The sequence below is a fragment of the Brucepastera parasyntrophica genome, from assembly GCF_022376835.1.
GTDB classification, from domain to species: Bacteria; Spirochaetota; Spirochaetia; order Treponematales; family Treponemataceae; genus Brucepastera; species Brucepastera parasyntrophica.
Genome location: NZ_CP084606.1, coordinates 1,994,289 through 2,051,959, shown reverse-complemented (window position 1 = coordinate 2,051,959; position 57,671 = coordinate 1,994,289). Strand labels below are relative to the sequence as shown.

Below are 57,671 nucleotides of genomic sequence, written 5' to 3'. Positions count from 1 at the left end.
GAAGCCTCACTATTGAAAATAACACATACGGAGAACGTCTTCAAGTAAGTATGCCCTGTTACGCATCAAACAAGCAGAAAAAACCGCAAAAAAACGCTGATAACGATATATATTTCAGAAAAATGCAAATACCGCTTTTCACTCATAATATATTACCATAAAACTGCAGAAAATTATAAAATTCCCGCAAATCACCTATCTTTATTTTATAATCGGGGCGATAATAATTATAACAAATTGTATAAATTATCCATCCAAACGGAACCGGAATGGGCAAAACTGTGTATAACAAGGAGTTCTGTTATGCGGACAAACACTTTTAAAAACAAGATGATACTTTTCTCTGTCATTTTTTTTCTTTTTATCCTCATAGGATCTTCCATTGCGTATATGTTTTCCGCAAAAAAATAACGAGTGATTCTTATAAGCAGAAGCTCATCCAGATTGCGGAAATCAAGGAAATGGACCTCTCGTCTTCAGTTAATACTGAAATTGCTACTGCGCTGAAAATGGCCGACTCCCCGCTCATAAAGCGTTATTTTTTGTACCCCGGAAACCGGGAACTGGAAGAACTGGCGTTTGAGGAAATTGCCGGTTACAGGCGGGCTTTTTCAGGAGACAATATTTTCTGGATAAATGATGTCGACAGGAAATTTTACTCCGGCGATACCTATATATATACTCTCGATCCTGAAGATCCGCAGGAGTACTGGTATAACATGACCATGTATGAAACCGAAGTATATAATTTTAACATCAATTATAATCCCAATCTTGGACAGACCTTATTATGGGTTAACGCGCCCGTATTTGAAAACGAAAGGCCGATAGGGGTCGTCGGAACAGGTATTGTTCTGGACGATTTTATAGAATCGGTTTATGCCGGGATTGAAGATACTATATCAATCTACCTGTTTAACCCGATGAATGAAATCACCGGCGCCCGCGATAAAGCCCTTGTCGGTAAAAAAGCCCTTATAACGGATATTCTTCCGGCTTCTGCGGTGGAAACGCTTCTTTCCGGAACTACGGAACTCTCTTCAGAGGCATCAAAAAGTTTTTCCGTAAATAACACCGAATATGTTCTGGCATATATAGAGAGCCTTGACTGGTATCTTTTATTGTATACTCCCATTACCTTCGGCATGGTGCTGGATACCGCGACAACCGGAGTTTTTCTGACAATGCTTTTAGTTATTCTTATTATATTCATAATTTTTAATATTTTTATCAGCCGTATTCTTCAGCCGCTCTCCCGGCTTCAGAGCACCATGTCCCGGATAGCCGACGGTGATTTTTCCCTTTCTTTTGCGTATGCAAAAAATGACGAGATAGGAAGTTTAAGCAAGAGCCTGTCACAGATAACCATGACCGTGTCCGGTATAATCAAGGATATCCGCCGGCAGTTCGTTTCCGCGAAAACGATTGCGGACCAAACGGAATCCAATATTCAGATGAGCAACCTCTCCACTGAACTCATCACCGGAAAAATACAGGCCATGACAGATTCCATAGACACGCAGCAGGCTATAATACGTGAAACCGCAACGGCTATTACCGGAAATGTAAATGACATCCATAACTTTGAAAATATTGTCACCACGCAAATTCATAATATTGAAGAATCATCTGACAAGCTAAACGGCCTTCTGGAAAGTGTCAGCAATATAGAAAATGTCCGCCGGACCTCGGCTGCAAACATGACGGAACTTTCCGACAGTTCCGCTCAGGGGGAAGAACAGCTTGATCAGGTTATAATACAGATAAAGGAAATAGCGCAGAGTTCTGAACAATTGCTGGAAACGAACAGAATTATTGCCTCCATTACCGCCCAAACCAATCTCCTGGCCATGAACGCGGCAATTGAAGCGGCTCACGCGGGAGCCGCGGGCAAGGGATTCGCCGTTGTCGCGGAAGAAATCCGGGCGCTCGCGGAAAAAACCCGGATTCAATCCGAACAGGTAAACGCCGTTATCAGGCAGATTATACAATCCATGGGAACAGTGGTTGAATTTTCAAATATCACTAAAGCGGCTTTTTCCCGGATTGTTGAACATGTTTCAAGTGTAAAGTCAAATTTCATGGAAATGTCCGGCTTTATAGAATCACAGACAAATTTGAGCGGCGCGGTATCGGGAAAACTGAATGAACTTGCGGAAAGTTCGGGGGCTGTTTTTACCGGATTTCATAATATGAAAGAAGGAAATGATGCGCTTGTAACAAAAATGCAGGAAGCGGAACGCCAGACGGAAAATCTTGTAAATGCAATGGAAACCATACAGAGTATTCTCCGGGATATTGGGGACCAGTCCGCAGAAGTATCTTTGCTTGTTATCCGCAATACCGAAGAATTAAGCTCAATAGATAAAAATCTTTTATCATACACGATACTTGATAGTCCGGAATAAGATTTTATATGCGGGGACCGGAAGCTACCTTCCGGTTATCGTAAAAACGAAGACAGATTTTCCCGTTTGAGAAGACGGAGCGCTTCCGCAACCAGTTTGCGGTTTTCCTTTCTGTTGAACTGCAAAAGGGCTCTCTGAAGACTGCGCTCATGGGTTCCCCGCGGAATATATACTGACACACCTGTATACGGATCGAGGCCGGTATAATACATGCAGGTCGCCAGGGTTCCCGGCGTCGGGTAAAAATCCTGCACCTGGTCGGGTACAAAACCGCTTTTTTCAGCTCAAGCGCGGTATGCAGCGCATCCTCAATCGTCGCGCCCGGCAGACCCGCTATATAATAGGGAACAAGATACTGTTTTTTATCAAGCTGCCGGTTCATTGCGGCATAAGCTTTCTCAAATGAATGGTATACCGCATTGCTGCTTTTTCTTATGAGTTTGAGGACCCTGTCGGAAGAATGCTCAGGGGCAACTTTAAGCTGGCCTGAAATATGGAACTCGCACAACTCCCTCAAAAATGATTTTCCTTCAGGATCAAGCATAATATAATCAAATCGCAGGCCGGATCTGATAAATACTTTTTTTATACCGGGAACAGTCCGTATTTTTTTCAGGACAGAGATATACTCGCCGTGGTCAGGACTGAGGTTCGGGCATGGTTCCGCACCGAGACATTGCCTGCCGCGGCAGGACCCCTGCGCTGCCTGCTTTTTGCAGGCGGGAATCCGGAAATTCGCGGTCGGTCCGCCGACATCATGGATAAAACCCTTAAAATCAGGGCGGGTCGTCAATGTTTCCGCCTCTCGGACAAGGGATTCGGGGCTTCTTGTCTGAATAAGTTTTCCCTGATGAAAGGCTATCGCACAGAATGCGCATGCGCCGAAACAGCCTCTGCTGCTTGTAAGTGAAAACTGTACTTCCGCGAGAGCCGGGATCCCTCCGGCCTCCGTATAATCAGGGTGCCATTCCCTGGTATACGGCAATTCCATTATCCGGTCAAAAAGCTCCGTTTTTACCGGCATGGATGGAGGTTCCTGCACAACATACCGTTCCTCGCTTTTTTCCACAAGCAAAGCCGCGCTGAAGGGGTCCGCGTTTTGTTCCTGCAGAACAAAGTGGCGGCAATATGCCTGTACATCGGATTTGATTTCCTCAAAAGACGGAAGAAAAACAGCCCCGGAAGGAATGTCCGCCGGCTTCCCGGTCCGCCACATTGTTCCCCTGATCCCCCGCAAATCGGGATTTTCACAGCCCCTTTCCGCAGCTTCCCTGAGCCGGGCGGCTGCTTCGATAATTGAATGCTCTCCCATGCCATACATAAGCAGGTCGGCCTTTGTATCGAGCAGGATAGAGTGTTTAACGGTATTTGACCAGTAATCGTAATGCCCGAAACGGCGGAGCGAGGCCTCAATGCCCCGATTAATACGGGGACCTTTTTGCTTACAGCCCTGATCACTGCCGTATAGGCGAGTAATACGCGGTCCGGACGCAGGCCGGGTTTGCCGCCGGGAGAGTAGGAATCGGATGAACGGGGTTTTTTATTGGCTGTGTAATGGGATACCATTGAATCCATGGCCCCGCGCTTACCAGCCAGGCAAGACGGGGTATACCGAAACGGAGAAAATCTTTTTCCGCCCCGGGCCCCTTCCATTCCGGCTGGGCCAGTATTGCGACCCGGTATCCTTCGGACTCAAGCAGCCGCCCAAGCAGCGCGGCCGCAAATGAGGGATGGTCGACATAGGCGTCCCCTGTAACGAATACAAAATCGCATTCAGTCCAGCCCCGCGCCATCATGTCGTCCCTTGAAACAGGAAGAAATGAAGTCCTGTTCATACGGGATTAACCCTGAATAACTTCGGTTACTCCGGGGACTGTTTTTTTCAGGTGGGCTTCTACGCCCATTTTTAATGTCATGGTTGCCATCGGACAGGAACCGCAGGCCCCCGTAAGTCTGACCGCTACCTGACCGTCATCAGAGACGGAAATAAACTCTACATCGCCGCCGTCAGCCTGAAGCTGGGGCCGGATTTCATCCAGTGCTTTTTTTATTTCTTCTTCCATACGATACGTTCTCCATTTGAAGAACCTCAAAATGTATTTTTGAAAGCCCTTCTATATTATAGAAGATACCCGGGATACGGCTGCCGGGTCAAGCATATGGGGCGTTTGCATGGTAAAATAACAGCAGAGACGAATTTCCGCGGAAAGAAGGGGTTTATGGCAAGAAAGAAGTTTTCTTCCGTGGGTTTATTTGCTATACTTTTATAAGTACAGAGAAAAGATTTGGAGGACTTTCCATGGATACCCAAAAATACGATTTTTCAATTTCAACACTCGGACCCTGTAAGGTCCCTTCACCGATAAAATTGTCCAATGTTGAAGGAGATTTTATCGCAAATTATGTAACTGAAAATGAATTTATCCGTTACCGTGTTGATACCACCATGGATGAAGTGGTAGGCCCTTCAAAACGGTCGGAGCTGCTGGAAAAGGCGGGCCCCAGGGAAAAAATCTACTTTAATCCCAGTCATGTTCACGCGGCGATTGTTACCTGCGGAGGTCTGTGTCCCGGTATAAACGATGTGGTCAGGGCCGTTGTAAGATGCCTGTGGAACCGCTACGGTGTCCAGCGGATCAGCGGTATACGTTTCGGATTTAAAGGCTTTCTGCCTGATTATAATTTCAATATACAGCCGCTTGATCCTGATTTTGTCGACGACTGTCATAAAAGCGGAGGGTCCATTCTGGGGACCTCGCGGGGAGGCGGAAACCGGGTTATTGAAATCGCGGACGCCATAGAGCAGCTCAATATAAACGTCATATTCATTGTAGGCGGAGACGGAACGCAGCGCGGTTCACTTGAAATCGCCGAGGAAATCGAACGGCGCGGCCTGAAGATTTCAGTTGTCGGTATTCCGAAAACCGTTGATAATGACCTTTCTTTTATACAGAAATCCTTTGGTTTTGATACGGCCGTAGTAAAAGCGACCGAATCCGTCGGGGCCGCCCACATGGAAGCCCATTCCCAGATAAATGGCATAGGCCTGGTTAAACTCATGGGAAGGGAATCCGGATTTATAGCCACCCATACGGCAATCGCCAGCCACGAAACAAATTTTGTCCTGATTCCGGAAGTGCCTTTTGAACTGGACGGGCCGAACGGATTTCTTGAACACCTGAAAAAGCGGCTCGAACGGCGGCACCATGCGGTAATTGTTGTTGCCGAAGGGGCGGGACAGGACCTTATGCAGTCCGCAGGCGGCACCGATGATTCCGGTAACCGAAAACTGTCCGATATTGGGGTATTTCTCCGGGACCGCATGCAGGAATATTTCAAGAGCATTGATATGCATATTAATCTGAAATATATCGATCCGAGTTACCAGATCCGTTCAGCGCCCGCAGCTCCTATTGATTCAATTTACTGTGAACGGCTTGGCAACAACGCAGTCCACGCGGCAATGGCAGGGAAAACCAAACTGATCATGGGGCTGGTCCACAATAAATTTGTGCATCTCCCAATCAATGTGGTTATCAGCAAGAGAAATTACGTTGATCCCGAAGGTTCGCTGTGGAGGGACACCCTGGACGCTACAGGCCAGCCCATTCTTATGGTAAATGACCGCGAGGCTTTTATGCAGAACAGCATCAAGAAAAGCAACAGCAAAAAGTAACAGCCCGGATTCAGAACAGGCTGTCGCCGCGGAAAATGAAATAAAGAAGAATTGTGTCTTCATCACTGAGGAGTGTGAATGAATCCGTGCCGGTTTGCATGCGTACAGCGGAATTCAAGCCCCTGAGCATGTCCTGCTCGAATTTTGAGGCTGTTTCATTCAGAACGAGAGGGTCGGTTATATCTCCAACGGAAATGGACACGGGCGCAGACCCGTCGGTCCGCCGGGCTTTTACAGTCCACTGCCCTGAAAATTCATTAATTCCGGTATCGCCTTCCAGCGTACCGTCGGCATTGAACTCAATCACTGCCCTGCTTCCATGATCAGCTTCCAGGGGAATAAAAATATTCCCGTTACTGTAACCGGCCAGAAGCCATTCTTTCCCGCTTATCTGGTCCGAAATGGTCCGGTCCGGCTTTTCTGACGGGAGCAGGACACAGCCGGAAAGAACAAGAGCGGGAAAACAAACAAAACACAGAAGAAGTAATCTGGAATATTTCATATTTTCATTCTAGCAGTATAATCCCCTTGAAATCAAATTCTTTTTGATTTATTATATGACAAATCGGGGAATTAGCTCAGTTGGTAGAGCGATTGGTTCGCAATCAATAGGTCAGGGGTTCGAATCCCCTATTCTCCATAAAATCAGCAATTCTGTGCATATTCCAAGTCAATCGCCTGTTTCCGCCACTGATTGCAGCTTTATTCTTTTTCCATACTCTCAAGGTAATTACTGTTTTTTCCTTCGCAGAGTGATATAGGAAAACCCGGTGTGCCTTATCGTATTGACTTCGTCCCAGTCATCCATATTAATCACGGGAAAAAAGGTATCGCCTTCATATATACCATGTACTCTGGTTAATTCAATTTCATCAGCGATAGTTACAGCCTCTTTATAGATGGAACTGCCGCCGCAGATAAATATTTTTTCGTATGTATCAAAGGAAGAAATCGCCTCTTTTAATGAGGTAAAGATAAAAACCCCATCCGGGGCATCTTTCAGTGTTGAAGAAATAATGATATTTGGCCGGTTAGGAAGCGGTTTCCGTGGAAGAGACAGGTACGTATTTCTGCCCATAATACAGGGAAATCCGGTCGTCAGCTGTTTAAAATGCTGTAAATCTTCCCTGATATTCCAGGGGATAGCCCCGTCTTTTCCGATAACATTATTTTCCGAAACCGCAGCAATAATTATTATTTTGGGCATGGCAAACATAGTCTCCGCTTAAACCGCTACTTCAAATTTAATTGAAGGATGGCTGTTATATTCTTCCACAATAGTGTCCGGATATTTCCAGTTGAATAGTGAACCCTGCCAATCGGTTTTTATAGAAGGCAATGCATACGGGGTCCTTTCCAGCTGCGATTCCAGCCCCTTTATATGATTTTCATAGATATGCGTATCTCCAAGAAAACCTATCAATTTTCCTTCCTCAAGACCCGCTTCAATAGCCAGCAAATGAAGCAGTAATCCGTAACTGGCAATATTAAACGGCAATCCGAGGGCAACATCTACAGACCTCTGGTTCCAGAGTAAATTCAGCCGGTTACTAATTACGGTTATCTGAAACGAATAATGGCAGGGCGGGAGAGCCATTCTGTCGATATCAACCGGATTCCAGGCGGAGACAATCATCCTTCTGTCGTAATGGCGGTTTTTCAGCTTATCAACAAGGTTCTGTAATTGATCGACACCCTTCCCTGAAGGTTTTTCATTATATGCAGCATATTGCGCGCCGAAATGCCTCCATTGCCAGCCGTATATCGGGCCTAAATCCCTTTCCTCTTCCATAAGCTTTTTGGTTTCTTCGCTGGTTCCATAGGGGACAATATCCGGACTGCACCATTCATCCCAGATATGATTGTTTTTTTCCCGTAACCATTCTTTATCGGTTATTCCTTTTATGAAAAATTCCAGTTCAGAAGATATCAGCCGGAAAGGTATTTTTTTTGTAGTTAAAAGAGGAAAGCCTTCCTTCATATCATGTTCAAAAAAGGCTCCCGGAATTGTTAAAGCGTCAATACCGGTACGGTTGCTGTTTTTGAAACCAAGTTTCAGTACTTTTTCAACTATATCCAAGTATGCTTTCATGCCTTTAATCCCCTGCGTTGGTTTTTCACGACAGGATATAATACACTTTTCCTGATAAAAAAACCAGTGTAAGAGGAGGCCGGTTTTCAGGGTGCAATACAGGCCTGGCAGGAAATTTTCAATGAACCCTCCCCTGCAGCAAGCGGTGGAATATTAAACCGGTCTTTCTACCCTGACGCGTGATTGGCAAACAGCCTTTTTTAAGCCTTGACATCGAAAAATAATTCAGATATTGTTGATGACGTATTATGGAGCGGTGTCCGAGCGGTTTAAGGAGGCGGTCTTGAAAACCGTTGTGCCGAAAGGTACCGGGGGTTCGAATCCCCCCTGCTCCGATATAGCAATTTAAAATGAATTGTTATATCGGTCTGGTTTTGGCCGGGATTCGAAACGGAGTCCTCGCCGACCAACGGGAGGAAAAGGCGGCAGGGATGCCGCCGGAAGAGGACGGAGGCGGCTTGGAAGGAGCGGACACGATGTCCGCGACTGGAAAGCGAATCCCCCCTGCTCCGATATAACAATTTAAAATGGAATTGTTATATCGGTCTGGTTTTGGCCGGGATTCGAAACGGAGTCCTTTCTGTTCCTGACTTGCCGAGTAACACTATAATACAGCAATCCTTTGGAGCGGTGCGAGAGCGGCTGAATCGGGCTCCCTGCTAAGGAGTTGTACCCCGAAAGGGTACCGGGGGTTCGAATCCCCCCTGCTCCGGAAAATTAGATTTTGTCTGAAAGATGTTGTTCAGACCTTTTTTGCGCATATTACATTGTTTCGAGACTATAGCTCAGCTGGATAGAGCGTCAGATTGCGGATCTGAAGGCCGGAGGTTCGAATCCTCTTAGTCTCATACGGGCTGTCTTGAGAGACAGCTTTTTTAACACGGAAAAAAACGCAGCCCTGTATTTTTTTCTGTTCTGGAGAGATGCGAGAGCGGTTGAATCGGGCGGTCTCGAAAACCGTTGTACCGCAAGGTACCGGGGGTTCGAATCCCCCTCTCTCCGCTAACGCAAAAACTGAAAGGTTCCGGCTGGGGTTCCCGAAGTTTATTATTATCCAGTAATTTTTTGGAGAGATGTCCGAGTGGTCGAAGGTGCACGCTTGGAAGGCGTGTGTGCTTGAAAGAGTACCGGGGGTTCGAATCCCCCTCTCTCCGCTAACACAGGACTATTTTGAGATGGCTGGGGATTCGAAACGAAGCTCCCGCCGACCGAAGGGAGGAAGAGGCGGCAGGGACGCCGCCGGAAGGGAGCGAAGGTGGCTTGCAGGGAGCGGACACGATGTCCACGACCGGAAAGCGAATCCCCCTCTCTCCGCTAACGCAAAGTTTTCGGGCTGACTGGAGATCAAAAACAGGATTTCCGGACAGCAAAGAAAAACCTGTACACCGAAGACCTTTCCGGAATGTCCAGGTCCTATGCAAAAAACCTCTTCCAAACCCCGTCAGATCCGGAAGGAAGCAGCGGTAGGCAGCCGGTTTTTGTGCCGTAGTGTACCTGGACTTTTCAGAAGGGTTTTTGGTTTTAAATGATCAACTTACATACCTGACGGATATATGCTATCTTACTATCCGTGAGAATACTGCTTGCCGGCATAAATGCAAAGTATATTCAGACCAATCTTGCCATCCGCCTTCTGAAGGCCTATGCCGATACCTGGTCATCCTCTGTCCGGAAAAAAAAGACTGAAATAATCTTCAAAGAGTGGAACATTAACCAGCTCCCTGAAATAACAGTCAAGGATATTTATTCTGTCTGTCCTGATATTGTAATTTTTTCAACCTATATCTGGAACCGGCAGTTTATCCTCCGGGTGGTATCCGATATCCGCAAAATATTGCCTTCGGCTCTTATAGGCCTTGGAGGGCCTGAAGTTTCCTGGGCCGCGGAAAAAACCTTTTCGGATTCACCTGAAACGGATTTTATATTATCAGGCGAAGGCGAACAGACTTTTACGGAATTTGCGGATATGGCTGCCGACGCTATTCCACAGACTGACAAGAGAACAGTTTTGGAAAAACTGGGTAACATTCCCGGTGTATACACCCGCATATCCGGCGGAACGGAAAATTCTGCCATCTGTTTTGGGGGAACCAGGCCGCCGATTGAAAATCTCGACAGGATTCCTTTTGTATATACTTCCGAACGTATGGATTTTGATCCTGCTCACCGGATTGTCTATTATGAATCAAGCCGGGGTTGTCCGTATTCCTGCGCATACTGCCTTTCAGCGAGGGATACCGGTGTCCGCTATTATCCGTTTGAGCGGGTTTTGTCTGAAATCAGCTATTTTATGGATTCAGGATTTCCCCTTGTGAAATTCGTTGACCGCACATTCAATCTTAAACCTGACCGCTTTCTGAAAATCTGGTCATATATCGCGGAAAACCATAACGGCAAGACCGTTTTTCATTTTGAAATCGCCGCAGAATCCCTTTCAGAGGAAGCTTTCGCTGTACTGGAAAAAGTACCGCACGGTGCTATTCAGTTTGAAATCGGCATACAGAGTATAAATGAAAAAACCCTGAAAATCGTAGGCCGCCCGGCCCATCCGGCCATTCTCGCGGAAAAAATCAGACGCATACCAAAGACCATTCATACCCATATAGATCTGATCGCGGGCCTCCCCGCAGAAAATCTCGAAAGTTTTGCAGCCTCCTTTAACTATGCTTTTTCTCTCGGCGCCGACATACTCCAGCTTGGATTCCTCAAAATCCTGAGCGGATCACCGATGGAAGACATTGTCCGTTCCGATTCCGGATTTCTCTGGTCTGAAACACCCCCCTATGAAATACTGGCGACTCCCGATTTACCGTACAGCCATTTAATTCTGCTTAAGGAAACCGAATATATTCTTGAAAGCTGGTATAATTCCGGCCTGATGCGAAAAACAATTTCCTTTCTTGTTTTTGATAACATGCGGAACGATGCCTTTTCATTTTTCCGGGACATGGTATCTTTTAATGTCCGGTTTTACCCTGACGGGGATATTTTCCTGCCGAGGAAGCCGGCGGATTCTTTTGCCTGCATGGCGGCATATATCAAAGATAAGAAAGAGCATTTTCCCGATTTTCCGGCGGAATTGGCACTGGAGTATCTGAAATATGATTTCCTGCTGCAGGGAAAGCCAGGCTTCTTCCCGGAATGGTATGTCCGCAGATACTCCAAGGAAGCCCATGACAGGGCGCTCATGGAACAGGATTTATTTTCCGGAACAGGATCAGGGCGGAGAGCCTCAAGGCGGACACTGTATGCGTGTACGGAATACGAGCAGTTTCACTTCAGCGGCGGGGACGCGCCAAAGGCGATTCTGTTTGTGTATACAAAAAACGGAGGGAAAAAAGTCCGGTGCGTGGAAGCGGAGGTTTTTATTGACCGATAAACAAATGCCGGATAAAATCTATACAAGGTGGGATATGAGAAAAAATAATAATGCCCGGTTTTTGTCTTTCATTTTGTTGCTCGTGTTTTTTTATTCTTTGGCTGTAAAACCCAGGACAAATCTGAGGCCGCAGATCCGAGAACTGTCCCTTTTTCAAGGGGGGTGAATCTCTCCCTGTGGTTTGAAAAAAACAGTCCGCGGGAAGTCCAGTTTACCCAATTCACACGGAAAGATTTTGAAAATATCAAGAGTCTCGGCGCCGATGTTATCAGACTGCCGATCCGTCTGCACAAGCTGACAACGGATATCCGCAATGGGGTGACCAATACTGACCCGGATTATACAATCGATCCCCTGATTCTGGAGTTTCTTGATTCCGCTGTCGATTGGGCTGAAGAACTCGGCCTGTATATTATTCTTGACAACCACTCCTTCGATCCGGCGGTTCCCACGGAAGAAAATATAGAAGAAATTCTGCTGAAAGTCTGGGGCCAGATGGCGGAACATTTTAAAGACCGATCCCGGTTCGTTATGTATGAGATTCTGAATGAACCGCACGGTATTTCAGAACAAAAATGGGGAGAGGTCCAGGGACGGATTGTCGAAGCCATCAGGAAAATAGATCCGGTTCATACGATAATTGTAGGCGCCGCTGATTTCAATTCCCTGAAAAAAATATTCACTATTCCCCGGTACGACGATCAAAATCTTATATATACCTTTCATTTTTATGAACCCATGGTTTTTACCCATCAGGGAGCAAACTGGGGCGAGCCCCATCTTACCGCTCTTAAAGGGATTCCGTTTCCTATGGAAAGCCGGCGTATGCCCGAAACACCCGAAGAACTGAAGGGTACCTGGGTTGAGTGGGACTTGAACAAGTATGAAGAACGGTCTTCCCTTGAAACTCTTGACCGCCTGCTTGATATAGCGGCGAACTTTTCAAGGAGCAGAAACGTTCCCGTTTTTTGCGGCGAGTTCGGCGTCTTTATGATGACCAGCCGGGAGGCTGACCGTGTCAGATGGTACCGGACAGTCCGCAGGATGCTGGAACAGAAAAACATAGCATGGACAAGCTGGGATTATTTTGACGGGTTCGGATTGTTCAAAACCCGCGAAGGCGGCGATTTCCCTTCCGATCTGAACACAGGCGTTGTTAAGGCCCTCGGGTTCAAAGTCCCTCCCAAACAGAAAGAGGACACCGGCCCTGTAACTTCCGGATTTGCGATTTACGATGATTATACTGCCCCCGGAATAGATTCCGGGTTCTGGAAGGAAAACGGTTCCGTTGATTTTTACTATCCGGAAAATACCGGAGACGGCCGTTTCGCAATCCAGTGGGGGAACTGTACAAGATACGGAGCCGCGTGGTTTGAATTCCGGAAGGCGCAGGATTTGAGCCGGCTTGCGGAAGAAGGTTATGCGCTTGAATTTATGGCCCGCGCCGACGCCGACGCGGTTTTTGAAGTCCGCTTTATAAACCCCGACAGTCTGGGAACGGATATTCCCTGGAGGGTGCGGTACATAATAGACAGCAGCATACTGCCGCCTGACGGACAGTGGCATAAAATCCGCATACCTCTGAACATGATGCAGGACAGCGGAGCCTGGTCTTCGCTGCGTGAAAGCTGGTATGACCCCGCCGGATATTTTTCCTGGGAAAAGGTAAAACGGCTTGAGTTCTCTGCGGAAGAAAAAGATTTGATCGGCACATATGTGTGTATAGATGCTATACACATAACAAAATAAAATACCCCGCCGCAGAGCAGCGGAGTATTTTTCTCTCCCGAGGAATTGGCCTCGGGCTTAATACCATGGAACCTGCAAAAACTAACGTTTTTATAGGTTATTATAAAAAGCGCCGCAGCGCAGCGGGGTATTAAACCCTCGCCTCGAATAAACAAAGAGCAGAGGTGTATAAAATGATGAAAACATACACAAACAGAAAACCGCGGAGCGGAATATATAAAACGCTTATATTATTCATGTGTATACTTTCCTGTTTTTATACACACACTTCCTGCGCCAGAAGCGAAGAACTTTCCCTTGATGAACTTGAGTCCCTTTCTCCTGAAGGCATCAGCGAAATACTTGCAAAAACAGTAAGCAAACCCTGGCGGGGCGAAGAATATGTTCCCGGCGTAAGAGGCGGGACATGGAATACAAGTTTGACATCCGATCCGAAAAGTTTTAACCTTCTGATTTCCGAACGGGATTCAGAGACCTCTTTCATAGTCCGGAGGATGCATGATACTCTGGTTGATTACGATTATATAAAAAAGGAATTTGTCGGGCACTGTGCGGCTCCTGAAATTATCGTTGATGAAAAAAACGACACACTGTCGGTTATATATACACTCCGGGATGATCTGTACTGGAGTTTTTATAATTCGGATGAAAAAGTTAAAGTAACTTCCGATGATGTCATTTTCTGGTACAATGAAATTGAAGGCGATCCTGCTTTCCAGAGTTCAATGTATAATTCCCAGTTTGTAACCATGCCGGACGGAAGCGAAGCGCACATTGATATTGAAAAAATTGATGATCTCCGGTTTGCGTTTCATTTTCCCCGCATTATCGCGAATCCTCTGTTGGCGACTAACAGGGATTTCGGTCCGAGCTTTCTGTATGAAAAGGCGAAGCGTGAGGGCGGCGTGCAGGGCGTCCTTGATCTGTTCAGTGTAGCATCGGACCCGAAGCTGATTCCTTCGATGGGAATGTGGTTTCTGACGGAATACAAGCCCGGACAGCGGCTGGTTTATAAACGAAATCCTTCATACTGGAAAAAGGACAGCAACGGAATCTCAATCCCCTATCCTGAAGAAATGATTGTCCAGATTCTCCCTGACACAAATACGCAATTTCTGCTTTTCAAGCAGGGCAAGCTCGAAGCTTACGGGCTTCGCACCGAAGACATAAATGAATTGGTGAACAAAAAAAATCCGGACTATACCATTTTCAATACGGAAGGTTCCCTCGCGACAAGGTTCTGGTCTTTTAACCAGAACCCGAAACACAGCGGCACGGCCCAGTATGAATGGTTTACACAAAAGGAATTCAGGCAGGCAATGAGCTGTCTTTTAAACCGGGACAGAATTATCAATCAGGTATACCGGGGTTTGGCGGAACCAAAATCCGGGTTTTTCCCCGAAGCAAACCCCTACTACAATCCTGAAATAAAAATGGATTATCTGTATGATCCGCAGCGGGCTATGGAGCTGCTTTCCTCCATCGGCATAAAACGGGATAGTTCCGGTATCATGAAAGATGCAAAAGGCCGTGCTGTCGAATTTGATTTAACCATAACAGCAGACAGTACATCGCAAACTGACATCGCTTCAATTATCATGGATGACTGCTCGAAGGTCGGTATAACAGTGAAAATCCGGGTAGTTGATTTTCAGAAACTTGTAGAGCAGATGAGCAGTACCTTTGACTGGCATTCGCTTTTAATGGGATTCAGCGGAGGAAATCTGTTCCCGTCACAAGGTATTAATGTCTGGCCGTCAACGGGAAATCTGCATGTGTGGTATCCGCTTCAGCCCAGTCCCGCAACCGAATGGGAGGCCCGGCTGGATTATCTGTACAATGAAGGGTGCTACACAATCGATCCGGAAAAGGCCGGGAAAATCTGGGATGAATTTCAGGAAATCATTCTTGAAGAATGCCCTGTTATTTATCTTGTAAGGCCGAGGAGCTTTACCGCTCTGAGGAACAAATGGGACTTTTCAAATATTTATTATGACAGCATCGGGGGCTTTGAATACGATCATGTATTCCTGAAACAGAAATGAAAGCGTTTTTAAACCGGTGTATCAGTTTTATTCTCCGCCCTTTTTATCTGTTTCGCAGAAAACTGCCTCTCGTCTCATATATCGTCAACAGAGTGATTACAATGGCAGTCATTCTTTTTGTACTGGGGTTCGCCATTTTCGGACTTATGGAACTGGCGCCCGGAGATATTGTGGACCAGCTTATGATGCAGCAGCTCTTCTCCGGGGAAAGTTCAGGCCGTCAAAATGACACTTTTTTCAGCGCCGATCAGCTTGCGGCGCAGCGCGCGGAGCTGGGCCTTGACCAGCCGTTTTACATTCAGTATTTCGCCTGGCTGAAACGCGTTATTATTCATCAGGATCTCGGAGTCAGTCTGATTTCCCGCGCGCCTGTTTCATTTCTTATCAGTTCCCGGCTTTTCAATTCTGTTTTGCTGAATCTGATTTCGCTGGTGCTGATTACGTTTTTTTCTTTTTTGCTCGGGGTTTATTTTTCCAGCAAGGCCGGAACCGCTACGGATCTTGCCGTCAGTTTTTTCGCGCTGGTGCTTCACGCTTTTCCGGGCATACTCCTGCTTATCCTGCTTCAGCTTTTTGCGTCGGTAACCGGGCTTTTCCCGGTAACGGCCTATCCTGATTTTCCGTTTTCGGAAGCACCCCTAAAATTCACGTTCAGCTACATGCACCATATTTTTCTGCCGCTCCTTGCTTCTTTTCTGGGCGGCGTAGGCGGAACAATGAGGATGATCAGGGCAACCATGCTTGATCAGCTCGGGCAGCCCTACATAACAAGTCTGCGAGCGAGGGGAATCAAAGAGTGGCGGGTATATTTCAATCACGCTTTCAGAAACACGCTGAATCCATATATTACCGGAAGCGCGAATCTTCTGGCCAATCTTTTTCAGGTTCACTCATACTTGAAATTATTTTTGCCTATCCCGGAATAGGACGTTTAATGTATGAAGCCGTTATCCAGGAAGATGTTAATCTTGTTCTGACAAACATCATGTTTATATCCTTTCTGGTTCTGCTTGGTATGGTTCTGGCTGATATAATTCTCGCGCTTGTTGATCCGAGGATACGGTATGGCAAAGAGTAATCCCGGTGAAAAAAAAGCTAACAGTGTTAGCAAATTCTCAACATATCTGCGAACACGTCCGCTTGGAATAGTGTCTGTAACAGTTTTAGTCCTTCTGTATTTGATTATGATCTTTGCGGAGTTTATTGCGCCTTACGCGCCGACTACATCATTCGAGCAGATGACATATCATCCGCCGAACGTCAGGTTTGCCGGAGGAAAGATGCAGGCTCAGGAAGCCCGCATAATAAATACCGTTAACTGGAAATACGCGCGGATAAAAGGTATGTACAACGAAATAGGTTTTTTCATAAAAGGGGAGCCATATAAACTGTGGGGCGTCATTCCGTGCGAGCGCCACCTTTTCGCGGTAAAGGACGGCTCCTATCCTGTTTTTCTGATGGGCGCCGATAATCTGGGAAGAGATTTGTTTTCCCGGATCGTTTACGGGAGCCGCATTTCCCTGACCATAGGCTTAATCGCTACGGCCATTTCGCTTATTCTTGCGATACTCTTCGGCGGCCTTTCCGGTTATTTCGGAGGGATAACGGATTGGACTATCATGAGGTTCGCCGAATTCTTTATGCTTATTCCCGGACTCTACCTGATTCTTTTTCTGCGTTCCCTGCTTTCATCAAATATGGATTCGGGACAGGCGTATATGATGATTACAATTATTCTCGCTCTGGTCGGCTGGCCGGGAACGGCAAGGACAATACGGGGCCTCGTTCATTCGATCAAAAGGGAAGAATTCGTGCTGAACGCAAAGCTCGAGGCTATCCCCGCTCCCGTTATAATTTTCAAACATATCATTCCCCAGATATCAAGTCTGCTGATTGTAAGCGTTGCCCTCAGCATCCCGGGCTTTATTATGACGGAAACGACCCTGTCATATCTCGGACTCGGAATCGTCGATCCTGCGGTAAGCTGGGGATCATTGATAAAGCGGGACATTTCAACACTGAGCAATCTGCGTAATTATCCCTGGCTGCTTAATCCGGTGTGGTTTTTGCTTGCGGTTACGCTTGCCTTCAATTTTCTGGGAGATATTCTCCGTGATTATTTTGATCCCTACCATACAATTTTTCCGAAGTTCAGCCTGAAAAAGTTTTTCGGGAAATCCGGAAAAAACAAAACCGGGAATAAAGAAAATGAAACTGAAGCCGTGATGTCTGAAGGAGGCGGATTATGAGCAGCCTTCCCGAAAAGCCCCTGCTGGAAGTCAGGGATTTGAATGTTGGCTTTCCTGTTTACCGGGGGACCGCCAGACAATATGTGCAGGCAGTCCGCGGGGTTTCTTTTCATGTAAACGGCGGAGAAGTTCTGGGCATTGTCGGGGAAAGCGGATCGGGCAAGAGCGTTACAACATCCGCTATTCCGGGCCTGTTGCCGAAAAACGCTGTTCTGAACGGCTCGATACAATATGAAGGCAGTGAACTCATAGGACTGGATATCGAAGAGCTGCGTAAATACCGCGGAAAAAAGATCGGAATGATTTTTCAGGAGCCGGGCCGCTCATATGATCCGCTCCAGAACATAGGAAGTGTTTTCTTTGAAACTTTCAGAAATTCTGATCCGGGAATAACAAAATCCGCAGCAGAGGAACGGACTGTTTCTCTGCTGTCGGAAGCTGGCCTTGCCAGCGCGGAGGATCGTCTCGCAAATTTTCCCCACCAGTTTTCAGGCGGACAGCTCCAGCGGATAGGCATTGCTCTTGCGCTCGCGCAGGGGTGCGATCTGCTCATTGCAGATGAGCCGACAACAGCTCTGGACGTTACTATCCAGGCCCAGATTGTCGCGCTTTTGAAAAAGCTCAGGGAAACCAGGAATATTTCCATTATTTTTATCAGCCATAATATTGATCTTGTCGCGGACATATCCGACAGAATAATGGTTATGTACGGAGGACTGGTTATGGAATCGGGTATCGCAGGGAACCTGGTACATAACCCCGAACATCCCTACACCCAGGCACTTCTGGCGGCTTCTCCCCAGTTTGGCAGCCACTATACAAAAAAGCGGCTGGTTTCAATCCCCGGCAAAGTCCCCGACCCGCTGCGGCCGGAACAGGGCTGTCCTTTTGCTCCACGCTGCGCTTTTACCGCAAATGATTGTGTTACGGCTATTCCTGAGCTGTTAAGCACAGGGGAAGAATCTTCAGTGCGCTGTATTCTTGCAAAAAAAGAAACAGCCGGGACGGGAAAATAATATGGCAATAATTCAGGCAGTTAATCTGAAAAAGAAATTCAACCTGGAAGCCGGTTTTTTTGCCCGGTTCGGCAGGTTTGTATACGCGGTCAACGATGTTTCTTTTTCGATAGAAGAAAATGAAACGTACGGACTTGTCGGGGAGTCCGGCTGCGGAAAAACCACAACAGCCCGGCTGCTTGTCAGAATGTATGAACCGGATGAAGGTTCAGTTCTTTTTCATGACAGGGAAAATGTACTCACTCTGAAAAGAAAGGGCCTCAGGCAGTACCGTGAAAAGGTAAAATATATTTTTCAGGACCCGGCCCGTTCCCTGAATCCCCGCATGACGGTTTATGAGGTCCTTGTTTCCGGCTACCGCTGGTCGTCCCGCTGGCCGGGCGAACAGAAAGCCAGGGCCGAGGCCGCTTCGATAATGGAAGAGGTAGGCATGGCGCCGTCGGACCTTGAACGAAGGCCAGCTGAATTTTCCGGCGGTCAAAGGCAGCGGATTTCCATAGCCCGCGGACTTATAATGCAGCCGTCGCTTCTCATCTGTGACGAGGTGGTATCCGCGCTCGATGTTTCCATCCAGGGTCAAATTCTGAATCTGCTGCTTGATATACGCGGCCGGAGAAATCTTTCATTTCTATTCATTGCGCATGACCTAAAAGTCGCCTGCTATTTCTGTGACCGCATAGGAGTTATGTACAGGGGCGAGTTAATGGAAGAAGCTTCCGCAGCCGACCTGTATGAGAAAGCCCTGCATCCTTATACAAAACTGCTGTTTTCCAGTGTCGCGGGAAAAACGCCGGCGGTAGCTCAAAATGAAATGAATAAGGAAAAAGGGTTCTTCCAGAGCGAAGTTAAAACTCCGGTAACGGAACTTGCCGGCTGCGCCTTTGCCGAGAGATGTCCGCTTGCCGATGAGGGCTGTTTTTCCGGACATCCTGAATTGCGGATACTTCCCGGCGAAGAAAATAAAAAGCACCCTCACAAGGTCAGGTGCTTTAAAGTATAACAATATATTGAAAACTATCGCTGTAATTTCCGGTATACGCCCCGGTGAGGAGTGTCGGCGTCCTTTCCGAATTTCTGCCGCCTCCATTCCGCGTACTCGCTCCAGTTTCCGTCATACCAGATAACTTCTCCGCTGGATTCAAAGGCAAGAAGGTGTGTGCATATCCTGTCGAGAAACCAGCGGTCGTGGCTTATTACAAGAGCGCTTCCCGCAAAGGTTTCCAGAGCTTCTTCAAGTGCGCGCATGGTATTTACATCAAGATCATTTGTGGGTTCATCAAGAAGAAGTACGTTTGCTCCGGCCTTTACCATCATGGCGAGATTCAGCCGGTTCCGTTCTCCTCCCGATAGCGTGCCTACTTTCCGCGACTGGTCCGCTCCCGAAAAATTAAACCAGGAACAGTAGGCCCGCGAATTAACTTCACGCAGGGCCCCATTCAGGGGACGCCCATTCGCATCAGTTGCCCCGAGCTTAATAACATCCAGCCCGTCCGAAAGCTGTTCCCATACTGTTTTTTCAGAATCGAGTTTTCCCCGCATCTGGTCAACATAGGTCAGCCGTACCGATTCTCCAAGCTTAATGGTTCCCGAATCGGGCTCAAGAATTACGGATTCATTTCCCGAAGCCGACACCGGTGTTGCCTCTCCGGCGGCCCCTGCTATCAGTTTAAACAGCGTTGTTTTCCCGGCGCCGTTCGGCCCGACAATACCAACGATGGAGCCGGGAGGAATGAGAAATTCAATATTGTCAAAAAGCAGCCTGTCACCGTAGCTTTTTGACAGGTCCTTTGCTTCTATAACAACATTGCCGAGCCTGGGTCCTGCAGGGATAGTGATCTTCGAGTCTTTTATTTTTTCCCTGCCGTCATCAGCCAGAAGTTTTTCATATTGGTTTATTCTTGCCTTGCTTTTTGCATGACGGCCCTTTGGCGTCATACGGACCCATTCAAGTTCCCGCTGAAGCTGTTTTCTCCGTTCGGATTCACCCTTCTCTTCCCTTGCAAGCCGCTCTTCTTTCTGCTGCAGCCAGCCGGAATAGTTTCCCTTCCACGGGATTCCTTCTCCCCGGTCGAGCTCGAGAATCCAGCCCGCTACATTATCAAGAAAATATCTGTCATGGGTTACCGCGATAATAGTCCCCTCATACTGCTGCAGATGTCTTTCCAGCCAGGCAACGGTCTCCGCATCCAGATGGTTTGTCGGCTCATCGAGCAGCAAAATATCGGGCTTCTGCAAAAGCAGTCTGCACAGGGCGACCCGGCGGCGTTCTCCTCCGGAAAGAACATCCACAAGCTGGTCACCCGGCGGACACCGGAGCGCATCCATAGCGAGTTCGAGCTGGTTATCCAGTTCCCAGGCATTGCACGCGTCCAGTTTTTCCTGGACCTTTGCCTGCCGGTCCATCAATGCGTCCATATCAGCGTCCGGATCTCCAAAGGCCTCATTTATCGAATCGAATTCTTCCAGAAGAGCCAGCGTTTCACTGACGCCCTCGGAAACAATTTCCTTAACTGTTTTTCCGGCTTCGAGGGAGGGTTCCTGTTCAAGGTATCCAATTGTATATCCCGGAGCGCAGTGCGTTTCTCCGATAAATTCTGTATCAGTTCCCGCAAGGATTCTCAGCAGACTGGATTTCCCCGATCCGTTGAGACCTATAACGCCGATTTTGGCTCCATAAAAATATGAAAGGTTTATATCCTTTAATACCTGTTTTGTCCCGTGAATTTTTGAAACACGGTCCATTGTAAAAATAATTTTTTTATCGTCAATTGTCTTTGCCATAAAAAAAGTATAACAGAAGCCGTCAGCCGTGGCTATCGTTCAGGTGACTTTTATAAAAAGCCACCCCACCCGGAAGAGTTGGAATTTAAAGGTGGGATGATTTTTTATTTCAGTGATTTACCGGTAATAAGATAGATAGTGTAATCCCTGTCACTGTCCTCAGCCGATTCTATCCTGATGCCGAGCTGGGGTTCACGTATCGCTCCAGTCATTCCTGAATATGCTATCAGTTCATCAGTATTTATGACAGTTTTTCTGGAACTTTGAATTAAAGCCCGTGTAAGATTTGTATACCAGATTGTGATATCTCTGGTTTGTATACTTATAAAAACCCCATCAATATCATCATACTGTACGCTGGCTACCATCCCTTTATATAATGGATATACGGATGTATTTCTCGGCATATAGACGCTGAATTTATTTTTCTCATAACTTACAATATCTGCAACCATTTCATCGGGCAACAGAATAAACAGAGCCACTGTTGTATCATCTTTTATTGATTCTGAATTGTTTCGCAGGTATTCCAGCTCATTGCAGGCGGCAGTTTGATCTCTTACCAGATTCTACGCTTCTTCCGTGGACAGTAACGTAAACCCATTATCTTCCGCGGAAAGTCCACACAGAATACAGATGAATAAAAATATTGTCAGAATTGTTTTTTGTTTCATAGGCCGACTCCCTCGTTATAACCGGTCATGAAAATAGGGCACAGCCCTTCTATTGTACCTGCTTCTGAAACACAATCTTTCTTCTGTTTTTTTAATGCGAAACACCGGAAATAATATACTTTTCAGGAAGCACTGCTTCTGCCTTCTTGAATATAAATTTACCCTCAACAGTTCTTTTCAGTTTATTCGGATATATGATTGTCGTATATCCTGTCACACTTTCCTTATCTTGGGGGATGTCGGTAATATATGTATATGACAGATTAAGATATTGTAGTGAATCCGGCACATTGAGCAAATCGGGATATGTATCAAGCGTCCCGCTGTAAAATTCAAGGTACTCAAGAACAGTATTATACTGCAAATCAAGTATTATTGTTTTTTTAGGGTAGCCTCTTAATGAAAGTATTTCCAGTTTTTTCAAGTCTTTGAGGAAATCCCAGTTTTCCGGAATTATTGAAACTATAACCAATTTTTTTAATCCCGGCACATCAGTTAAAAAAGAAAAATCGTGCAAAAATGCGGTCATATCAAAAACAAGTGTTTCCAGCTTTTTTGACTTCCCCAGACCACGTATCTCAGTTACCTTTGAAGGTTTACGGAATACCAGTTCTTTTGTATTTGAATCCACAGTAAGATATTCTGTTCCGGTAATAGTTATTATGGTCAGTGTCTCCTTTCCGGCATTTGCATATACAAAGTTTCCTACAATTAATAACATGGCCAGAGTGAGTATTCTGCTATATTTCATTCAATCTACTCCATTATTCACTAAAGTAATATACTCCGAAAAGATTACTTCCAGAGCATAAATACATTGATTCAAGGAGAACCTTTCCCAGAAGACCATCAGGCATGCTTATTGTATAATCAGCATATGCTTCGAAAAGTTGAGATATTGATCGCATTCTATGAAGCAGGATTCTGCTCGTAATCTATTGTGACCAGTATCGCGTATTTTCATAATATATTTCAGTTATGATCCTCTCTGCAGTACAGTGTATTTGTAGGTAATAAGGGTCAGAACGAGCATACCGCTCATAATAAAATCCTAGATTATGATCCATGCTCCTCCTATTTTCAGGACCGATTTTTTCCACTGCAGGATCTATCCGTTTACCGACCCCGACAATATCAAGAAAAACAAGCTCAGGATCGTATATGTAGATGCGCGAAAGAAATTCTTCTCCTTTTCCTATTTGAGAAAATTGAATTCTCATTCCTGTATAAAACAGCCAACGGGTGGAAGTAAAATACCCTTCCTTTTCTATATAATGTTCGGTCAACGGTTTCCCATTTTTCTCAATTATTTCCTGATAATTTGAACCTATCCGTTCAAGGATCGCCTCTTTGATTTCCTGAGCGACCGCAGTACTAGCGGTACATAAGCATATTAATAATAACCATATACTCTTTTTCATAAAACCTCCAAATTGTACAAAGGATAGTCAAAAGAACGAAATTGTCAAAGATCCTTTTGTGGAAACATAATGCTTTCAAAAATCTGGGTTAACAACAGTAAGTCCATTACTGAATGTATATCCATCTGCTGTTTCTGGAAGTGTAGTATTATTGCCTGATCTTACATATCCAGTACCATTAAATAAATTTGCTAACTCATTTCCTGTGAGAGCCGTTTCTCCCGAGAATTCAGCGTAATGAAGATGGGCCCCGGACGACTGTCCCATAATACCATTATAATATCTTCCTAAGGAATCCCCGACATTGACTTCCTGACCGACACTAACACTCAAATCATTCGGATCCATATGACCATATAATCCATAATTGCCATCATTATACTGAATGATTACAAGAGTACCAGTAGCGAATTCTGTCCCATAAGGATGCTCTCCTGCATACAAAACAGTACCATCTTTTGCCGCATCGACCTGCCTTGTTTCTGAGGTTATATCAACACCAGCATGTAAATCTCCTATACCATCATTATTGATGTCATATTCTGTAGAATCAAAGGCACCGGTGATATTTGCCTCACCTAGCGGATTTACAGATACCGTAGCCGGCTCTGTACCCTCTGCTCCATTCTCCCCCTCACCCTGCGTCAGACCTCCCGCTGTCTCTTCGTTTGCGCCCTGGTCTATCCAACCGGTCTGTGGATCATAGCCCGCAGGCACGCCATAGCCGCTCTGGTTCCCGGTAGCTCCCGGATATACATAGTTTTCAAGTCCGCTCGTCAACGCGCAGTACGACGGAGATGCCTCACTTGTGGTGACCGTTCCGGTCGTGCCGCTGGTCGTTGAACCTCCGCTTGAACCGCCGTAGTTTGCAGATGATACGGTCACTGAGCCTCCGCCAGTATTCGAGCTTGACGAATATTTCCACCCACCGCCTGAGCCTGACGAGTATCCACCGTTTACCGCAAGCAGATCTTCCAGCTCAAGTTCTCCGTAGTGTTCAATAAATGACTCCATCTCTACGATTTTTTAAGCAACATTTTCATTATTAGTCTTCCTTTTTTGGGTTATCCATACCCCCGAAACATACCTTCACCCTGAAGGCTTTTTCATCATGCATACCTGTTTGTGATACCAGTATATCAATGCGATACATTACGGATGATGTTCAGGGAAGTATGAACGTATAGAACACGGCCTGCGCGATGGCTGCCGGTGTTCCTTTTGATGTAAAACATATATATTTTATTCAGCATTTTTATACTGGAGAAAGTATAAAAACTATCCTCAAAACCTGTCAAGTGCGAAAAGTCAATTTTTTGTGTTTTTAGCGACAGCTCAAGTAAATCCTGCCAATGCAAAAACAGGTCCTCTTTTTATCATACCTTAATCATATAAAAAAATCGCGGCAGGGCGCAGGCTATTAAAACAATCGAAATCAAATCCGGAATTTCATTTTTATAATTCTTATCTGTGTTGATTTTGAATGATACTATTAATCATGGTTTTAAACAGTTTTTTCCTGTCTTCTGTTTTTGCAATGTCAAGACCGGCATATTTCTTAAAGCCATCGGAACGGTAAAAAACAATTTGAGAAAATGTTGTAAGCTGGTAGGCAATTATTCTGCATTCCGTTTCTGTCCGCTTGCCGCCAAAGCATTCTTTTACAATCGGCAGGATATAATACGGTTCCTCAATTTCCTTTTCCAGAAGAACATAAGGCATTGTAGCTTTAGTATACCTGGAATATTCCACAGTGATGTCCGACATTTTCAGCAAAACCTCCAACAGCTTTTGCCTGGCGGGAATATTCCTTTTTTTTATTTCTTCCAGCTCGGCCGCGCGGCCGGCTATCAGTTTATCAACGGCCGCGCTGACAAGCGCGTCTTTCGAAGTAAAATAATAGTTTATCATTGCCTGATTCACGCCGGCTTCAGAGGCTATCCTGCGGGCGGTAATTTTATTCAGATTTCTGTTTTTAGCCAGCAGCTTCACTGTCACGTTCAGAAGCTGCCCTTTCATATTATCTGCTTGCATAAACCCTCTTTATTAAACGCGTTTAATACATGTTTAATGTATGATACGGATATATTATTTGTCAAGAGAATTGATTCGCTTTTGGCGGAGCCCCGGGGACTCCGCCGGGATACCGTTATTCCTGCGTTTCTTTTTTTGTGACCGGGATATACAGATTTATCTTTGCCTTTTTTTCGGGATCGCTGAAAGGATCATTCATTACATATTCAAGGAAATCGCGGTTGTCAAGCTCATACTCACTCTGGGGTAAATATTCGCTTACAATTTCCTTATACACCAGGCCGAGCCTGTCCGCCGTATCATAAAACCTGTACAGAAAATAATCGCCGCCGCGCAGTTTCCTGTATAATACACCGTCACCGGGTTTCCGGAAATCAGGAGGCAGGATCACACAGGCGTCATATGTTTTTTCATCATCCTCTTTTTCCGGCTCATCATAAGAAATCCCCAGGAACTGGCAGGCCGGCGGGAACAGGTTATGGGAAGAAGTCCATTCAGTCAGTTCTTTCCACAACAGGCCGGTTTCCAGATATGATCCTTTCCGGCTCACATAAGCTATTTCCGTATCCGGTAATACGGCTGTTTCAAGATTCATTTCAATAATCCTCCGTATAAAACTTGATATGGGAGAATTATGACTTTCTCTTGCATTATTTTCTTTATCTTTATTGCTCTTTTCTTCCTGTTGTTTGCTCTTTTCCCTTTTCCGGAATTCTTTTGGAGAAATACCTGTCTTTGATTTAAATATCTTGTTGAAATTCGAAATTGTCCGGTATCCGGCAGCTTCCGCTATCCGCGTAATCGTGTCGTTTGTATCCGCAAGCAGGCCCTTCGCGGCCCCGATCCTTTTTTCCTGAATATAGCAGGATATTGATTTACCGGTATTTGCCGAGAATAGTCTTGATAAATGATATCTGGATAAACATCCGATGCCGCTCAGTTCTTCCAGAGAAACCGGTTCGCTATAGGTTGAATCAATATACTGTATTACCCGGCGTATTCTTTCATCAGGAATCATCTGGAAGCGCCGGTCGGATAAAGTAAATATGTGTTCATTATTGTTCGGATTCTGCCTAACGGTGTTTTGGCTTCGGTTTTTTCATTTTCCGTATCCGGGGAATTTTTTCAATATGATCATTTATAATAAGGTTTTTCACATCAGTGTGCGCGGTTATATCAGGAGTTTCTATGGGAGTTTCCCCGTCCGGCTGGGACGCTTTTTTTGTTTCCGGCCCGACAGGAGGATCATGAATGGGCAGTTTATCAAGATATCTGCAGAGGGCTTCATAATACGGCCTCTCGAAATGGATATCTATCATTTTTTCCAGAATGGCAAGCGCGACGGAACGCGTTAACGCGGCCCGGTAGGGCCTGTCGGAAGTAAGCGCGTCATATATATCCGCGATGCTTATGATCATGGTTTCACGGGGATACTCGCCGGCTTTTTTTCCGTAATATCCCTTTCCGTCCAGACGTTCATGGTGATATTTTATAAGGTCGCGGATTTCCCCGAAAAAATTGATATTGCTGACAATTTCATATCCGATTTCAGTATGCCGCTGGATTTCCGCGTACTCTTCTTCCGTCAGCTTCATGGCCTTGTTGATAATGGCGTCGCTTATTCCTATCTTTCCTATATCATGGAGCAGCGCGGCATACTGGATCTGCCGGAGCGTTTTTGCCGGCATTTTCAGTTCTTCCGCGACTCCGAGAGCAAACTTCATTACGCGTTCCGAATGACCGCGGGTATACCTGTCCTTTGCCTCCAGAGTCCGGGTCAGTGAAGTAACCGTGGAAAAATAACTCTGTTCAAGTTCATCAAACAGATGCCTGTTGTTAATTTCGCTGGCAATAAAGGCCGTGGCTATTTCCAGGGTATAGCGGTGTTCAGCGCCGAACCCGTCCGGATTATGAGGAGTGCGGGACAGGGTAATGACCCCGAGGACCTGATTATCCGTAAAAATGGGGGCTGAAACAAAGGACCCGTTAATAAAAGGTTCTTCATCCATCAGGGCAAAAGACGCGTGTTTGCTGCGGTCCGATACATAAATAGCGCGTTTCCGTTCAAGCGTGAGTCCTGAAATTCCCTGGCCGGCCTGCAGGGCGTCAGGAATTGAGCCCGTGCCGTCCCACGCGACCGGAAGCAGGGTCCGGTCCGTTTCATCGTATTCATAATATACGCCGCAGTCAAACGAAATTTCCGTCCGGCAGTCTTCAAGAATATGCTTGGTTAAATCGGCCACGCTGGTACGCTTGTGGAGAATCGCCGGATATTCCGCAAGGCGGAGAAGTTCACGCTGTCTGCGGTCCGAAATAAGGGCCGCATACAGATTGATGCGGAGTCTGGTGGTCAGTTCACCTATAAAACGGATTTCATTTGCGTCAAGAAAGGGCGGCGACATGGAGTTGTCCGGGGTCTGGTCGCACAGCAGAATAAAGGCCAGCAGCCTGAAGCGGTGGACCACCGGGACAATGTACCGGCCGCGGTATACCCCGCTCAGCAGTTCCTGGAGCAGGGGATCGTCAATCTGATAATCGGTAAAAAGGTTTGAAAGCTCCAATCCCTCGGTAAGCATGGAAAGACAGGCTATAAACAGGGACTCTTCCGGTATTGTCGCGATTCCTTCATTATTCGGCTCGCGGTATTCGTGGGATTCCGAAATATGGATAAATATATGTGAATTGGTCCCGGGAATACGGGCGTTCATTACAGAAATGGTTGACTCAATCAGCGCGGCCGTAGTATGCCAGTCATCTATCTCATCAAGGGAAAACTGGTGTGTAAGTTCGAGAAAATCATCATTTGCCGTTGTAAGAGAAAAATCATTCTTCATTGAATTTAAATTGTAAATCAGATTGCCCAGAAGTCAACAGTCATACGCAAGATTTTACAATATTTATGTAAATTCAATCATTTTTCCTTGCTTTTCAGCTGTGAGTTCCGTATTTTCTTTTACACATTTTTTTATCCGGTCATTATAACAGAATCTGAAAAACTGTCAGTCCGGAAGCCCTTTTCAGCGCTTTCCATAACTATGAAAAAACACAAGCCTACTATAATTATAGCACAGGAGAATACAATTGACAGGGTTTTCAGATAAAAAACAAAGCTTTATCATATTGTATTTGTCGGTTACAATATATTGATTTGTGAATGTTGTTTCGGGGGTAAAAAAACATGAAAATCAGGTCAAAACTTATTGCCATTATTCTGTCCATTAATGTCGCGGTCATTGTATTGCTGGTACTCTTCCTTATGGGCACATCTAGTACGCTCCAGATAAAAGCGGCGGAGGAAAACGCGACAAACATTGCAGGCAGATATGCCAAAGATATACAGGTCCAGCTGGATGTCCTGATGGATACCGTCAGGACACTTGCCCAGATAATGGAAAATTACGAAGTTCTGGAACCGTCCGAACGGAGGGATTTCTTTAATGTGATCCTAAAGGGGATTCTGGAGGCAAACCCTTCGTTTCTCAATGTCTGGTCGGGATGGGAACCAAACGCGCTTGACGGGCTTGACTCCCGGAATATCAATACTCCCGGATCAAATAAAAACGGACGATTCGGGCCGCTCTGGAGCCGGTCCGGAAACGAAATATATCTCACAGCTCTTGACGATTATGATGATGAAGAAGAGGGCGCGTATTATTATCTCCCGCTCAGGTCAGGAGAAGAAACCCTGATGGATCCCTATTTTGAGGAAATTGATGTAATTAATAAAAGTCTTGGCACAAAAGAATATGTGCTTGTTACAAGCGCAATAGTCCCTATAAAAAAAGACGGCAGGGCCATAGGGGTTGTCGGTATCGATTTCAATATATCCATACTTCAGGAACTGGTTGAAAGTATCACACCCTATGATGACGGCGTCGCGGCCCTGTTCAGCAACAACGGGACCGTAGTGGCCCATTTTGATTCTTCACGTGTCGGTAAACAGATGCGCGACACGGAAAGAGATATGAATGGAGAATGGACGGACATTGTCGCGGAGGCGATAAGAAACGGGGAGAATATAGAATACACAGTCCATTCAAAAACCATGGAGACCGATGTTTCCATTATTGCGGTGCCGGTGACAGTCGGGAAGATCAAGGCTCCGTGGGGATTCATGATAAGCATTCCAATGAGAAAGGTCCTGGACCCTGTATATACAATGTTTTATACCGCAATTTTTCTCGAGGTAGTGGCAATTATATTGATTGCACTTGCCATAATACTGGTAGCGACAAATATCGTAAAACCCATAACCCGCACAGTGGAAATGCTCAGGGATATATCCGAAGGCGACGGCGACCTGACCAGACAGCTGGAAGTAAAAACAAAGGATGAAATCAGTGAACTCGCCCATTACTTTAATCTCACTATTGATAAGGTCAAAAAGCTGATAATTTCCATAAGAGATAAGGCTGAAACACTATCGGATATCGGGACCGAGCTTTCGGCAAACATGAATGAAACAGCCGCCGCGACCCGCCAGATTACAGCCAACATACAGAGTATTAAGGGTCAGACAATAAACCAGTCTGCAAGCGTGACTGAAACATCCGCCACAATGGACCAGATTTCCGGAAATATTGAGAAGCTTAATAAGCATATTGAAAAACAGTCATCGAGTGTTTCAGAGTCATCATCCGCCATAGAAGAAATGATCGCGAGCATACGGTCCGTTACCCAGACGCTGGTAAGGAATACGGAAAATGTCGAAGAACTTGCCGACGCTTCCGAAAACGGCCGCAGCAGTCTGCATGAAGTTTCGGGCGATATACAGGAGATCGCGAGGGAGTCGGAAGGGCTTCTCGAAATTAATGAAGTTATGCAGAGTATTGCAAGCCAGACAAATCTGCTGTCCATGAATGCGGCTATTGAGGCTGCCCACGCGGGCGACGCGGGAAAAGGTTTTGCCGTTGTCGCTGATGAAATCAGAAAACTCGCGGAGTCTTCCGCGGAACAGGCAAAGACAGTTTCAGATGTTCTGAAAAAATAAAGGAATCGGTTGATAAAATAAATGATTCAACAAATGCGGTCATTAAAAAATTTGAAGCTATAGACAGCAGAATTAAAACTGTCTCCGAGCAGGAAGAAAATATCAGGAATGCGATGGAAGAACAGAATACGGGCAGCCAGCAGATTCTTGAAGCTCTCAGCGATTTAAGTGAAATAACCCATATGGTAAAGAGAGGCTCGGAGGAAATGCTTAACGGAAGCCGGGAAGTTATCCAGGAAAGCCAGAACCTTGGACGGATAACACATGAAATAACAAACGGCATGAATGAAATGGCGGCCGGAGCCGAACAGATCGATATAGCGGTAAACCGGGTTAATGAAATCAGCGGAGATAATAAAGAAAATATCGATACCCTGGTTATGGAAATTACCCGGTTCAAGGTTGACTGACGCGGACGGATGCCTGATTCATACGGATTACTCCACGGGAAAGATTTGTATGAATCAGAAAATCCGGAGGCTGGCAGATATGATAAAACAGGGAGCAGACTAGGCCAGGCTGTATTTTTTTATCAGGACCCTGACAAGCTTTCGTGTTTTGGGACTTACGGAATCTTTTTTAGACAGAATATACGCGTCCGCTTTTTTCCGGTCGGCTAACGCCGCGTAATTATCATCAATAATATCAAGAATATCGAACTGCAGGAGGGCCTCCTGTTTCGGGGTATAGCCGGATTTGAATTCATGCTCATAGAGGCGCGCCAGTATCCGCTCCCGGAAGACAGGACTTTTCCTGATTATTTTTTTGCAGTTCCGGATACAGAAAATTGCTGTCAGAAATTTTACATCATAGAGACACGCCATGAACCCATCAAAACTTTTCTCAAAAGTTTTTCTGTTTTCTCCCCTGCGATATTTCCGATCAGTTCCATGCCGATGTCCCGGTGATAGGAATTCCTGTGGTTCAGCAAATCCGCAAACAGGTCCCAATATCCGTAAAACAGTTCCGGTTTTTGCGCTATTGCCTTATCGAGAATATAATATCCATGGTAATACACATTAATATGAGGATGGGTGACAGTAAGATGAACTATTGCATCGCGGATGCCGGCGTTCTGTAAAACCAGATCAGCAAAATATGCGATATCGGCGTCGGTCCCGGATATCTGTTCCGCCAAAAGCGCCGGCCGGCTGCTGTCATAACTGCTTTCCATAACAACCTCCTGCAAAGCGTCGGAACTATAAGATTGTTTTTATTTCGGCAAGACTGTGGATTTCATATGCGGGAACAAGTCCGGTAGTATTTTGCGTTCTTTTGGCATTAAACCAGCAGGTATCTATTCCATAATTAAATCCGCCCTGTATATCAGAAGAAAGGGAATCGCCGATAATAATCATTTCGTTTCTGTTTTTTATGCCTGTCTGTTTTTCAGCGTATAAAAAAATATCCGGGTCCGGTTTATTGGTTCCCGCTTCCTCAGAAACAATAACATGCCTGATATGGGGCATAAGACCGGACCGCTCAAGCCGGTTAAACTGTACATGCCGGATGCCATTGGTAATTATTGCCGTGATATATTTTTCATTTAAATATGCGCAGATGGAAATGGCATCCTCAAGGAGAAAAGACGCTTCGGAAAGGGAGCGCAAATAGTCCTCGCTGAACTGCTGCCCGGCACAATTAATTCCGGCTTCGGTAAAAAGAAGGCTGAACCGTTCGGAGCGGAGTTTTGTCTGGGATATTTCTCCGCGCTCAAACATGCGCCAGTACTGGTTATTAATTTCCGAATAACGCTCAAATAATTTCTGTTCGGCGGGAATTCCGTATTGCGCAAGCGTTTCAACCAGCGCGTATTTTTCCGCGCGGGTATAATCAAAAAGAGTGTCATCAGCATCGAGAAATACAAGAGAATATTTTTTCATAATACTTATACTCCATAGATTTGGGTTTGTCAGGCAAGTTTTTTATACTGCCTTGCCTGACAAACACTTACAATCGGAATTCCCGTCAGCCCTAATAAAGACGGGATTACAGCTGTAATCCGCCTATAACAGTTATTCTTCCGTCCGTTTCGGGAGAAAGAATTTTCATGTGCTTTACATATTCCGTAACGGCGTCCCTGAGCGTAGTGGACGTATTATAGGAACTTATATTATTTGCCAGAATTGTATATCCGTCTCCGCCGGACATCAGATAGTCATTGGTTATAAAAGTATATTCGGCATCGGGATCAACCGGGGCTCCGTGAATGGACAGGTCCTTCAAAACGCCCTTTTCAAACCCGGCGGAATAATCAATTGTATAACGCACTTCCTCAGAAACCTGGGCCCAGCCGCCGGCGCCCTGGGGAATGGAAGCGATAAATTCAAAAAGGGCTGTAATTTCCGATCCCTTCATTTTTGTAATATACATCCAGTTATCAAAAGGCAATACGGTCGCTATATCTTCCCTTGTAACATCGCCCTCAGGAAGAGCAGCGCGGATATTGCCGCCATTGGTAAAAGCAAAATCGGGATTCTGCCTGAGAATTTCCCTGGCATACCACATAACTCCGTCATTAACCATATCCCCAGCGCCGTTTCTTTTTTCCGGGAAAGTTTGTCTCCTGCTTCAAATTCACCGGCTGCCTGTGCAACGACCTCCTTGAGAAGCAGGTCGGCCATTATCCTGTAGGGTTCAATCATTGCGGTTACATCTGGGTCCGGCGGATATGTTAAAACATCTTTTTCATTTATTGGTTCTGCTTTCCAGGTAAAAGAGGTTATACTGCCGTCAGTAATTTCATAGGCAGCCGTACCCACATATTTTCCCCATTCATTGGCAGATACAATAGGGACTGTCCCTACAAAAACAGGTTCATACATTAAAGTATGCGAATGTCCGTCAATAATCAGATCAATATCGGGAACCCATTGCGCAAGATCAACGGACGTTATATGTCCTTTCTCTTCTCCGGTGAGGCCCATATGAGTCAGTGCAATAACTATATCGCATTTTTCTTTTTCCCTTAAATAACGGAGAGCCTCCTCCGCGGCGGTGAGTTCATTAATGAAATTGAGGCTTTTATCGGGAGAGGCTATTGTGAGGGTCCTGAGAGTAGTCAGCCCGAATATTCCTATTCGGAAACCGTCATAGTTTTTGACAATCCAGGGGCGGCCGAGATATTTTCCATCAGCGCGTTTTATATTCGCGGAAAGAAACGGAAAATCAGCAAGCTTCATCTGGTCTTCGATTTTTTTGAGCGTATAATCAAATTCGTGATTACCGAAAGTAGCGGCGTCATATTTCATCATATTGTACGCCGTAATATCTATGTCGCCGTTAAAAAAATTGGAAAACGCGGTACCCACATTAATGTCGCCGGCATCAAGAAGAAGGACATTTTCATTTTCTGCCCGTACTGTATTGATATATGTGGCCCGTTCGGCAAGCCCGCCCTGACCGTCAGCGGGAAGAATCGTTCCGTGACTGTCATTTGTATGCAAAACTACCAGCGGATATGTTTTTCCAGGCACCCGGTCAACGTCATTCGCGCTGGAACATCCGCCTGAAAAAAGCACAACGGCAAACAGAAGTGAAATCAAAACTGAAAATCGGCGTTTCATAAAAAGCTCCCCTGCCGGAAATTACGGAACGGAAAAAGACCTTGTCCGTTTTACTGCAATAGCTATTATATTCTGAAAAAACAATAAATGAAATCTGTAAACGTACTTTTTAAAAATAATCGCAATAAACAGAAGATTTGTTTTTACTGTTAGTTATTAATATATTGTAATATAGGGAATTATTTAAAAAAAATAACTGACGCCATATTTAAAAAACCAAAAATAACAGAAGAGAGGTATTTTAATATGATGGAAGTTCGGAAGGCTTCGGAAAGGGGGATCGGAAGAAGTTCGTGGCTTGATTCCAGGCACACTTTTTCTTTCTCCAATTATTATGACCCAAAACAGGTTGGATTTTCCGACCTGCTTGTCATTAATGATGACCGGGTACAGCCGGGGACGGGATTTTCCACCCATCCCCATCAAAATATGGAAATCTTTTCCTATGTACTCGAAGGAGCCCTGGCCCATAAGGATTCAATGGGAACGGGTTCTGTTATTTATGCCGGGGACATACAAATGATGAGTGCGGGAACAGGTATCCTTCACAGTGAATTCAATGATTCCGATAAGGCTATGGTCCATTTTCTCCAGATTTGGATAATTCCCGACCGTGAAAATGTTAAACCCCGCTATATCCAAAAACACTTTTCTCCTGCAGAAAAGAGGGGGAAACTCAAGCTGGTTATTTCCCCTGATGAATCGGATGGATCTCTGCCTGTATATCAGGATATACGGATATATGCCGGGTTATTTGACGGGATAGAAGCGGAAGAACTGATTCTGGATGAAAACAGATACGCCTTTGTTCACGTCGCACAGGGGACACTGACAGTAAACGACCAAACGCTTGAAGAAGGCGACGGCGTACGTATCAGGAGAGAAACCAGTCTGCGTTTCAAAAGAGGAGAAAACGCGGAAATACTGGTTTTTGATATGCGTCCGATAGAAGTACCCGACATAGAATGGTAAAGAATATTGCCCGGGTATCGCATAATAGCATCAGTCAGACTTATCGGAGATAATAATGAAGGAATTTGCAGATATAATTTTTTTGAATGGAAATTTTACCACGCTTGATCCGGCCAATCCTTCCGCAGAAGCGGTCGCGATTCATGATGGGATTTTTCTATGTGTTGGAACAGAACCGGAAGTAATGAAATACGCGGGGGAAAATACGGTAACTGTCGACCTGAATGGAGAACAGGTTCTTCCGGGTTTACATGACAGTCACACTCATTTTGTTCGCGGCGGCTTAAATTACAACCTGGAACTTCGCTGGGATGGAGTGTATTCCTTTGCCGAAGCAATGCGGATGCTGAAGGAACAGGCGGAGCGGACCCCTCAGCCACAGTGGGTCCGGGTAGTCGGAGGATTTTCCGCGCAGCAGTTCGACGAAAAACGCCTGCCGACTCTTGAAGAAATAAACAGCCTTGTGCCGGATACTCCGGTTTTTATTCTTCACCTTTACGACAGGGCCCTGTTGAATAAGGCGGCGATAGCAGCAATAGGAATCACAAAAGATACTCCAAATCCCGCAGGCGGAGAAATACTGCATGATTATTACGGAAACCCAACGGGACTGTTTTTGGCAAAGCCGAATGCGCGTATTCTGTATGAAACGCTTTCAAAGGCGCCCAGGCTTTCCCATGCGGACCAGCTTAACTCAACCCGGGTCTTCATGCAGGAATTAAACAGGCTTGGCATTACTTCCGTAATTGATGCCGGCGGGGGATTTCAAAGATATCCCGAAGATTACGCCGTTATCAGGGAGCTATGGGAAAAAGGAGAATTGACTGTTCGGACAGCCTATAACATTTTTCCGCAGCAGCCAAACAGGGAGCTTTCCGATTTCAACCGGTGGACACAGGTTATTCCGCCGCTCGAAGGGGATTCAATGCTGCGGCATAACGGGGCAGGAGAAATGCTTGTTTTTTCGGCCACTGATTTTGAAGATTTCAGGGAACCGCGGCCGGAACCCAATGAAATGATGGAAAAGGAACTGGAACAGATCGTCCGCCTGCTTGTCGAAAAGCGCTGGCCATTCAGACTGCACGCCACCTATAACGAAACCATCGAGCGCGCCCTCAATGTCTTTGAGCGGATCAATGAGGAAATTCCCTTTAACGGCCTTCACTGGTTTTTTGACCATGCGGAAACCATAACAGTAAAAAATATTAACCGCGTTAAGGCCCTCGGCGGCGGCATAGCGATCCAGCACCGCATGGCCTATCAGGGTGAATACTTCGCATCCAGATACGGCAGCGAGGCGGCGTCCCTCGCTCCGCCGGTCAGAAGTATGCTTGAGGCGGGCCTTCCTGTCGGCGCGGGAACCGACGCCACGCGTGTCGCCGGATATAATCCCTGGATATGTCTGTATTGGCTGGTTTCAGGAAAAACCCTGGCGGATACAGGCTATACCATGAGGACAATCTCCTCTCCCGAATGGAAGCCCTTCGTCTCTGGACAGAAGGAAGCGCGTGGTTTTCAAATGAATCGGGGAAAAAAGGTTTGATAAAAGAAGGCTGCTACGCCGACTTTATTGTTCCGAGCGCCGACTATTTTTCTGTTGAAGAGGAAGAAATCAAGGACATTGTATCTCTGCTTACCGTAGTCGGAGGAAAGATTGTATACGGAGACAGAATATTCAAATCACTTGCTCCGCAGGAACTGCAGGCGTCTCCGGAATGGTCACCGGTGAATTTTTTCGGCGGGTATCAGGCGGTCCATCCCGTAAAGGAACCGCTTCCGTGGGAAACAAGTGTAACATCATAGTAAAATAATTTAAATTATTTTACTATTTCCGGTTGTAAATGTTTCTAATGAAAAAAATCACCTAATCTTTACATTAGAAACTTACATTATAAGGAGTATAAATGATTCCGGAACCGCCTGGAACAAAATCAGGCGGTTTCGCGGATCACCAGCTCGGGCATAATAAAGAAATCGCTGCCGGGGCCATTCACAACGGCTTCAAGCGCGGTAACAAGGGCCGCGGCTCCCGCTATCATCAAACGCTGGCGTATTGTAGTAAGCGGAGGATCAACAAGTCCTGCAACCGTTATATCATCATATCCCATGATTGCTATATCCTCAGGAACCCTGATGCCGCTTGCCTTGGCCGCGCGCATAAAACCGATGGCGGTCATATCGCCTGACGCGCAGAAAACCGCGTCGGGGAGGTCCGGCTGCGAGGCGAAATATTCAAAACCCTTCATCCCGCCGTCCATATCAAAACTGGCGGTTTCAAAGATGAGAGATTCATCAAAAGGAATTCCCAGACGGTCCAGAGACTGGACATAGCCCATCAGTCGCTCGGCTGCAATAAAACTGATATTTTTTCCGGAACTTATGCCGTTCAGCAGCCCGATTCTTTTATATCCTTTGTTATACAGATAATTCATTCCTATTGATACTCCTTTCGGATTATCAAGGAAAATAGACTGGGCGCCTTCCGAGGCGGCCTCCATGAGCACCAGCGGCTTTCCGCCGTTCCGGTAACGTTTGACTGTTTCCGGCTTCGGTATAAAATGCATGGTTATAACAGCATGAATTAAATTGAAATAGAGCAGATTATCCAGAAGATCATTCCGGTACTGGGGCGAAGACCGGGTCGGGAATGAAAGCATGGCCGTATTCAGTCCAAGGGCCGACATGGCGCGGTCAATTCCTTTAAAAACCTCATGCCCGGACGGCGAGTCAACAAAAGAAGTTATTACACCAACCGAAGGGGTATACCGCCCGGTTTTCCAGCGCATAAAGGTTTCAAGATAGCCTGTTTCCCGGATAGTCTTCATTATAAAACGGACAACCTCGGGATCAAGGGTTGAAGGACTTATGAGTCCTTCAAGAATTGTTTCACAGGAAAGAGAAGCCTTTTCCGCAACATCCCTGATTGATACAGCCATTTTTTCTCCAGACAAAATTAAATTTGCAATGGTGATGAAAGCCCGTTAGCTTCGACCACTTTCAATCCTTTTTCCACATCTTCCACTTTAAAAATAATAACGGCAGTCTCACCGACCTTGTCAAGGGCGGTATAGAGATATTCAATATTTATGGATTCTTTTTCAAATAAGGCAAGAACATCCGCCAGGCTCCCTACCCGGTCCGGCACCGTAATCGCAAGCACATCAGTGGATTTTATTGTAAATTTGGCATCTTCCAGGATCTGAAAAGCCCGGACCGGATCATTAACAATAACCCTGAGAATTCCGAAATCGGCGGTATCGGCAATCATTATTGCCCGGAGATTTATATTTCCGTCGCTGAGAACCCGGGTTACTTCGGCCAGACGGCCGGCTTCATTTTCCAGAAAAATTGAAATTTGCTGAATTTTCATATATCCTCCCTAGATCTGCCGTTTGTCAATAACACGCTTTGCCTTGCCGATTGAACGCTCTATGCTCTTCGGTTCCACCAGTTTAACCTTAATATTAATCCCAAGTTTGCTCTTCATGACAGATTCGATACGGCTCCGCAGGGACTCCATATCCTTTGTTTCATCGGAAAAGGCCGCTATATTGACTTCAACATGAAGCTCGGCTTCATCAAGATGGGTCTGGGGGTTGCGGCTTACGATAATAAGATAGTTCGGATCAACGCCCTGAATTTCAATAAGCGCATGCTCTATCTGGCTGGGGAAGACATTGACGCCCCGGATAATGAGCAGATCGTCTGTTCTGCCGAACAGCCGGTGTATCCGCCGGGTAGTGCGCCCGCAGCCGCAGGTTTCTTTTATAATATAGGTGATATCCCTTGTCCGGTAGCGCAGCAGAGGCGTCCCTTCCTTGGTGATGGTAGTAATAACAAGTTCACCCTTTTCCCCGTCGGGCAGAACCTGTCCTGTAGACGGGTCGATTATTTCCGGATACCACAGATCTTCATTTATATGAAGGCCGTACTGCATTTCACATTCAAAAGCAACCCCCGGGCCGGTTATCTCGGTTAACCCGTAAATATCAAAAGCCTTTATATTCCAGGCCTTTTCAATTTCTTTCCGCATATTTTCCGACCAGGGTTCCGCGCCGAAACAGCCGGCCCGGATGCCCAGTTTTGTGGGATCAATGCCCATTTCCCTTGCCTGTTCCGACATATACAGGGCATAGGATGGCGTACAGGTAAATACGGTGGTTTTAAAATCACGCATCAGCATGAGCTGTTTTTCAGTGTTCCCGGAGGAAATGGGTATAATGGTCGCGCCTATTTTCTGGGCGCCGTAATGGGCGCCAAGACCGCCGGTAAAAAGACCGTATCCGTATGCGTTCTGGACAATATCATTGCGGGTCGCGCCCGAAGCGGCAAGCGTACGCGCCATTCCTTCCGACCAGTCTTCTATATCCTGTTTTGTATAGGCGCAGACTACCGGAATCCCGGTAGTTCCGCTGGACATATGAATTTCCACTATTTCGGCAGACGGAACCGCAAGCAAGCCATACGGATAGGTAGTTCTCAGGTCATCCTTGGTTGTAAAAGGAAGCTTCGCTATATCGGCGAGAGATTTTAAATCATTCGGAACAACTCCCTTTCCGGCAAGCCGTTCACGGTAAAACGGAACATTTGTATACACATGTTCCACAAGGTTTTTTAAACGTGCAAACTGAAGCGCAGACCGCGACTCAGTATTCATACATTCATGCTCAGGATTCCATATCATAACTAGGGGAAGTATACACTAAAATAGCGGATACTGCTATAGATATTGAAGGCAAATTTTCAAACATAATACCGGAATAAAATAACCGGAAAATCCATTTGAATACCTTTCACGCAGAAAAATCATAACAGCAAACGGGTTCCGGACTGCTTAACCCTAGACATTCCCCGTTTTTCTGCCGTACCATAAGGATTATGCTGCAAACCGAGCGAATCCGAGATGTAATACGGTATATCCAGAAATTTAAAGGCTCAACTATTGTTGTCAGGATTGATGACAACATGATTGATTTTCCGCTTTTTGCCGGGCATGTACACGATCTGTCTCTCCTCCATGATACCGGAATGAAAATCGTTGTTGTGCCCGGCGCGCAGACTCATATTTCCCGGGTATTGGACTCATACGGCATCAGCTGGAGCTTCTGCAATAAAACCCGTATTACCGATGAATCCGGAATGAATCTCATCAAAATGGCGGCATTCGATGTTTCAAACAGAATAATGACCCATTTTTCTTCCCGGCATTTGACAGCGGTTATCGGAAACTGGGTGCAGGCCCGAGGATACGGCGTACTTAACGGCACAGACTACGGAAGCGCCGGGTTTGTGGAAAAAATCGATCTTGACGCCCTTCGGAAGGTAATTGACGACGGGTTTATTCCCATTCTCCCCTGCGTCGGCTGGACTGCAACAGGAAAGCCCTACAATCTGTCCTCGGATGAACTTGCGGTCGCGGCGGCCATTGCGCTGAAAGCCGACAAGCTTTTTTTTATCGGGCATGGAACAACTATTTTCGAAAAGGATTATAACATGCCGGCAAATGTTTCCCTGGAGGAAGACGGCAGGATAGCGGCGATCGCGGTAGATGATATCGAGACATTTATCAGGATTAACCGTGAAAAGGAATCCGTTAACCCGGCGATGGAAAAAATTGTCGAACTTCTGAGATTCGGGAAAAAAGCCTGTCTCGGCGGCGTTACCCGAGCACATATTCTGAACGGAGATATAGACGGGGTGATTCCCGCGGAAATTTTTTCCGAACTCGGTTCCGGCACAATGATTTACCGCAGCGATTACGGAACATTCCGCGGTATGACAAGGGATGATATTCCCTCCGTTTTATCCCTGATGAATCCCTTTGTCGAAAACGGCACCCTGCTCCCTCGGTCCGCAGAAATTCTGGAACAGGATTTCCCGGATTATACCGTATATGAAATCGACGGGGGCATACGGGCCTGCGCCGCCCTCCATCTGTATGAAGAAAATACGGGAGAAATCGCCGGCATTGCCGTGGATGAAGCCTATGCCCATATGGGTATCGGTCCCAAAATGATGGAACGGCTCATTGAACAGGGGAAAAAAGCCGGGCTGACAACACTGTTTGTACTGACAACCCAGGCCTCGGACTGGTTTGAACGCTTTGGGTTCAGGCCGGCGGATATTGCCTATATGCCCGAAGAGCGCCGAAAAAATGGGATGGAAAAAGAAAATCCCGCCTGCTTGTACTCGAATTTTGAAATTTTCCTTGTAAACCCGGCAGACTCATACTATTCTAATAGTATATTCCATCTGAAAGAGAGAAGCCATTGGTCTACATTGAACCGACAGCCCGCATAATTCTGGAAGACGGGACCGAATATGAAGGAACAGCATTCGGTCATACTAATTCCGCTGCGGGCGAAATAGTTTTCTATACAGGAACGGCGGATATCCCCCGGCTGCTGAGCGATCCTGCGCTCCGGGGCATGATTCTTGTATTATCTACCCCCGGCGTTGGCGCCGCCGGAATTCCCCAAAACAATATAGACGAATCCGGACTCGAAACACTTTTTGAGTCAGCCAGGGTGCAGGCGGCGGGGCTGGTTCTCCCCTATTACAGCGCCGAAACCGAACATATAACCGCTTATAAAACGCTCGATAAATGGATGAAAAAATATCAGATCCCGGGAATTTCCGATGTTGACACAAGGGCTCTTGTGCAGCGGCTGAGGGAAAAAGGTACAATGAGGGCCAAGATTCTGGTTTCAAACACCAGAGAGGTCTCTTTCGCTTCGATACCCTTCGGGGCCGAGCTGCCTTCTCACCAGCAGATTATACATTACGGCAGCGGAGAAAAAAAACTGATTCTTGTTGACTGCGGTGTCCGCAGCAGCGCGGTCAGATCCCTGCTGTCGCCTGGCATAACAGTCCGGCGGGTTCCCTGGAATTACGATTATACAGGAGAAGAATTTGACGGGATTTTTATTTCGGGGGGAAACAGCGATCCTTCTTTTTACCGGGAAACAAGTTCCATACTGAAAAATGCCCTGACCTTTGAAAAACCGGTATTTGCAACCGGCCACGGGGCCGCCATACTGGCCGCCGCGGCAGGCGCTCTTCCCTTTCATATGGCTAGGGGACACAGAAGTTCAAGTGTTCCGTGCATAGATCTTGAAACCGGACGCTGCCATATTACAGCCCAGAACCATGGATACGGAATTTATGAAGACTCTCTGCCGCCCGGCTGGGAAACACTTTTCCTGAATAATATGGATAATTCCATAGAAGGCTTCACCGGAAAAAAAGGGCTTTTCTGCGGCGTGCTTTTTAATCCCGAAGGAAACCCGGGTCCGAGGGACACGGTATTTTTATATAACCGTTTTCTGGACCTTGTCCGCAATGGAGGACTTTCCTCATGAACACATACCGCATTGCAACTCCGAAAACAGTGCTGATTCTCGGTTCCGGCGGACAGAAAATAGGACAGTCGGGAGAATTTGATTATGCGGGCTTCCATGCTATCCGCGCGTTCAAATCGGAAAACATCAGAACAATACTGGTTAATCCGAATATGGCCGCTGTACAGGCGAGGGAGCATATCGCCGACGCGGTATACTTTCTTCCCGTCACACCGGAATTTGTGGAACAGATAATCGAAAAGGAACGGCCGGACTCACTCCTCGTCAGTTTCGGGGGAAAAGAGGCTTTTAACTGCGCCCTCCGGCTCCGCAAACAGAGTGTTCTCGAAAAATACAACATCCAGATACTGGGTACCGATATTGACGCGATTAGCAAAACAGACCAGAGAAATGAATTTATAAACCTGCTGAAGCAGGAAGGCCTCCCGGTTCCGGGTTCAGAACAGGTATCTTCATTTAAGGAAGCGGAACGAATAGCCTCAAAACACGGTTATCCGGTAATGGTAAGAACAAACTTTGACACTGAAAATTCTTCCTACTGCTGCTTAAATGAACAGGAGCTCGCTTTCCACTGCGCCCAGGCTCTTTCCGGCGCAGATTCCTTTTATGTTGAAGAATGGCTCGGCGGCTGGAAAGAAGTGGAATTTGAAATTCTCCGCGACGCAATGGATAACTGTATAGTTGCCTGCACCATGGAAAATATTGATCCGGCCGGTATTCATAACGGAGATTCGGCCATTGTAATACCCGCGCAAACCCTGACGGATTCCGAGCTGCAAAATCTGAGGACCGCCGCGTTCAGGGCCGCCAGACTTTTTAATATAATCGGCGAAGCCAATATACGGTTTGTGCTTGATCCCGCATCGGAAGATTTCAGACTGATTGAAATGGCCCCGCGGATTTCACGGAGTTCGGTCCTTGCCTCAAAGGCGTCCGGCTTTCCGATTGCCCTTATTGCGTCAAAGATAATGCTCGGGTTTTCACTGTCGGAAATTGATAATAAACTGACAGGCTCTACACGTTATTGTACTGAACCGTCTTTTGATTATTGTGCGGTAAAAATGCCGCGGTGGGATACTGAAAAATTCAGAAATGTGGACCGGCATCTCGGAGCGGAAATGAAATCGGTCGGAAGCGCGCTCGCCTTCGGAAAAACCTTTGAGGAAGCGTTACAGAAAGCCGTCCGGATGGCAAATCCGCGGAACACTGGAATTGCCTGCCACGGATATATATTCAAGGATATAAAAGCGGAGCTGAAAGATCCGACGGACCTTCATATTTTCGCAATTTACTCAGCGCTCCGGGAAGGGTGGTCAGCTGACCGCATCTATAAATATACGCATATTAACCGGTACTTTATATCCTGTCTGAAAAATATTCTTGAAGTTGAGACCGAACTGGCGGCTTCGCCTGCAGACCGCTCCTCTTTGGTGATAAACAGAGAACAGTTCGCCCGCGCAAAACGGACCGGTTTCTCGGACGACCAGATTGCGTGTATTTTAAAAACACGGGCTGAAAAGGTAAGAAGGTTCCGGCAGGAACTGAATCTGCGGCCGGTAGTAAAACAAATCGATACCTGCAGCGCGGAATATGCGTCCAAAAGCAACATGCTCTATATGACCTATTCCGGAATAACCAATGATGTAAAACCTGCCGAACGCGGAACGCTTATACCGGGATCAGGACCCTATCATATCGGTTCAAGTCTCGAATATGACTGGTGTGCTTACAGCGCGCTGCAGACATGTAAAGACCTCGGCCAATACAGCATAATGGTTAACTGCAATCCTGAAGCAGTCTCCACGGATTTTGAGGTGAGCGACAGGTTGTATTTTGAGGAGGTCTCCCTTGAACGCATACTTGACATATACGAAGCCGAACGGCCTGACGGCGTACTCCTTTCCGTAGGAGGAACGGAAGCAAACAGACTGGCGCTTCCGCTCTCCTGGCTGAACATACCGGTTTTCGGAACAGATCCCGCCGATATTGACCGGGCTGAAAACAGGAATAAATTCAGCGCGCTGCTCGACACCCTGCACATCCGTCAGCCGGAATGGACAGAGATAACCCATATTGATGAAGCTTTTACCTTTGCGCAGAAATCGGGCTTTCCGGTTCTCATCCGGCCGGCCAATGTTTCTTCCGAAGAAGCAAAGGACGTAGCCTGGAATGACAACAGCCTGAAAACCCTGCTTTCCAAAACCATAACCGTAAGCGCCGAACATCCTGTAATGCTTACACATTATGAAGAAAACTCAAAGGAAATTGAAATCGATGCGGTCGCCCGGAACGGGGAAATCCTTGTATATGCGATAAGCGAGCATATTGAAAACGCCGGCGTACATTCCGGAGACGCTACCGTTGTTCTGCCCGCCCAGCGCATTTATCTTTCAACCGCCCAGGCAATAAAAAAAGCGGCGAGAAAAATAGCGGCCGAACTCGGAATAACCGGACCCTTCAATATCCAGTTCCTGGCGAAACGGACAGACATACAGGTTATAGAATGCAGCATGAGGGCAAGCCGCTCCATTCCCTTCTGCTCAAATGTATTCCGCACCGATTTTGTCGATCTCGCGGTAAAAGCCCAGCTCGGGGCTGAAGCAGCAAAGGTTCAGGGCAACCAGTTTGATATAGACTATGTCGGTGTAAAGGCAGCCCAGTTCAGCTATTCCCGCCTCAAGGGCGCGGATCCGGTTGCCGGAGTTGAAATGACGAGTACCGGTGAAGTCGGCTGCCTCGGCAGGGGAGTACGGGACGCCTTTATGAAAGCCATGGTTTCAGCCGGATACGGAATTCCCAAAAGGAAAATTCTTCTTTCGACGGGCCCTCTTGAAGATAAGGTGGATTTTATTGACAGCGCGAGAAAGCTCAGAAACATGGGTTATGAACTTGCCGCTTCAAGCGGGACGGCCCGGTTCCTTCACGCCAACGGAATCGAAGCGGAAATTCTGGCCTGGCCCCTCGACGACAAAAAGCCGAATATTGCGGACGCGATAAAAACCCATGACATCGATCTGGTAATCAACATTCCGAAAAACAACCGGGAAATTGAACTTAAAAATGACTATATTATCCGCCGGATGTCCATCGACTACAGCATACCCCTGATTACCAATATTAAGGTCGCTAAACAGTACACTGACGCGCTGGAGTGGTATAAAACTCATGGTTTTGAAATAAAAAGCAGGGAAGAATACAGGGTATAAGGAAAGTCCTGTTCAGGTGTATCCGCAAGTCTTGCCTGCGGATACCTGTCCGGATTTCCAAATCTACTTCAGCGGGACCCAGTACTCGCACCAGTAATCTTCCGCCTCGTGATCAGGCAGCGGCGGGTAGTATTCTATTTCAGGCGCGCCCGAATGTTCCCGTCCCGAAGCCGGAAACCATTCCGAAAAAATTCTCTTTATAGTTTCCTGGAAGTTTTTGCGCATCGGGCCGCGGGAAGTAAATTTCCCCCAGGTTGACGCCGGGACCGGTATATCGGTGCAGCCCTTCGGCAAACTCTTTGTATCCCGGGGTTTTTCGATGGCTATGCTGTATACAAAGTTTCCCGTTTTCATGTCGAAGGAATGGCACACTCCGCAGACACCGAGCGCTGAATCACCCGCTTTTTCAAAAAAAGGTTTCAGTCTTCCATCCTGCATCGAGTCATCCCAAAAGCGGGGGATATTTGTAAGATTGCTTCCGTCTTTTGAATTCACCGTAATACTGATGCCGGTAAGTGTGAGCGCCGGCCCCTCTTCAATTCTGAATTCCATAGCTTTATCTCCTTTCAGGACAATCGAGAACGAAAGCGGGGGATATGCATGAAGCGAAGTCCCTTCCTGCCTGGCCTTGCTTGGCGTGCAGTTAAACTCGCGCCTGAAGGCCCTGGAAAAAGAATCCGGAGAATCGTACCCCGCGGCAAGCGCGATATCCAGAATTTTTTCCCTGCCGGAAACAAGCTTCAGCGCCGCAAGAGAGAGCCGGCGTCGCCGGATATACTCCGCAGGGCTGATGCCTGTAATCACCTCAAACATTCTCATAAAATGAAAAGCGGAACAATTCGCGATTTTCGCAATGCGTACAATATCGGCAGGTTCACCGAGATGAGTCTCCATGTACTGTATCGCATTATTAATCCTTGTCTGCCAGTCTAATGTCACTGAACGTTCCTGTCCTGTAAGAAAAACTATACCCTGCCGGAACAGGATTTTCCCGATTTTTATTGCCGAGTGCTGCAGGATTTTTCCCTGACAGCCGGCGCTGTCAGGTATGTTTTTTTATTAACCTGGCGATCACCACAACAAGATAGATAATAAAAATAAGGCTCAAAGCCAGCGCGGCGATATATTGTATGATACCACAGACAGTCAGTTTCGCGCCATTAAAAAAGAACATAACGCAGATAATCGCCGAAATAAGCAAAAACAGGAAAATCAGAAAACACAGGGAAGCAATAACATTCCTTTTATTGTTTGTTATAAGCGTCCTGGTGTTTCCAAAAGATCCGGGCCTGTCTTCCGTATATTCTTGCCGCCATATATGTACACTGCCCGTTTTCCCTGTAAGCTCCCAGCCGTCAGACTCATGGCTGCTTACATATTCCTTTGATGGCTGGGGCTGCAGGTCATAGATATAACGGAATTTTCTTGGTTCTTCTTTTTTAAAAACCATGCAAAATGAACTCCAGCCGCCTGTCTTTTCCAGATGCCAGCCTCTTGCGTCCATTTTTTCAAGCCACTGTTCAAAATCGGAAGGCACCACATATCTGAAAGCCGGAAACAGGGACCACTTTTTTTTCACCGTTCAATCCTCAGGTTATTGTATATTTCAGCGATGCGGTCCGTTTCCTCCCGGAGGAGCCGGCGGCCTGTCCTGGTTATAACATACAGTTTTTTCCGGTCTTCTTCCCGGACAGGTATAATCAGGTTTGCCGCCTCAAGTTTCCGAAGCGTCTGGTATATGGTCCCGGCTCCCAGTTTCAGCCTGTCCCTTGTAATTTTTCTGACATGAAGAATGATTCCGTAACCGTGCCTCGGTTTCCGTAATGAAAGAAGTATATAGCACATTGTCTCGGTCATGGGCAGAAACCTGCTCCCTCTTTTATCTGTTTCCATATTATTCCCTTATACCGCAGCGTGATATATTATGGTGTGATATATACCATTATATATATCACACCGCGATATATGTCAAGAAAAAACACCGCTTCGCGGGCCCTTTGCGCAACTCCGTATCTTTTCTTCAACTGTTCAGATGTCCCCGATTTTTCCCTTAGCGGATTTCGTGCTATACTTTTTATTCATGACGGGGATTTAATACTCCAGACCGAAGGTCTGCCTGCTCTGCGGTGTATTTTATTATATGAAAAAAGCAAAAAAACGGTCATTACCGCACTTTTTATTGACTTTGACGTCGCGGCGTACTTTATTGTGACTGCCATGGAGGTTACGGATGGAGCTGAAAACAGTCAGTGAGGTTTCACGGGGTTTCGGTATTTCAACAAGAACACTGCGCTATTATGAAGAGCTGGGGCTGATTGAAAGTATCCGGAGGGAAGGATATGCCTACCGCATGTATACCGAACAATCGGTAAGAAGACTGAACCAGATCATCATCCTGCGGAAGCTGCGGATACCGCTGAAACAGATACATGACATTCTGAAAAACGGCGATGCGGTAACAGCAATCGAGGCTTTCAGTGATCAGGTGGAGGAACTCAGCGATGAGATAACGGCCCTTTCGACAATACGGACCATTCTCGAACAGCTTATCGATGAACTCAGCCGGAAAGCACAAATGAATATAAGGTTCGAACTGACTACAGATGAAACACTGCTGAAAGCGATCAACGCTCTCTCCTTAACACGAATACAATTCAAGGAGGAGAAATCCATGGAAGAACTGAACAGCGCGCACAAAAGCCTGACAAAACTGAAAGATGTACGGATTGTATATCTTCCCCCCTGCACGGTTGCGGCGGCCCACTATATCGGGGAAAACCCCGAAGATACCGCGGGAAAGATGATTGACGACTTTGTGCAGGAACAGAAACTGTATGAGATTAAACCGGACGCCCGACTCTTCGGGTTTAACCACCCGAGTCCTACACAGGAAAACCAGATCTACGGATATGAATTCTGGATAACCATTCCGGATAATATGGCCGTTCCTGCCCCGCTGGAAAAAAAACGGTTTGAGGGAGGACTCTACGCGGCCCACATGATAGTGATGCCCAATTTTCATGAGTGGCAGTGGCTTGCGGACTGGGTCGTTAATGACAATCCGAAGTACGCTCCCAACGATATCTGTGACGGCGGGGAACACATGGGCGGCCTGCTTGAGGAACATCTCGGCTATCTGTATTATGCCCGGCCGGGGAACGCGGAGTATAATGGCCATCAGTTTGACCTGCTGTTTCCAATCCGGCTTAAAGAAGACAGCGGAGAGAACCATACATGAAACAGTATAACGGACTTACCTTTAATATCATGAGGAAAGAGGACATTCCCGAGCTTACCGCCGTCATGAAACGGGCCTTTGATGAGGATTCACGGCGCCACCTCGGAGAGGAAAGCGGCGGACCCGACGGTTATGACGACGGAAGCTTTTTGAGGAAATGGGGACTGCACCCCGCAAGCTCTGCCTGGAAAATCGAAAAAGACGGAAAACTGATCGGGGCGGTTATCGTATGGGTTTTCAGTTCCCGGGAAAACAAGCTCGGCTGTATGTTCATCGACCCGGAACTGCAGGACAAAGGGCTGGGACGGACGGTCTGGAAGTTCATCGAATCGGAATATCCCCAGACAGTAACCTGGAGAACGGAAACCCCGGGGTTTTCCAAACGCAATCACAATTTTTATGTGAACAAGCTGGGATTTAAAATCGTAAAGATTGAAAATCCGGGAGACCCGCGCAGCGAAATGTACATCATGGAAAAAGAAATGGGGAGGCGGTAATGGGATACAGCTTTACCCTGACGCCGGCGGAAATCCCCTCCGAAGGACCGAATCGCGCCGGAACTTCCTTTTAATGCAGGGGAGATATTCGGCAGAAAAGGAGCTTCCAAGGTGAAGGGAAAAATAAACAGGGAAGCTTATGAATGTTCTCTCATCCACCGGGGAAAAGGGATATATCTGTTCCCGTGAACAGACAGCTCCTGAGCCGGATATGTCCGCAGGGAAAAACGGAAGCGGCATTTTCGGTGACCATGCGTCCGGTTGAAGAAACAGCGGAAAAAGATTCCCCCCGACCCCGGACAGAAAATACCGGAAAATAGAATCAGGGACCTGTGTCCCACAGCCGAACAGTAAAACCTGGGGCCAGATAATTGAGGCCCTTGACCGGTACGGGATCCACCGCCCGGAACGGAACCTCCGGGTAAACGTAAAAAACCTTCCCCGGAATAAGGGGCTCCTGTGTTCCCGGATATTTGCATACTGACAGTCCGGATGCCGGAATATTCCAACCGGACCCTTTATTTCCGGGGAACATATTATGACCCGGAATTCGGAGTACTCGAATCCTGCCGCCCGGACGGACGCATTACCTCATTTCTGGAGATATCCGGAAACTGATTCTCCGCGTTTCCTGCTGGTGAAAGAAGTTTTTTACATTGCGTTATATCACGTTATGATATAACGCAATGTGATATATTATGATAAAATATATTGTTATTACCAATGCCGGACATCATCACCATTCGTATTATTTTAAAAATAATCCCATCCTGAAAAATGCAGGACTGTATTCCGGCCGCACAATGGCCTTCACGGTATCAGCCGTTTTGCTCATTCTCCGGCTTGCATTCAAAGACTTCTCCGATAGGCACCCCAAAAACATCCGCCAGCCGGAAGGCCAATTCCAGTGAAGGTGTGTATTTGCCCGCTTCCAGGGCCACAATGGTTTGCCGGGAAGTCCCCGCCTTTTCCGCCAGTTCGTGCTGCGTCATTTCGTTTGCGAAAAACCGGAGCTTCCGGATATTATTGGTAATAACCAGCTTTTTACCCATTCCGGACGCCCTTTTCGTACAGATAAATGCTCATGGCGCCTTCCATAATCGATCCGGCGGCAAAGGTCCCAAACAGGATATGCAGAGCCGCAATGGCGGGAGCTCCAAGAGCCAGCGCCGTGAGGACTCCGATAAAGCCGATACCGGCGAACATGTATCCGCTGCGGGCTGTTTTCATACTGATAAGCTTATCCATTTCATCCTCAGTCATTGTAGCTGAAATAATCTTCTCGACTTCCTTATCACATCTGTTCTGTTCCTTAACCGCTACTCCGATGGAAAAAGCTATGTTGAAAAAATCTGGATTATAATCACTGCGGCAATTCCGATTCCGATAAAAATCAGCATCAGAAGAGCCCAGGCCTTCAGATTATCCGGACCGGGAGCGGTTTTTCCCGTGGCATAGATAATATAGACGGCAGCAAGGATGATGCCTGTGACCATACTGGTAATGGTTCTTTTGCTTTGATACGACATAAGGGTATTCTCCTTTTCAATAAAGTAAAATCTGTTATTCAGAATATACACTACATTATACTTTATGTCAAGTTTATTTTACATAAAGTATAAAATATCACTCTTTTTATTATTATTTATGTCTCCGAAAGAACTTTCGCCGCTGTCAGAGATAAATTCCTGTATTGATAAAGGGAGCGGATATGATAAATACTGGAATTCTGGAGGAGAAGCCGTATGACTGAACAGAATACAGCCGTTCTTGAGTTTATAAAAAAGTATGTTACCGGCAGGGCGCTGAAGACAGATGAAGTTCTGTACAGCCTTGAAGGAGGAAATCTGGAGGGCAGCTATGCGGACGAAATGTTTTTTTCTGATCTGATATATTCGCCGACCGGATTCCGCTTTGCGATGACAACAGTCACCCGGGAAAAAATATATATTCTTGATTCCGAAAAAAAACGCATATCGGTAAAAAAGGATTTTACGGGCGCAAGTGTTTTTCAATATGATATCGCGGAGCGGAAAAGCAGCGAGGCCCTGACAGGAACCATGCGGATGGTGTCCTCAACAGTTAAGGACCATACAATGGAAGCGGTAGTCAATGGTGTGTGCGGTATAGTATTACATGACAGGGAACTGCGCTGGAAGGAACAGCAGCTTTTTTACCGGGACATGCCTGCTGACGGAAACATTTACAGGGCGGTCGCTTTTGACGCCGGCATACGTTTTTATCTTGAAGATACCAAACTGAGGTTTGAATATACCCCGTATTATTATAATGTAGACCCGGAAAACATGACCAGGGAAAAATCCCGGGATGTGTATCCTGTATTTCTGACAAAAGAAATGTAAGACACCTTCCTGAAAATCTTTTTCCGGACCTGTACGGAATAGTTGAATTACCGCATTTTTTTGCTACAGTGGAGCATGGCTGTAGTATCTATTATATTCCAGATTATCGGAAGTCTTGGGTTTCTTCTGTATGGAATGAAACTGATGAGCGACGGCATCCAGAAAACCGCAGGGGAAAGACTGCACAAGGTTCTGGGTTTTATGACAAAGAACCGCTTCCTTGCCGTGCTTACCGGTTTGTTCATCACAATGATTATCCAATCGTCAAGCGCGACAACCGTTATGGTTGTTTCCTTTGTAAACGCAGGGCTGCTGACACTGACACAGGCTATAGGCGTTATTTTCGGCGCAAATATAGGTACTACCTTTACGGCCTGGATTGTTTCTCTCATAGGCTTCAGTTTCAACTTATCGGCGTTTGCGGTACCGGCCTTCGGGATCGGGTTTCTCCTTACTTTTGTTAAAAAGTGGAAAAAACAGGGACTTGGAGAGGCCATAATGGGCTTCGGGCTCCTCTTTGTGGGACTCGATATGCTTTCAAACGCCCTTCCCCCGGTTACCGCTGAAAATGTGGCTTTTCTCCAGTTTTTCGCGGACAAGGGCTATCTCAGCGTTATTATCGGTATCCTGGCCGGTACAATTGTGACGGCTATCATTAACTCTTCAAGCGCGGTAACGGCCATCATTATTACGCTCGCTTACCGGGGGCTGTTTACCTGGGAATTTTCAGCCGCAATGGTTCTCGGAAGCAATATCGGAACAACTCTGGACGCGGTTCTTGCTTCAATCGGAACAAAGGTAAATGCCCGGAGGGCAGCCCTTGTGCATGTGCTGTTTAATACGGTAGGAACCATTATCGCCGCGATATTTTTCTATCCGTTTCTGTCATTTGTGGACTTTCTGGTCCCGGGCGCGCCTGAAGAAACCATTACTATCCATATCGCTATGCTTCATACCGTGTTTAATGTTCTTTGTACCCTGCTCTTTCTGCCCTTTACAAACCAGCTGGCAAGGCTTACCGAATTTATTATCAAGCCGAAGGCGGATGAGACACCGGAAGTATACCGTCTTGAATTCATATCTGTGAGTAACAGGGAAAACGCGGAAGGCTATATCATGCAGGCGGAAAAAGAGCTGGCGGATATGACAGATATAGCCGCAAAAATGGTCGATTATCTGGCGGACAGTCTTTCCGACAGCAAGGAACACCCTATTTCTTCATATATAACCAAACTTGCCGAACTGGAAGATTATGCCGATCAGATGAAAGAGGGCCTGTCAAATTACCTGGTGTCAACTTCAAAACTGCCGCTGTCCGACAAGTCCCAGAAAAATGTGCTGCTTATGCTCCAGATTGTAGAAGAACTTGAATCCATGACGGATGACTGTTACAGCGTTGCCCTGCTTTTGAATAAGAGTGCCGAAAAGAAAATGGACTTTCAGGAAGATGATATAGAACGCCTTATTCCGTATATTTCGCTGGTCCAGAAATTCCTTGTTTTTATCAAGGAACATATAAACAAACATTTAACCAGCGATGAACTGCTGACGGCCCAGACGCTCGAAAACGCGATTGACCGTTTCCGCAAAAATCTGAAAAAAGTTGCCCGCAAGCGTCTTGAAGACGGGGCCGATGTAAAAAGCGAGCTCCTGTACATTGATGTTGTCCGGAATATTGAGAAAATCGGCGATCACGCGTTCAGCATAGCGGAGATGCTGGCCCAGACAAAGTAAAAGCCCATCGGGAAATATCCGCATGGGTTGTATATACTCTTTTGCGGACTCAGACCTTTTATTCCGGATACAAACCGGACCGGACGGCAGTTTTCTGCCGCCGGTTTTTTATAAGACAAAACACAGTTCCGTATATTATTTTAAAAGCTTCTTTCAAAACTAACCGGGTTTTGAAAGAAGCTCATTTACATTTATTATCCGCGCAGGTTACATCAGCCCCGCAAGATTGTTTTTTGTATATGCTTTTTATATAATGAATCTCTTCGGGGAAGTTCGTTCGAGAGGAAATTTATTAAACCGGACTTTCAAATAAAATCCAGAAAATTCATTAACAGGAGAACATATGAATAATTTCAGACATTTTTTCCGGGCAGGGTTCGTGCTTTGCGTATTGCTGTGCATGTTTCTGGGCGGCTGCAGCTCGGGGCCCGCAAACAAATACGGAACTTTTAATGAAAACGTGCCGCTTGTAACAGACACTGCGGTTCTTACCGGAAAACTGGATAATGGAATGAGTTATTATGTTCTGGGAAATCCCAAAGAGGAAAACAGAATCTTTTTGCGGCTCGCTGTTAAGGCGGGTTCCATTCTTGAAGATGACGACCAGAAAGGGGTGGCCCATTTTGTAGAACACATGGCCTTTAATGGAACGGAACACTTCGCCGAAAACGAACTTATAAATTATTTTGAATCGATCGGAATGGCATTCGGTCCGGAAATCAATGCCTATACATCATTTAATGAAACCGTATATATGCTTGAAGTTCCGGCGGATGATCCCGAGATGCTGGATCAGGCCCTGCTGGTCCTGCATGACTGGGCCAGCGCCCTGACCTTTGATGAAACTGAGCTTGAAAAAGAACGCGGCGTTGTAATTGAGGAATGGCGCCTCGGGCGCGGAGCGAACGGCCGGGTTCAGGACAAACAGCTTCCATTTCTGTTCAACGGTTCAAAGTACGCGGAACGCCTGCCCATCGGCGACCCGGAAATAATACGGACCATTTCGAGGGACAGGGTTATTGATTTTTATAAGGAATGGTACCGCCCTGATCTCATGGCGGTTATTCTTGTGGGAGACGCCGATCCGCAAAAACTTGTCAGTGCCATCAAAAAAACCATGGGAACGATCCCCGCGCCGGAAGAAACCAGGGTTCTCCCGGAATACAGTGTTCCGCCCCGGACAGAGGCGGATATACTTGTAGTCCGTGATCCTGAACTGAAATACACAACCATTCAAATCCTCGAGCAAAAGGATTTCCGGGGAATAAAAACAGCAGGACAGTTCAGGGAAGAAGTTATAAAAGGAATGGCCCTTTCGATATTCAATGACCGCCTGGCGGAAAAAACCCAGGACGCTGATCCTGTAATGCTGTCGACCTATGCGGGCTTCCAGCAGCTCGCAAAAACGTCCCGGTTTTCCTATCTGGGAATGATTCCCCAGCCGGGAAGATTCGAAGAAGCGTTTGAGATGATGATTACCGAACTGCTCAGGCTCCAGCAGTTTGGTATAACGGAAACGGAATTTTCCCGCAAGAAGGAAACTTTTCTGGAATCCGTCGAGCAGGACTGGCTTAACAGCGAAACAGTCCTTTCGTCAGAACGGATAGGGGATCTGCTGCAGGTTTTCCTGTACGGGGAACCAATGCTTTCCAAACGTGACCAGTACAATCTGTATATGCAGATACTTCCGTATATTACGCTGGAAGACCTGAATGGAGCGGTAGAAAACTGGCTCACCGGGCGGGGAAATATTATGATGATAAGCGCCCCGGAGTCGGCGGCGGATATTCCGGACAGGGCAGGGCTTTTCAATCTGTGGCAAAACTGGATTCCGGAGGAGCCGCTCACTCCCTATGAGGAAGATAACAGTTCCCGTCCGCTCTTTGAGGACAGTGATCTGCCGGGTCCCTCAGGAAAAATAACGGCGGAAAAAAAATATTCAAAAACCGATATCAGGGAATGGATCCTTTCAAACGGCGCGAAGGTTTATTTTCTGAAAACCGATTTTATGTCAAATGAAAATCTCTTTTACGCGTTCAGCAAAGGCGGTGCGTCCCTTGTTCAGGACAGGGACTATCCGTCATCCATAGCATCCATAGACTATGCACTTATGTCAGGGCTGAATAATTTTTCCGCTATTGAACTCGAAAAAAAACTTGCGGCAAAAACGGTCCGGGTGACGCCCTGGCTGACGGATTCATGGGAAGGGTTCGACGGCATTTCTTCAAACAAAGATATTGAAACCCTGCTGCAATTGGTCAATCTGTATTTTTCAAAACCCTATTTTACCGATTCCGCCTGGGCATCCTATATTATCCAGCAAAAGGCTGTAGTTGAATCGCGGAAAAACGCTCCCGTGGAACAGTTTATAAATATAATCTGGAAACTTGTATATAACAATGATCCGAGACGGCAGCGTTTGAGTGAAAATCTTGTTGCGGAAATGGACCGGAAAACCGCGGAAGCCATTTTCCGGGAACGCTTTACAGATGCGGGAGATTTTACCTTTGTATTTGTCGGAAGCGCGAATGAAAAAGAATTAAAGGACCTGTGTATAAAATATATAGGCAGTCTGCCCTCTTCCGGAAAAAAAGAAGACGCGCGATACACTGGAAAGGGGTTCCCCTCCGGAGTAGTGTCCGACACTCTGAAAATGGGGATTGAGCCACAAAGCAGAGTGTACATGGGCTTCGGCGGTGACGTGGAATTCGGGCCGGAAGAATACGAGCTGTTTGACATATTTATGTCCCTGATGGATATAAGGCTCAGAGAAGTTATCAGGGAAAAAATGGGAGGGTCTTACGGAGTAAGCGTTTACGGCTCATTGACAGGTTATCCGAAACCACGCTTTTTAATAAGCATTGAATTCGGCTGTGAGCCCGGAAGGGAAGAGGCTCTTTCCGATGCGGTTATTGAACAGATACACTGGCTGCAGAATACAGCCGTGCCCCAGTCATATATTACCAAGCTCAGGGAAACATACCGGAGGTCGAGCGAGACCGGTTTCAAAAACAATAAATACTGGCAGAGCAGAATAACCCAGTCTCTGATGAGGGGAATACCCGTAGACGCAATAAAAGACACCGAAACGACCATAGAGCTGATAACCCCCGAACGAATGCGGCAAATGGCAAACACATATCTTGATACCGGAAATTATGTCAGGGCGGTGCTGCTCCCGCAGGACGCGCCGTAAAAGATTTATGCCCGGCCGGAAAAAACATTCAGGGCAATGGCCCCTGCTGTTTTTTCCCCGTCCATAGCGGAAGAAACAATTCCTCCGGCATACCCCGAACCCTCTCCGGCCGGATACAGGCCCGGGAGGGATTCAGATTCAAGGGTCTGACTGTTTCTGAGAATTCTGACAGGAGAAGAGGTTCTTGTTTCGGGAGCGACCAGCACGGCCTCCGGCGAAATAAAGCCTTTCATTTTCATATTATAATCCGTAAAAGCTTCGCGGAGCCTTGACGCAATATGTTTCGGGAGCCACAGATCCAGGCGGGAAGATATAAGTCCGGGCGTATAGGAATATTCGGGAAAATCCGCCGTAGCCCTTGCGTCCATGAAATCCACAAGCCTCTGGGCCGGGGCCTTCTGCCCTTCACCCTGCTTTTTTGCCTCATGCTCAATCCAGTGCTGGAACCTGATACCTGCGAGGGCAGGACTGCCGTGATCCGAAAACTCTCCGGGAACATCCTCAGGCCGGATTTCAACAACAATGGCTGAATTCGACCACCGGGAATTTCTCCCGGCGGAAGACATTCCGTTTACAACTATTTCATCATCATGGGTCGCGGAAGGAATAATAAAGCCTCCGGGACACATGCAGAAAGAATATACCCCGCGGCCGTCAATCTGTGCGGACAGCCGGTATTCGGCGGCCGGCAGTTCATTCGCTTCTTTCAGTCCATGATACTGAATGCGGTCAATTACAGCCCTGGGGTGCTCGACCCGGACGCCGGCGGCAAAGGCCTTTGCTTCCAGTATCCTTCCTGAAATTCCGTTTCCCTTTTCAAAATCAGCAAGCATTTCATATATATCGCGGGCGGAATGTCCGGCGGCAAGAATCACCGCGTCCCCATGCAGCTCCGCGCTTTCTTCCGGACCCCGAAGCGCTTTTATGCCGGCTATTCTTCCGTTCCGGTAAATCAATCCGGTACACCTGGCATTAAAATGTATTTCTCCGCCGTATGAACAAATCGTTTCCCTTATACGGGAAA

General features: G+C 46.6%; 48 protein-coding genes, 6 tRNA genes, 1 other RNA gene and 3 pseudogenes (1 of these 58 only partly in view). 30 read left to right on the top strand and 28 right to left on the bottom strand.

The features are described 5' to 3' along the window. Positions 1-461 precede the first annotated feature (461 nt). Complete coding sequence (locus K7I13_RS09750) at positions 462-2,408, top strand: methyl-accepting chemotaxis protein (protein WP_255945112.1); 1,947 nt, start codon at positions 462-464, stop codon at positions 2,406-2,408. A gap of 4 nt (positions 2,409-2,412) precedes the next feature. On the opposite strand, the pseudogene K7I13_RS09745 reads toward K7I13_RS09750, so the two are convergent. Then, positions 2,413-4,201, bottom strand: a pseudogene (locus K7I13_RS09745) (YgiQ family radical SAM protein). 48 nt (positions 4,202-4,249) lie between these two features. Further along, positions 4,250-4,471: a NifU family protein gene (locus K7I13_RS09740; RefSeq protein WP_255945110.1), complete on the bottom strand. Its 222-nt coding sequence runs from the start codon at positions 4,469-4,471 to the stop codon at positions 4,250-4,252. Between the two features lie 236 nt (positions 4,472-4,707). Here K7I13_RS09740 and K7I13_RS09735 point away from each other — a divergent pair, with 236 nt between their 5' ends. Further along, entirely contained in the window at positions 4,708-6,084 is a 1,377-nt protein-coding gene (locus tag K7I13_RS09735; RefSeq protein WP_255945108.1) for an ATP-dependent 6-phosphofructokinase, read from the top strand. 10 nt (positions 6,085-6,094) lie between these two features. Here K7I13_RS09735 and K7I13_RS09730 read toward each other — a convergent pair whose 3' ends face one another. Next, positions 6,095-6,586: an META domain-containing protein gene (locus K7I13_RS09730; RefSeq protein WP_255945098.1), complete on the bottom strand. Its 492-nt coding sequence runs from the start codon at positions 6,584-6,586 to the stop codon at positions 6,095-6,097. A gap of 65 nt (positions 6,587-6,651) precedes the next feature. On the opposite strand from K7I13_RS09730, the gene K7I13_RS09725 reads away from it, so the two are divergent. Then, positions 6,652-6,724, top strand: a tRNA-Ala gene (locus K7I13_RS09725). Positions 6,725-6,814: 90 nt separating this feature from the next. Here the strand turns inward: K7I13_RS09725 and K7I13_RS09720 are convergent. Beyond that, positions 6,815-7,291: a dihydrofolate reductase gene (locus K7I13_RS09720; RefSeq protein ID WP_255945096.1), complete on the bottom strand. Its 477-nt coding sequence runs from the start codon at positions 7,289-7,291 to the stop codon at positions 6,815-6,817. A gap of 18 nt (positions 7,292-7,309) precedes the next feature. Next, the gene (gene thyA, locus K7I13_RS09715) at positions 7,310-8,176 is read right to left on the bottom strand and encodes a thymidylate synthase (RefSeq protein WP_255945094.1); all 867 of its coding nucleotides are present in this window, start codon (positions 8,174-8,176) and stop codon (positions 7,310-7,312) included. A 250-nt stretch (positions 8,177-8,426) separates the two neighbouring features. On the opposite strand from thyA, the gene K7I13_RS09710 reads away from it, so the two are divergent. The 13 genes and pseudogenes from K7I13_RS09710 (at position 8,427) to K7I13_RS09655 (ending at position 19,614) form a co-directional block, all read left to right on the top strand. Continuing rightward, a tRNA-Ser gene (locus K7I13_RS09710) sits at positions 8,427-8,511 on the top strand. A gap of 289 nt (positions 8,512-8,800) precedes the next feature. Next, positions 8,801-8,888, top strand: a tRNA-Ser gene (locus K7I13_RS09705). Between the two features lie 62 nt (positions 8,889-8,950). After that, positions 8,951-9,024: transfer RNA gene (locus K7I13_RS09700), tRNA-Arg, on the top strand. A 69-nt stretch (positions 9,025-9,093) separates the two neighbouring features. Further along, positions 9,094-9,178, top strand: a tRNA-Ser gene (locus K7I13_RS09695). A 65-nt stretch (positions 9,179-9,243) separates the two neighbouring features. Then, positions 9,244-9,330: transfer RNA gene (locus tag K7I13_RS09690), tRNA-Ser, on the top strand. Positions 9,331-9,580: 250 nt separating this feature from the next. After that, positions 9,581-9,679, top strand: an RNA gene (gene ffs / locus K7I13_RS09685) — signal recognition particle sRNA small type. Between the two features lie 67 nt (positions 9,680-9,746). Continuing rightward, positions 9,747-11,555, top strand: a complete 1,809-nt coding sequence (locus K7I13_RS09680) for a B12-binding domain-containing radical SAM protein (protein ID WP_255945092.1) — start codon at positions 9,747-9,749, stop codon at positions 11,553-11,555. 162 nt (positions 11,556-11,717) lie between these two features. After that, positions 11,718-13,304, top strand: coding sequence for a glycoside hydrolase family 5 protein (locus K7I13_RS09675; RefSeq protein ID WP_255945090.1), 1,587 nt, complete (start codon positions 11,718-11,720; stop codon positions 13,302-13,304). A 173-nt stretch (positions 13,305-13,477) separates the two neighbouring features. Further along, positions 13,478-15,349, top strand: coding sequence for an ABC transporter substrate-binding protein (locus tag K7I13_RS09670; protein ID WP_255945088.1), 1,872 nt, complete (start codon positions 13,478-13,480; stop codon positions 15,347-15,349). Continuing rightward, positions 15,346-16,427 (top strand): annotated as a pseudogene (locus K7I13_RS09665) (ABC transporter permease). The gene K7I13_RS09670 and the pseudogene K7I13_RS09665 overlap by 4 nt, the downstream one beginning before the upstream one ends. After that, positions 16,414-17,598 (top strand): ABC transporter permease, encoded by a 1,185-nt coding sequence (locus K7I13_RS15915; protein WP_439647429.1) that lies wholly within the window; start codon positions 16,414-16,416, stop codon positions 17,596-17,598. Before K7I13_RS09665 ends, K7I13_RS15915 begins: the two are co-directional and overlap by 14 nt. Continuing rightward, on the top strand, positions 17,595-18,614 hold the full coding sequence (locus K7I13_RS15910) for an ABC transporter ATP-binding protein (RefSeq protein WP_439647428.1): 1,020 nt from the start codon (positions 17,595-17,597) through the stop codon (positions 18,612-18,614). The genes K7I13_RS15915 and K7I13_RS15910 overlap by 4 nt, the downstream gene beginning before the upstream one ends. Position 18,615: 1 nt before the next feature. Continuing rightward, on the top strand, positions 18,616-19,614 hold the full coding sequence (locus tag K7I13_RS09655) for an oligopeptide/dipeptide ABC transporter ATP-binding protein (RefSeq protein WP_255945086.1): 999 nt from the start codon (positions 18,616-18,618) through the stop codon (positions 19,612-19,614). A 14-nt stretch (positions 19,615-19,628) separates the two neighbouring features. Here the strand turns inward: K7I13_RS09655 and ettA are convergent, their stop codons facing one another. The 8 genes from ettA to K7I13_RS09615 form a co-directional block, all read right to left on the bottom strand. Beyond that, positions 19,629-21,395: an energy-dependent translational throttle protein EttA gene (ettA, locus tag K7I13_RS09650; RefSeq protein ID WP_255945084.1), complete on the bottom strand. Its 1,767-nt coding sequence runs from the start codon at positions 21,393-21,395 to the stop codon at positions 19,629-19,631. Positions 21,396-21,499: 104 nt separating this feature from the next. Beyond that, the gene (locus K7I13_RS09645) at positions 21,500-21,880 is read right to left on the bottom strand and encodes a peptidoglycan DD-metalloendopeptidase family protein (RefSeq protein ID WP_255945082.1); all 381 of its coding nucleotides are present in this window, start codon (positions 21,878-21,880) and stop codon (positions 21,500-21,502) included. Between the two features lie 280 nt (positions 21,881-22,160). Beyond that, on the bottom strand, positions 22,161-22,820 hold the full coding sequence (locus K7I13_RS09640) for a leucine-rich repeat domain-containing protein (protein ID WP_255945080.1): 660 nt from the start codon (positions 22,818-22,820) through the stop codon (positions 22,161-22,163). A gap of 184 nt (positions 22,821-23,004) precedes the next feature. Beyond that, positions 23,005-23,490, bottom strand: a complete 486-nt coding sequence (locus K7I13_RS09635) for a hypothetical protein (RefSeq protein WP_255945078.1) — start codon at positions 23,488-23,490, stop codon at positions 23,005-23,007. 75 nt (positions 23,491-23,565) lie between these two features. Then, positions 23,566-24,504 carry a M23 family metallopeptidase gene (locus K7I13_RS09630; protein WP_255945076.1) on the bottom strand — a complete coding sequence of 313 codons (939 nt, stop codon included), beginning with the start codon at positions 24,502-24,504 and terminating at the stop codon, positions 23,566-23,568. A gap of 450 nt (positions 24,505-24,954) precedes the next feature. Continuing rightward, on the bottom strand, positions 24,955-25,509 hold the full coding sequence (locus K7I13_RS09625) for a TetR family transcriptional regulator (protein WP_255945074.1): 555 nt from the start codon (positions 25,507-25,509) through the stop codon (positions 24,955-24,957). 130 nt (positions 25,510-25,639) lie between these two features. Then, complete coding sequence (locus K7I13_RS09620) at positions 25,640-26,542, bottom strand: AraC family transcriptional regulator (RefSeq protein WP_255945072.1); 903 nt, start codon at positions 26,540-26,542, stop codon at positions 25,640-25,642. A gap of 55 nt (positions 26,543-26,597) precedes the next feature. Further along, a complete protein-coding gene (locus tag K7I13_RS09615; RefSeq protein ID WP_255945070.1) occupies positions 26,598-28,358 on the bottom strand; it encodes an HD-GYP domain-containing protein in 1,761 nt (586 codons plus the stop codon). A gap of 344 nt (positions 28,359-28,702) precedes the next feature. Between K7I13_RS09615 and K7I13_RS09610 the strand changes: the two are divergent. Continuing rightward, positions 28,703-30,924, top strand: a pseudogene (locus tag K7I13_RS09610) (methyl-accepting chemotaxis protein). A 99-nt stretch (positions 30,925-31,023) separates the two neighbouring features. Here the strand turns inward: K7I13_RS09610 and K7I13_RS09600 are convergent. The 5 genes from K7I13_RS09600 to K7I13_RS09580 all read right to left on the bottom strand — a co-directional run bounded on the left by K7I13_RS09600 (position 31,024) and on the right by K7I13_RS09580 (position 34,080). Further along, a complete protein-coding gene (locus tag K7I13_RS09600) occupies positions 31,024-31,338 on the bottom strand; it encodes a hypothetical protein (RefSeq protein ID WP_255945064.1) in 315 nt (104 codons plus the stop codon). After that, positions 31,317-31,688 carry a hypothetical protein gene (locus tag K7I13_RS09595; RefSeq protein ID WP_255945062.1) on the bottom strand — a complete coding sequence of 124 codons (372 nt, stop codon included), beginning with the start codon at positions 31,686-31,688 and terminating at the stop codon, positions 31,317-31,319. Before K7I13_RS09595 ends, K7I13_RS09600 begins: the two co-directional genes overlap by 22 nt. A 25-nt stretch (positions 31,689-31,713) precedes the next feature. Then, positions 31,714-32,397, bottom strand: coding sequence for a YjjG family noncanonical pyrimidine nucleotidase (locus K7I13_RS09590; RefSeq protein WP_255945060.1), 684 nt, complete (start codon positions 32,395-32,397; stop codon positions 31,714-31,716). Positions 32,398-32,503: 106 nt separating this feature from the next. Then, positions 32,504-33,022 (bottom strand): 5'-nucleotidase C-terminal domain-containing protein, encoded by a 519-nt coding sequence (locus tag K7I13_RS09585; protein WP_255949288.1) that lies wholly within the window; start codon positions 33,020-33,022, stop codon positions 32,504-32,506. Then, positions 32,914-34,080, bottom strand: a complete 1,167-nt coding sequence (locus K7I13_RS09580) for a bifunctional metallophosphatase/5'-nucleotidase (RefSeq protein ID WP_255945058.1) — start codon at positions 34,078-34,080, stop codon at positions 32,914-32,916. The genes K7I13_RS09585 and K7I13_RS09580 overlap by 109 nt, the downstream gene beginning before the upstream one ends. Before the next feature lie 246 nt (positions 34,081-34,326). On the opposite strand from K7I13_RS09580, the gene K7I13_RS09575 reads away from it, so the two are divergent. Genes K7I13_RS09575 through K7I13_RS09565 form a run of 3 tightly spaced genes read left to right on the top strand, consistent with a single transcriptional unit; the run spans position 34,327 to position 36,855 of the window. Continuing rightward, the gene (locus K7I13_RS09575) at positions 34,327-35,052 is read left to right on the top strand and encodes a pirin family protein (RefSeq protein WP_255945056.1); all 726 of its coding nucleotides are present in this window, start codon (positions 34,327-34,329) and stop codon (positions 35,050-35,052) included. 55 nt (positions 35,053-35,107) lie between these two features. Next, the gene (locus K7I13_RS09570; RefSeq protein ID WP_255945054.1) at positions 35,108-36,595 is read left to right on the top strand and encodes an amidohydrolase; all 1,488 of its coding nucleotides are present in this window, start codon (positions 35,108-35,110) and stop codon (positions 36,593-36,595) included. Next, positions 36,526-36,855 carry an amidohydrolase family protein gene (locus K7I13_RS09565; protein ID WP_255945052.1) on the top strand — a complete coding sequence of 110 codons (330 nt, stop codon included), beginning with the start codon at positions 36,526-36,528 and terminating at the stop codon, positions 36,853-36,855. Before K7I13_RS09570 ends, K7I13_RS09565 begins: the two co-directional genes overlap by 70 nt. A 128-nt stretch (positions 36,856-36,983) precedes the next feature. Here K7I13_RS09565 and K7I13_RS09560 read toward each other — a convergent pair whose 3' ends face one another. Genes K7I13_RS09560 through K7I13_RS09550 form a run of 3 tightly spaced genes read right to left on the bottom strand, consistent with a single transcriptional unit; the run spans position 36,984 to position 39,709 of the window. Then, complete coding sequence (locus K7I13_RS09560) at positions 36,984-37,988, bottom strand: LacI family DNA-binding transcriptional regulator (protein ID WP_255945050.1); 1,005 nt, start codon at positions 37,986-37,988, stop codon at positions 36,984-36,986. A gap of 17 nt (positions 37,989-38,005) precedes the next feature. Continuing rightward, a complete protein-coding gene (locus tag K7I13_RS09555; RefSeq protein ID WP_255945048.1) occupies positions 38,006-38,422 on the bottom strand; it encodes an ACT domain-containing protein in 417 nt (138 codons plus the stop codon). Positions 38,423-38,431: 9 nt separating this feature from the next. Further along, positions 38,432-39,709 (bottom strand): phenylacetate--CoA ligase family protein, encoded by a 1,278-nt coding sequence (locus tag K7I13_RS09550; protein WP_255945046.1) that lies wholly within the window; start codon positions 39,707-39,709, stop codon positions 38,432-38,434. A 221-nt stretch (positions 39,710-39,930) separates the two neighbouring features. Between K7I13_RS09550 and argA the strand changes: the two genes are divergently transcribed. Genes argA through carB form a run of 3 tightly spaced genes read left to right on the top strand, consistent with a single transcriptional unit; the run spans position 39,931 to position 45,619 of the window. Continuing rightward, positions 39,931-41,352, top strand: a complete 1,422-nt coding sequence (gene argA / locus K7I13_RS09545) for an amino-acid N-acetyltransferase (protein WP_255945044.1) — start codon at positions 39,931-39,933, stop codon at positions 41,350-41,352. Next, complete coding sequence (locus K7I13_RS09540) at positions 41,322-42,413, top strand: carbamoyl phosphate synthase small subunit (RefSeq protein ID WP_255945042.1); 1,092 nt, start codon at positions 41,322-41,324, stop codon at positions 42,411-42,413. Before argA ends, K7I13_RS09540 begins: the two co-directional genes overlap by 31 nt. Next, positions 42,410-45,619 (top strand): carbamoyl-phosphate synthase (glutamine-hydrolyzing) large subunit, encoded by a 3,210-nt coding sequence (carB, locus tag K7I13_RS09535; protein WP_255945040.1) that lies wholly within the window; start codon positions 42,410-42,412, stop codon positions 45,617-45,619. The genes K7I13_RS09540 and carB overlap by 4 nt, the downstream gene beginning before the upstream one ends. A 63-nt stretch (positions 45,620-45,682) precedes the next feature. Here carB and K7I13_RS09530 read toward each other — a convergent pair whose 3' ends face one another. The 3 genes from K7I13_RS09530 to K7I13_RS09520 form a co-directional block, all read right to left on the bottom strand. Continuing rightward, entirely contained in the window at positions 45,683-46,558 is an 876-nt protein-coding gene (locus tag K7I13_RS09530) for an AraC family transcriptional regulator (protein ID WP_255945038.1), read from the bottom strand. Between the two features lie 103 nt (positions 46,559-46,661). Beyond that, positions 46,662-47,198: a DUF2812 domain-containing protein gene (locus K7I13_RS09525; RefSeq protein ID WP_255945037.1), complete on the bottom strand. Its 537-nt coding sequence runs from the start codon at positions 47,196-47,198 to the stop codon at positions 46,662-46,664. Further along, positions 47,195-47,512: a PadR family transcriptional regulator gene (locus tag K7I13_RS09520; protein ID WP_255945036.1), complete on the bottom strand. Its 318-nt coding sequence runs from the start codon at positions 47,510-47,512 to the stop codon at positions 47,195-47,197. The genes K7I13_RS09525 and K7I13_RS09520 overlap by 4 nt, the downstream gene beginning before the upstream one ends. A gap of 72 nt (positions 47,513-47,584) precedes the next feature. Between K7I13_RS09520 and K7I13_RS09515 the strand changes: the two genes are divergently transcribed. The 4 genes from K7I13_RS09515 to K7I13_RS09500 all read left to right on the top strand — a co-directional run bounded on the left by K7I13_RS09515 (position 47,585) and on the right by K7I13_RS09500 (position 49,619). Next, a complete protein-coding gene (locus K7I13_RS09515) occupies positions 47,585-47,872 on the top strand; it encodes a hypothetical protein (protein ID WP_255945035.1) in 288 nt (95 codons plus the stop codon). Beyond that, positions 47,850-48,857, top strand: a complete 1,008-nt coding sequence (locus K7I13_RS09510; protein WP_255945034.1) for a MerR family transcriptional regulator — start codon at positions 47,850-47,852, stop codon at positions 48,855-48,857. The genes K7I13_RS09515 and K7I13_RS09510 overlap by 23 nt, the downstream gene beginning before the upstream one ends. After that, positions 48,854-49,354 carry a GNAT family N-acetyltransferase gene (locus K7I13_RS09505; RefSeq protein ID WP_255945033.1) on the top strand — a complete coding sequence of 167 codons (501 nt, stop codon included), beginning with the start codon at positions 48,854-48,856 and terminating at the stop codon, positions 49,352-49,354. Before K7I13_RS09510 ends, K7I13_RS09505 begins: the two co-directional genes overlap by 4 nt. A 139-nt stretch (positions 49,355-49,493) precedes the next feature. Next, entirely contained in the window at positions 49,494-49,619 is a 126-nt protein-coding gene (locus K7I13_RS09500) for a hypothetical protein (RefSeq protein WP_255945032.1), read from the top strand. Positions 49,620-50,172: 553 nt separating this feature from the next. Here the strand turns inward: K7I13_RS09500 and K7I13_RS09495 are convergent. From K7I13_RS09495 to K7I13_RS09485, 3 genes are all read right to left on the bottom strand, one after another. Continuing rightward, on the bottom strand, positions 50,173-50,406 hold the full coding sequence (locus tag K7I13_RS09495; RefSeq protein ID WP_255945031.1) for a helix-turn-helix transcriptional regulator: 234 nt from the start codon (positions 50,404-50,406) through the stop codon (positions 50,173-50,175). Continuing rightward, positions 50,399-50,602 (bottom strand): hypothetical protein, encoded by a 204-nt coding sequence (locus tag K7I13_RS09490; protein ID WP_255945030.1) that lies wholly within the window; start codon positions 50,600-50,602, stop codon positions 50,399-50,401. The genes K7I13_RS09495 and K7I13_RS09490 overlap by 8 nt, the downstream gene beginning before the upstream one ends. A gap of 89 nt (positions 50,603-50,691) precedes the next feature. After that, positions 50,692-50,883 (bottom strand): hypothetical protein, encoded by a 192-nt coding sequence (locus K7I13_RS09485; RefSeq protein WP_255945029.1) that lies wholly within the window; start codon positions 50,881-50,883, stop codon positions 50,692-50,694. Between the two features lie 216 nt (positions 50,884-51,099). Here K7I13_RS09485 and K7I13_RS09480 point away from each other — a divergent pair, with 216 nt between their 5' ends. The 3 genes from K7I13_RS09480 (at position 51,100) to K7I13_RS09470 (ending at position 56,647) form a co-directional block, all read left to right on the top strand. Then, the gene (locus K7I13_RS09480) at positions 51,100-51,717 is read left to right on the top strand and encodes a hypothetical protein (RefSeq protein WP_255945028.1); all 618 of its coding nucleotides are present in this window, start codon (positions 51,100-51,102) and stop codon (positions 51,715-51,717) included. Positions 51,718-51,792: 75 nt separating this feature from the next. Then, positions 51,793-53,451, top strand: a complete 1,659-nt coding sequence (locus K7I13_RS09475; protein WP_255945026.1) for a Na/Pi cotransporter family protein — start codon at positions 51,793-51,795, stop codon at positions 53,449-53,451. Between the two features lie 343 nt (positions 53,452-53,794). Then, entirely contained in the window at positions 53,795-56,647 is a 2,853-nt protein-coding gene (locus K7I13_RS09470; protein WP_255945024.1) for a M16 family metallopeptidase, read from the top strand. A gap of 5 nt (positions 56,648-56,652) precedes the next feature. Here the strand turns inward: K7I13_RS09470 and K7I13_RS09465 are convergent, their stop codons facing one another. Further along, positions 56,653-57,671, bottom strand: partial view of an NAD(P)/FAD-dependent oxidoreductase gene (locus K7I13_RS09465; RefSeq protein ID WP_255945022.1) — the 3' portion only. The gene runs 655 nt beyond the window's last position; the window shows 1,019 of its 1,674 coding nt (coding positions 656-1,674); its start codon lies beyond the right edge, outside the window; the stop codon is at positions 56,653-56,655.

Bases quoted from the DNA above. Each gene is read 5' to 3' on its own strand.
- K7I13_RS09750 (WP_255945112.1), top strand. From the start codon at position 462: ATGGACCTCTCGTCTTCAGTTAATACTGAAATTGCTACTGCGCTGAAA.
- K7I13_RS09740 (WP_255945110.1), bottom strand. From the start codon at position 4,471: ATGGAAGAAGAAATAAAAAAAGCACTGGATGAAATCCGGCCCCAGCTT.
- K7I13_RS09735 (WP_255945108.1), top strand. From the start codon at position 4,708: ATGGATACCCAAAAATACGATTTTTCAATTTCAACACTCGGACCCTGT.
- K7I13_RS09730 (WP_255945098.1), bottom strand. From the start codon at position 6,586: ATGAAATATTCCAGATTACTTCTTCTGTGTTTTGTTTGTTTTCCCGCT.
- K7I13_RS09720 (WP_255945096.1), bottom strand. From the start codon at position 7,291: ATGCCCAAAATAATAATTATTGCTGCGGTTTCGGAAAATAATGTTATC.
- thyA (WP_255945094.1), bottom strand. From the start codon at position 8,176: ATGAAAGCATACTTGGATATAGTTGAAAAAGTACTGAAACTTGGTTTC.
- K7I13_RS09670 (WP_255945088.1), top strand. From the start codon at position 13,478: ATGATGAAAACATACACAAACAGAAAACCGCGGAGCGGAATATATAAA.
- K7I13_RS15915 (WP_439647429.1), top strand. From the start codon at position 16,414: ATGGCAAAGAGTAATCCCGGTGAAAAAAAAGCTAACAGTGTTAGCAAA.
- K7I13_RS15910 (WP_439647428.1), top strand. From the start codon at position 17,595: ATGAGCAGCCTTCCCGAAAAGCCCCTGCTGGAAGTCAGGGATTTGAAT.
- K7I13_RS09655 (WP_255945086.1), top strand. From the start codon at position 18,616: ATGGCAATAATTCAGGCAGTTAATCTGAAAAAGAAATTCAACCTGGAA.
- ettA (WP_255945084.1), bottom strand. From the start codon at position 21,395: ATGGCAAAGACAATTGACGATAAAAAAATTATTTTTACAATGGACCGT.
- K7I13_RS09640 (WP_255945080.1), bottom strand. From the start codon at position 22,820: ATGAAATATAGCAGAATACTCACTCTGGCCATGTTATTAATTGTAGGA.
- K7I13_RS09635 (WP_255945078.1), bottom strand. From the start codon at position 23,490: ATGAAAAAGAGTATATGGTTATTATTAATATGCTTATGTACCGCTAGT.
- K7I13_RS09630 (WP_255945076.1), bottom strand. From the start codon at position 24,504: ATGGAGTCATTTATTGAACACTACGGAGAACTTGAGCTGGAAGATCTG.
- K7I13_RS09625 (WP_255945074.1), bottom strand. From the start codon at position 25,509: ATGAAAGGGCAGCTTCTGAACGTGACAGTGAAGCTGCTGGCTAAAAAC.
- K7I13_RS09620 (WP_255945072.1), bottom strand. From the start codon at position 26,542: ATGATTCCTGATGAAAGAATACGCCGGGTAATACAGTATATTGATTCA.
- K7I13_RS09615 (WP_255945070.1), bottom strand. From the start codon at position 28,358: ATGAAGAATGATTTTTCTCTTACAACGGCAAATGATGATTTTCTCGAA.
- K7I13_RS09600 (WP_255945064.1), bottom strand. From the start codon at position 31,338: ATGGCGTGTCTCTATGATGTAAAATTTCTGACAGCAATTTTCTGTATC.
- K7I13_RS09595 (WP_255945062.1), bottom strand. From the start codon at position 31,688: ATGGAAAGCAGTTATGACAGCAGCCGGCCGGCGCTTTTGGCGGAACAG.
- K7I13_RS09590 (WP_255945060.1), bottom strand. From the start codon at position 32,397: ATGAAAAAATATTCTCTTGTATTTCTCGATGCTGATGACACTCTTTTT.
- K7I13_RS09585 (WP_255949288.1), bottom strand. From the start codon at position 33,022: ATGTGGTATGCCAGGGAAATTCTCAGGCAGAATCCCGATTTTGCTTTT.
- K7I13_RS09580 (WP_255945058.1), bottom strand. From the start codon at position 34,080: ATGAAACGCCGATTTTCAGTTTTGATTTCACTTCTGTTTGCCGTTGTG.
- K7I13_RS09575 (WP_255945056.1), top strand. From the start codon at position 34,327: ATGATGGAAGTTCGGAAGGCTTCGGAAAGGGGGATCGGAAGAAGTTCG.
- K7I13_RS09570 (WP_255945054.1), top strand. From the start codon at position 35,108: ATGAAGGAATTTGCAGATATAATTTTTTTGAATGGAAATTTTACCACG.
- K7I13_RS09565 (WP_255945052.1), top strand. From the start codon at position 36,526: ATGGAAGCCCTTCGTCTCTGGACAGAAGGAAGCGCGTGGTTTTCAAAT.
- K7I13_RS09560 (WP_255945050.1), bottom strand. From the start codon at position 37,988: ATGGCTGTATCAATCAGGGATGTTGCGGAAAAGGCTTCTCTTTCCTGT.
- K7I13_RS09555 (WP_255945048.1), bottom strand. From the start codon at position 38,422: ATGAAAATTCAGCAAATTTCAATTTTTCTGGAAAATGAAGCCGGCCGT.
- K7I13_RS09550 (WP_255945046.1), bottom strand. From the start codon at position 39,709: ATGAATACTGAGTCGCGGTCTGCGCTTCAGTTTGCACGTTTAAAAAAC.
- argA (WP_255945044.1), top strand. From the start codon at position 39,931: ATGCTGCAAACCGAGCGAATCCGAGATGTAATACGGTATATCCAGAAA.
- carB (WP_255945040.1), top strand. From the start codon at position 42,410: ATGAACACATACCGCATTGCAACTCCGAAAACAGTGCTGATTCTCGGT.
- K7I13_RS09520 (WP_255945036.1), bottom strand. From the start codon at position 47,512: ATGGAAACAGATAAAAGAGGGAGCAGGTTTCTGCCCATGACCGAGACA.
- K7I13_RS09515 (WP_255945035.1), top strand. From the start codon at position 47,585: ATGTCAAGAAAAAACACCGCTTCGCGGGCCCTTTGCGCAACTCCGTAT.
- K7I13_RS09510 (WP_255945034.1), top strand. From the start codon at position 47,850: ATGGAGCTGAAAACAGTCAGTGAGGTTTCACGGGGTTTCGGTATTTCA.
- K7I13_RS09505 (WP_255945033.1), top strand. From the start codon at position 48,854: ATGAAACAGTATAACGGACTTACCTTTAATATCATGAGGAAAGAGGAC.
- K7I13_RS09500 (WP_255945032.1), top strand. From the start codon at position 49,494: ATGAATGTTCTCTCATCCACCGGGGAAAAGGGATATATCTGTTCCCGT.
- K7I13_RS09495 (WP_255945031.1), bottom strand. From the start codon at position 50,406: ATGGGTAAAAAGCTGGTTATTACCAATAATATCCGGAAGCTCCGGTTT.
- K7I13_RS09490 (WP_255945030.1), bottom strand. From the start codon at position 50,602: ATGGATAAGCTTATCAGTATGAAAACAGCCCGCAGCGGATACATGTTC.
- K7I13_RS09485 (WP_255945029.1), bottom strand. From the start codon at position 50,883: ATGTCGTATCAAAGCAAAAGAACCATTACCAGTATGGTCACAGGCATC.
- K7I13_RS09480 (WP_255945028.1), top strand. From the start codon at position 51,100: ATGACTGAACAGAATACAGCCGTTCTTGAGTTTATAAAAAAGTATGTT.
- K7I13_RS09475 (WP_255945026.1), top strand. From the start codon at position 51,793: ATGGCTGTAGTATCTATTATATTCCAGATTATCGGAAGTCTTGGGTTT.
- K7I13_RS09470 (WP_255945024.1), top strand. From the start codon at position 53,795: ATGAATAATTTCAGACATTTTTTCCGGGCAGGGTTCGTGCTTTGCGTA.